The following is a 57671-nucleotide window of genomic DNA, read 5'->3' on the forward strand; positions in this document are numbered from 1 at the left end:
AGTAATGACTGAAAAACAGAGAACTCAAATTCCCCTCCTTCCCCTTAGAGGGCTGTTAGTGTATCCATCCATGGTGCTGCACTTGGATGTGGGACGAGAGAAATCCGTCCAGGCATTAGAGCAGGCTATGATGGATGATAATGAAATTTTCCTAGTATCACAAAAAGAGGTCAATATCGATGAACCGGGTTCAAGTGATATGTACAGCGTCGGGACTGTAGCCCGTGTCAAACAAATGGTGAAGCTTCCGAACGGAACCAACCGTGTATTGGTTGAAGGGCTCTACCGTGCGACCATTGACGACCTAAACGAAGAAGATGAATTTTACAAAGCGAATATTACCAAGCTCGAAGATGAGCATGAGGATAAAAACGAAGAAGAGGCACTTATGCGTACGCTTCTCAACCAGTTCGAACAGTATGTCAAAGTCTCAAAAAAAGTCAGCCAGGAGACGTTTAATACGGTTTCAGACATCGATGAGCCGAGTCACCTAGCCGATATCGTGACGTCTCACTTGCCGATCAAGCTGAAAGACAAGCAGAAGATCCTCGAGATGGAAAACGTTAAGAAACGTATCCAGAAGTTGATTGAGCTGATCGGGAATGAACGAGAAGTGCTCCAGATTGAGCAGAAAATCGGTCAGCGAGTGAAGAAGTCGATGGAGAAAACGCAGAAGGAATACTACCTGCGTGAACAGATGAAAGCCATACAGAATGAGCTTGGGGATAAAGACGGAAAGTCCGGCGAAGTCGCCCAGCTGAAAGAAAAAATCGAAAAGGCGCAAATGCCTGAACGTGTAGAGAAGGTCGCTTATAAAGAACTCGGCCGCTATGAAAAAGTGCCTCAAAGCTCAGCTGAAAGCTCCGTCATTCGTAACTATATCGAGTGGCTGGTCACGATTCCCTGGTACGACGAAACAGAAGATAACCTCGATGTGAATAACGCCGAGAAGATTCTCGACGAGGACCATTACGGCTTAGAAAAAGTGAAAGACCGTGTTCTCGAGTATATCGCTGTTCAAAGGCTGACCCAGTCCATCAAAGGACCGATCCTATGCTTAGTGGGACCACCGGGTGTCGGGAAGACATCGCTGGCTAAATCCATTGCCCGTGCCATCAACCGTAAGTTTGTTCGAATCTCCCTGGGTGGAGTGCGCGACGAAGCGGAAATCAGAGGACACCGCCGGACATACATCGGCGCTATGCCGGGGCGTATCATTCAGGGCATGAAGCGTGCAGAGACCTTGAATCCTGTCTTCTTACTGGATGAGATCGATAAAATGGCCAGTGACTTCAGAGGCGATCCTTCTTCCGCCATGCTCGAGGTCCTTGACCCTGAACAAAACGGAAACTTCAGCGATCACTTCATCGAAGAAACCTATGATCTATCGAAGGTCATGTTCGTTGCGACAGCGAACAATATGGCGCAGATCCCGGGTCCATTGCGTGACCGTATGGAAGTCATTACGATTGCAGGTTACACGGAAGTCGAGAAGCTTCATATTGCCAAAGAACACCTTTTGCCGAAACAGGTGAAAGAAAACGGTCTGAAAAAGAGTCAGCTTCAGTTCAGAGAGGAAGCGCTCCTTAAGCTGATTCGCCGTTACACACGCGAAGCCGGAGTTCGTGGATTAGAACGTGAAATCGCGAGTATCTGTCGTAAGGCAGCAAAGATTCTTGTGGCAGGCGAGAAGCAGCGTGTCGTCGTAACAGAGAAACAATTGGAGGAACTGCTCGGTCGTCCTAAGTTCCGGTATGGACAAGCAGAGCTTGAGGACCAAATCGGAGCCGCGACAGGCCTTGCTTATACAACAGCAGGTGGAGATACCCTATCCATCGAAGTTTCAATCTATCCTGGTAAAGGCCAATTGACGCTGACAGGAAAGCTCGGGGATGTCATGAAGGAATCGGCTCAGGCAGCCTTCAGTTATATTCGTTCCCGTGCCGATGAATTAGATATCGATCCGGAGTTCGTCGAAAAGAACGATATTCACATTCACGTCCCGGAAGGTGCTACACCGAAAGACGGGCCTTCAGCAGGTATTACGATGGCGACAGCCTTAGTCTCTGCGTTGACGGGGCGTCCTGTGCGTAAAGAAGTTGGGATGACCGGTGAGATTACGCTGCGCGGACGTGTGCTGCCAATCGGCGGGTTGAAGCAGAAATCTTTAAGTGCCCATAGAGCCGGGTTGACCAAGGTGATTATTCCTTCTGAGAACGAGAAGGACCTGGAGGATATCCCTGAGAGCATCAAGGAGGGCTTGACTTTCGTTCCAGTTAAACATTTGGACGAAGTACTCAAGCACGCATTAACGGAGGAAATTCATGAAAGTTAATTCAGCAGATATTGTAATTAGTGCAGCAAGTCAAAAGCAGTACCCGAAGCAGCTGATTCCTGAAATCGCGCTTGCCGGTCGTTCCAACGTAGGTAAATCATCTTTCATCAATAAGATGATTCAACGGAAGAACCTTGCCAGGACATCTTCAAAGCCTGGTAAAACGCAGACCTTGAATTTTTATATCATCAATGATCAATTCCATTTCGTCGATGTTCCCGGATATGGCTATGCCAAAGTGTCTAAAACGGAACGGGCGAAGTGGGGAAAGATGATGGAGGAATACTTCGCTGAAAGAGAGCAGTTACGTGCTACTGCTCTCATCATCGATGTCCGTCACAAGCCGACCGAAGATGATGTCTTAATGTATGACTACTTGAAACATTTCGGCATGCCGGTGATGGTCATTGCTACGAAGCTTGATAAAATTAAAAAAGGACAGAGGCAGAAGCAGTTGAAAATGATCCGGGAAACGTTGGAGATCGAAGAGGAAGACGATTTGATCCCATTCTCCTCAGAGACTGGGGAAGGAAAAGACGTTGCTTGGAGAACGATGCTGTCCCATTTGAATTTATAAGTACGAAAGCCACTTCTTGATGAAAGAGGTGGCTTTTTTCATAGTTTACAAAAGAATATTTACTTAATTTTATGCATTTTTATGCATTTAGCAGTAAATAGCTGTTTGGACGAGCATGAGCTCTGTATTCAGAATATTTCTCTAAAAACGCCAAGTTTTGAATTTTGGGAATTATATGAAATAACGGTACAATTACATAGTGTCGCAATACGACGAACATACAGAACATTTAAGGGGGATGAATCGGTTATGAAGAAATTATTTTTATTGATTGTACTTGGACTCCTTATGATCTTCGCCGCTGCATGTGGCAGTAGTGAAGGTGGAGGCGAAGAAGAAGCAGAATCAGGTGATGAAACGTCTGGTGATTCTGGAGAAAGCACGGAATCAGGCGCGGATTATCAATTAGTGGAGGATGGCATGTTTACGTATGCTGCATCGGGTGAGTTCCGTCCGTTCAGTATGACAAGTGCCAGTGGTGAAATGACAGGTTTCGATATCGATGTAGCGAAAGCTGTAGCAGAAGAGCTTGGACTGCAGCCAAGTCAGCAGAAACAGAAGTTCGCTTCCATTGTTGAGGGTGTAAAATCAGGACGTTTTGACGCGGCGGTTGCCAGTCATACGATAACGCCTGAACGCTCTGAGCAGGTTGATTTCTCGACACCTTATTACTACTCGGGAGCGCAGGTATTCACAAGACCAGACAGCGATGTTCAAAGCATCGAGGACTTGGAAGGGATGGAAATTGCCGTTTCCAAAGGATCCACTTACAGCGCATATGCAGAGGAAGTAACCGATAATATCAAGACATACGACAGTGACGTCGTGGCTTTGCAATCATTGGCGAAGGGCCGTCACGATGCTGTGATTACAGACTTCTTGACAGGTAAAGAAGCGATGCAGCAGGACCTTGAAATCGAAGCAAAAGATATGATTGAACGTAGTGAACAGGCGATTGCTGTTGCGAAAGGGAACGAGAAGCTTCTTGAAGATATCAACGCAGCACTCGAAACGCTTCGCGAAAATGGAACGCTTGCCGAAATCAGTAATGAATACTTCGGTGACGATATTACAACGGTACCTGAATGATCACCTGAGTGGACACATAACGAAAAAGAGTGCGCATTCGCGTACTCTTTTTCAACTTACGTAATGAATGATCGGTTGTATGTTTAATAGAATGGGAGTGGATCGTTTTGTATTTAGGCTTTGTAACGTTTTGGTCTGGATTTTTTGATTCGTTGTTCAGCAGCGGTGATATCTTTTTTAAAGCGGCTCAAGTCACACTGGCTTTGACTGTCGTATCCATTTTTATTGCACTTTTTATCGGGTTATTCTTTGCCCTTCTTAAAATCTCCAACATAAAACCACTGGAGTGGATCGCGAATGCCTACATTTATGTCGTTCGTGGTACGCCTCTTATCGTACAAATCTTCGTATTCTTCTATGGACTGACGAGCATTTGGATGATCAGCGGTTTCTGGTCCGTTGCTTTGGGTCTTGCCTTCCACAACGGAGCTTACATTGCTGAGATCTTCCGTGGTTCCATTCAATCGATTGGAAAAGGACAGACCGAGGCCGGGCGCTCATTAGGAATGAGTCAAATGACGACGATGCGCCGAATCATTCTTCCGCAGGCTTTCAGACGGGCATTGCCGCCACTTGGAAACCAGTTTATCATTGGATTGAAAGACTCCTCGCTGGCAGCTTTCATCGGGGTGCAGGAGATCTTTGCCCTTGCTACAACACGCGGAGCGAATACATTCGATTACATGACATGGCTTTTGGTCTGTGCGGTTTGGTATTTAGTTCTTGTCTTTATCCTTACGCTTCTTGTAGGGTTAGTAGAGAAGAAACTGGCAGCAAGCGATTAATGGAGGGAGACGTTACGATTGGGTAAGAAAATGATTGAAGTACATGATTTAAATAAATATTTCGGAGACTTACACGTATTGAAAGGCATTGACTTCACAGTAGATGAGAGTGAAGTGGTCTGTTTGATCGGAGCCAGTGGGTCCGGTAAGAGTACGATGCTCAGATGCTTGAATTTCCTTGAGATGAAAAATAGTGGAGACATCCTGCTGAAAGGGGAAAATATCGACCCTAAAACAGAAGACTTGAACAAGGTGCGTCAGCAGGTCGGCATGGTGTTTCAACACTTCAACCTCTTCCCGCACAAGACGGTTCTTCAAAATGTCATAGAAGCTCCGATTCAAGTGAAGAAAGTCTCTAAAGCGCAGGCAAGAGAAGAGGGGAAAGAGCTGCTTGATAAAGTCGGGCTCGCCGATAAGGCAGATGTCTACCCGTCCAGACTTTCCGGTGGACAAAAGCAGCGTGTCGCGATTGCACGTGCGCTGGCGATGAAGCCTGAAATCATGTTGTTTGATGAACCGACTTCAGCACTCGACCCTGAGCTGGTCGGGGAAGTACTTCAAACGATGAAGGACCTCGCGCAGGAAGGAATGACGATGGTCGTCGTGACGCACGAAATGGGATTCGCGCGTGAAGTCGCTGATCGTGTCGTTTATATGCACGATGGAAAGATCGTCGAAACAGGTAAACCTAAAGATTTATTTGAAAATCCGAAAGAAACAAGAACGCAGGAGTTCCTTAGCTCCATTTTATAAAAAGAAGCGGGATGCATCGTAATCTGATGCATCCCGCTTTTTTGTGTGAGATTAAGCAATATTCGGTTTATCTTTTCTTGTTCAGGTAAAAGATAAGAGAAAGGCTATTTTTTATATACCATATAGAAACCGAGTCCGATGAGTACAAACGGCCAGAAGCGTTTGACAAACAGCACAGCATCTTGAAGCCAGCTAAACCATCCAGGTGTTACAGGGGTTAACAATGCGAATGCACCGATTCCGATTAGGATGAGGGCAGGAATCAGTCCGATTTTGAACTTCTGATACCGAAGCAGAAAAGCGATTCCGATGATCAGTACATAAATGCCCCAGTGATCACTCCAGAAGCCGAAGTAATGGATGGCGTGAAAATGGATGCCGAACCCTAATAGGAGAGCACCCGCAAAGAGGTTGGTGTATTCGTTCGCTATGTAGCTGTGTAATAGAAGCGCACCGCCTGTAATGATCAGCAATGAAGGCCACGTATAGAACGGAGAAAGCTCTGGTATATTCAGCTGGCGCAGAAAAAAGTATATTCCGAAACCAATCAGCAGAAACCCTATCAATGAATTTTGTTTTTTCAAGTGTAAATCACGCCCTTTCTACCATAGTATTGAAATGTCGCATCCTTGCGAAAGCTCGCAGGTTTTGGTATATTACAAACGGATTATAAATTATATTTGTTCTAAAAAAACAGTGATATTTTTCTTCGTTATGTAACATTATCCTATCATACAGATTCAAACTCTGTTCATATTTTTACGGAAATATTTCTTGAGATGCATGTTATACTAGTAGATATGGGAATACGAATGGAACGTTTAAGTGGGGGTAGATGTAATGCACATTTTAGCTGTCGGTTTAAACTATAAAACAGCCCCTGTGGAAATACGAGAGAATCTTACATTTTCAGAGGACCAACTGCAAGCAGCGATGCTTGAGCTGAACGGAAGAAAAAGTGTCCTTGAAAATGTGATTATTTCTACATGCAACCGTACGGAAATTTATGCTGTTGTGGATCAACTGCATACAGGGCGGTACTATATTAAGCAGTTTCTTTCTGATTGGTTTAATATCGAGAAAGAGGAGTTTTCTCCATTTCTTTCGATTTATGAGACAGATGGTGCCATTGAGCATCTTCTTCGTGTTACTTCCGGGCTCGATTCTATGGTGCTTGGCGAAACGCAGATTCTCGGTCAGATGAAGCAGGCTTTCCTGAACGCACAGGAATGTGGTACGACAGGTACGATTTTCAACCAGCTCTTTAAACAGGCGGTTACGATGGCGAAAAAAGGTCACAAGGAGACGGAAATCGGAGAGAATGCCGTCTCAGTCAGCTACGCAGCGGTAGAATTGGCGCGTAAAATCTTCGGCGACCTTGTCCACAAGCACATCGTCATTGTCGGTGCAGGAAAGATGGGCGAGCTTGCGGCGAAGAACCTTCAAGGCTCAGGTGTCAAGAAGGTTTCCGTTGTAAACCGCACGCTGTCTAAGGCTCAAGTTGTGGCTGATCAGTTTAACGGGAAGGCTCGTACGATGGAGGATTTAGAGGATGTCTTAACAGATGCTGACATCGTCATCAGCTCCACGGGTGCATCTGACTATGTGATTACACGTGAGCAGATGAAGCCGATTCACAAGAAGCGTAAGGGTAAGCCGTTGTTCTTTGTCGATATTGCCGTGCCGCGTGACTTGGATCCTGCCATGGAGGATTTAGAGAGCGTTTTCCTTTATGACATTGATGATCTGCAAGGCATTGTCGATGCGAACCTTGAGATGAGGAAGCAGGCGGCTGAACAGATTGAAATCATGATCGAAGCGGAAATTGTTGAGTTTAAAGAATGGCTTCAGACGATTGGTGTTGTTCCAGTCATTTCAGCCCTACGTACAAAGGCGTTGTCCATCCAGGCAGAGACGATGAAGAGCATCGAGCGCAAGATGCCGGATATGACAGACCGTGAGAAAAAAGTCATCAGCAAGCATACGAAGAGCATCATCAATCAGATGCTGAAGGATCCGATTCTGCAAGCGAAAGAATTGGCGGCACAGCCGGATGCTGATGAGACGCTTCAATTGTTCACTCAAATCTTCGGGATTGAAGAACAAGTAGAAGATGAGCTGAAGAAGCAGGAGAAAAAGAATAGTCCGGAGGGGAAGTCTGACATCGAGAAGGCTCCAGCGTTCTCTGTTACCCCACCGGTTGCGAACTCCTAAGGGTGGCTGTCCATATGTTGGATTTCAAATGGGTGTACGAACTCATTCTATTGCTTTATGGACTCAGTATCATTGGATACTTTATAGATTTTGTGCAGACAAACCGGAAGGCTAACCAGATAGCCTTCTGGTTACTTAGTATGGTTTGGGGTTTACAAACCTTTTTTTTATTGACGCAGATCCTGGTTGAGGACAACCTTCCTGTAATGACGGTCTATGATGGGCTCTACTTCTATACGTGGATTCTGGTGACGTTCTCCCTGATCATCAACCGGTTGTTCCGCGTTGATTTTCTCGTCTTTTTCACGAACGTTGTCGGCTTTCTTGTCATGCTGATCCATCTGACGACGAGAGCGCAGACAAGCCTTCAGGATCAAGGGGTCAACCTTGTGAATGAAATGCTGATCATCCATATCAGTCTGGCGATTCTATCATATGGTTTTTTCACTTTGTCCTTCATTTTCTCTATGATGTACCTGTTACAATACCGGTTGCTGAAGAGGAAGAAGTGGAATGCCAAGTTGTTCCGTCTCGGAGATTTAACGAAGCTCGACCATTTTTCTTATATCGCTGTGATTCTTGGAGTGCCGCTCCTTCTCATCGCGATCATTCTGGGTGTTACATGGGGATATGTTTCTCCGGATGTGTTCTACTGGTATGATTCGAAGACACTAGGCTCGTTCCTCGTCCTTATCGTGTATATCATCTATTTGATTCTTCGCGTTGTGAAGGGCTATCAGGGCAGAGCCATTTCTATATTCAATTCAGCAGCCTTTTTATTTCTATTAATTAACTTCTTTCTATTTGGATCATTATCGAACTTTCACTTTTAGCTTTGAGGAGGAGATTGTGTGAGAAAAATCGTCATTGGATCGAGAAAAAGTAACTTAGCGATCACGCAGACGGAATGGGTGATTGAGAAACTGAAAGAGATCGACCCAAGCTATGAATTTGAAATCAAACGAATCTCTACAAAAGGAGACCGTATTCTCGACGTCACGTTATCGAAAGTCGGAGGGAAGGGCCTTTTCATTAAAGAGATTGAACAGGCGATGTATGACGGGGAGATCGACATGGCGGTCCACAGCATGAAGGATATGCCGGCGGTCGTAGCGGAAGGACTTACGGTTGCGTCGGTACCGATTCGTGAGGACCACCGCGATGCCTTTGTATCGAACGATCACGTTGCCCTGAAAGATCTTCCGGCAGGAGCAATCGTCGGAACAAGCAGTCTTCGCCGTAGTGCTCAAATTAAGGCCGTGCGTCCAGATGTTGAAATTCAGTGGATTCGCGGAAATATCGATACACGCTTAAGAAAGCTGAAGGAAGAAAACTATGACGCCATTGTCTTAGCTGCCGCTGGCCTCAAGCGTATGGGCTGGGATGACGATGTCGTGACCGAATACCTGGAGCCGGAAGTATGTGTGCCGGCCGTTGGTCAAGGTGCGCTTGCCATCCAGTGCCGTGAGAATGACTCTGAGCTTCGTGACTTGTTGATGAAGCTGAACCACGAATACACAGACACGACGGTAAAAGCAGAGCGCAAGTTCCTTCATGATTTGAACGGAGGCTGTCAGGTGCCGATTGGTGGCTATGCCTACAGACAAGGGGATGAAATTGTCCTGACCGGTCTTGTTGGAACGCCTGATGGAGGCACGATTCTCCAAGAGACAGCTCGCGGGACAGACCCTCTTGAAGTCGGAAAAGAAGTCGCGGACTTGTTGAAGAAGCAGGGAGCACAGGAGATCGTAGATCAAGCTAAAGAGGAGTATGACCAGTAATGCTGCCTCTTTCGGGGAAGACCATCCTCGTAACAAGAGGGGAGTCACAAGCTGGACCGCTCATTCAAGCGATTGAAGAAAAGGGAGGGGAAGCCATTCTTACCCCTCTGATTTCCTTTAAAGCAAAAGATACCTATGAGAATCAGCAGATCCTCAACAAACTTCACGACTATTCATGGGTTTTTTTCACAAGCTCTAATGGCGTGAAGTTTTTTTTCTCTCTTCTTGAAAAAAGAGGAGGATCGATACATGACAACCTGCGATTTGCTGTCGTAGGTAAGAAGACAGCGAAGACGCTGAAATCGTTTGGATACAAAGCGGATTTCACACCGTCCTCCTATAAAGCGTCCGCTATGGGACCGGAGTTTTTCCATACATTTCAAGAGCCTTCACCGATTCTTTACGTTCGTGGGAACCGGTCGCGTGATGAACTGATCGCTATGTTTCATAAACAGCAGGTCTTTTTTCAAACGATGACGGCTTATGATACGCTGTTATTGAAAGACCAACAACAAGACATCGATCAATTATTGAAGAATGGACAATTAGATGCACTCACCTTTACAAGCCCGTCAACGGTCGAAGCGTTCAGTAAGGTAGCCACGCTCAATGAGGCTCTAATCCTGCCTTGCTTCTGCATTGGACCAACGACGGCCGAACAAGCGGAGTCAGTCGGATTCCGTCATATACACACACCTGAGACGTTCACAGTGGAACATCTGGTGGAACGAATCTCTCAGTATTTCCGTGAAAAAGGAGAACGATAGTATGTCAGATTTGAACTTTAAACGCCACCGCCGCCTGCGTCGGACTGATTCGATGCGCGCGCTTGTAAGAGAAACACATTTGCGCACCGATGACTTGATCTACCCGATTTTCGTTGTTGAGGGAGAAAAGGTGAAAAACGAAGTGGCTTCGATGCCCGGGGTTCACCAAGTGTCCCTTGATTATTTAACAGAGGAAATGAACGAACTGGTCGACCTTGGCATTAAGTCCGTCATCGTATTCGGTGTGCCGGCGGAGAAAGATGAAGTCGGTACACAGGCTTACCAGGAGGATGGCATTGTCCAGCGTGCCATTCGTCAAATTAAAAAGGACACGCCGTCCTTAACGGTTGTGGCGGATACGTGCTTATGTCAATACACCGACCACGGACACTGCGGCGTTGTAAGAGACGGAGAAATCATCAATGATGAATCCCTGAACTATTTGGCTCAAACCGCGATTACGCAGGCGGAAGCAGGAGCAGATATCATCGCCCCGTCGAATATGATGGACGGCTTTGTCCAAGCCATCCGCAAAGGACTGGATGAAGCAGGATACAGCCAGATTCCGGTCATGTCCTATGCGGTTAAATACGCTTCTTCCTTCTACGGTCCATTCCGTGATGCGGCACATAGCTCGCCACAGTTCGGTGACCGCCGTGCCTATCAGATGGATCCGGCCAATCGCTTAGAGGCCATCCGTGAAGCGGAATCCGACGTACAGGAAGGCGCTGACTTCCTTATTGTGAAGCCTGCTCTAGCGTACTTGGATATTATGAGAGAAGTGAAAGACCGTTACAATCTTCCGCTGGTTGCCTATAACGTAAGTGGGGAATACTCCATGATTAAAGCAGCGGCTCAGAACGGCTGGGTCAATGAAGAAGAAATCGTGCTTGAGAAACTGACGTCGATGAAACGTGCAGGCGCCGATTTGATTATTACGTATTTCGCAAAAGATGCGGCTAGATATTTAAACAAGTAGGAAGGGTGTTTTGATATGAGAAATTTTGATCAATCCAAAGAAGCGTACCAAAAAGCGAAAGAATTGATGCCGGGCGGCGTGAACTCCCCGGTTCGTGCCTTCAAATCTGTCGGTATGGATCCTCTTTTCATGGAAAAAGGAAAAGGGTCCAAGCTTTATGACATCGATGGAAATGAATACATCGATTACGTGTTAAGCTACGGTCCGCTTATCTTGGGACATGCGGATGAGCACGTCGTTGAATCATTGAAAGAAGTGACGGAGCTCGGAACCAGCTTCGGTGCACCGACTCATCTTGAGAACGACTTAGCTGAGCTTGTCATCGACCGTGTGCCATCCATCGAAATGGTCCGTATGGTGAACTCCGGTACAGAAGCGACCATGAGTGCCCTTCGTGTAGCTCGCGGATATACAGGTCGTGACAAGATCTTGAAATTCGAAGGAAACTATCACGGTCACGGAGACTCCCTGTTGATCAAGGCAGGATCAGGCGTGGCGACGCTCGGGCTGCCTGATTCTCCTGGCGTACCCGCGTCCATCGCTCAAAACACGATTACCGTTCCTTATAATGATATCGAAAGCGTTCGTTACGTATTTGAGCAGTACGGAGACGACCTCGCAGCTGTCATCATGGAGCCGGTTTCCGGTAACATGGGCGTCGTACCGCCGAATGAAGGCTTCCTGCAGGACCTGCGTCAGTTGACAGAAGACAACGGCACTGTCCTGATCTTTGATGAAGTCATGACAGGCTTCCGTGTCGGTTATCACAGCGCTCAAGGACACTTCGGTGTGACGCCGGATATGACGTGTCTCGGAAAAGTCATCGGTGGAGGTCTTCCTGTCGGTGCTTACGGTGGTAAACGTGAAATCATGGAACGTGTTGCGCCTGTCGGAGACATTTATCAGGCAGGAACGCTTTCCGGTAACCCTCTTGCGATGAAAGCCGGTTACGAAACGATTTCAGCGATGGATGAAGCGGCCTATGCCGACATCAACCGCAAAGTCGACCGTTTGATCGAAGGATTCACAGAAGCAGCTGAAAGACACAACATCCCGCTCACAACGAACCGCGCGGGATCGATGGTCGGCTTCTTCTTCACGAATGATCCGGTCATCAATTTCGAGACGGCAAGCCAATCTGATCTCGATCTATTCACCCGCTATTACCAAGGGATGATCCAAGAAGGCATTTACCTGCCACCTTCCCAGTTTGAAGGTCTCTTCTTATCTGTGAAGCATAGTGATGAGGATATTGAGAAAACGATTCAGGCTGCTGAGAACGTATTTGCAACCTTATAATACATGTGAAAAGCCCAGAGGCCTTGTTCCTCTGGGCTTTTTTCTAATCGAATATTCGGTCGTGAGTATGTTCGCTCTCGACTATTTGTGCTTGTACAACCTCCAGAAACGGAGGAGAGACAGGCTCTTTCGTCTATTTTTCAAGTCTTGCAAAAGAAAAAAAGGTCTAGAGGCCCCTGTTTAAAAGGCTTTACTCCCCTATAAAAGAGAAAGGGTTCTATCTTTCTTATGATCGGCATAAGTTGGTGATAGAGACTGCATTAGATTATGGGGAGGGGACTATGCATTGCAAAATTCAGATAATGTGTTTTCTTTTTATTTAGATGAATCGGTATGGTTTAAGGAAGGACAGGGCGTTCGGGAGCTGATCGGTATTTCATTAGAACCCGAAATTGTGATTGAAGAGCGGGCGAATGAAGTCTGCTTGAAGGGAACGGTCAAACTGGATGGGGAGTATTTCGCCCAGGGGAAACAGGGTGACGATGAAGCACTACCGTTTACAGCGCGGGTAGTTGATTACGTTGAAGAGGGAGAAGCGGAAGATTACAGGTTCTCACACGCGTTTCCTGTTGAAGTGACCGTACCGCTTAACCGTGTTTCAAGCCTTGATGAAGTGTTTGTCGACATTGAAAGTTTCGATTATGAAATTCCAGCAACGAATCAACTCCGGCTTCATGCACAGTTGAATATTAACGGAATTGATCCGCAACCGGAGCAGACGGCTTCGAACGATAAAGGATTCGATCAGCAGGCGACCATCGGACCTGTCAATTACCCGGAGCCGAAAGCAGAGGAGCCTCCATTGTTTCCTGAGCGTGAGGCACCCGTTTTTCAGGTGGAACAGGAAGAAGAGAAGAAGGAAGAAGAAAGTGGACGCTGGCAATATAAGAAGTCACAGAGCTTATCGGAGTTTTTTGGTCATGAAGAAGAAAAAGAGGAGATCATTGAAGTCTCCTCTTCTGAGAGCGTAAGTATGGAAGAAAGCTCTTCTTCCCATCATGAGCCCTCCGTTTCAACGGAATCGTCTTCTTCAGAAACAAGTGAACAGGAAGCACCCTCTGGGATGGATGGCATCAAACAGATCTTCAAGCACCTATTCCCGAATCGTGAGGAATCGTACACTCAAATGAAGATGTATATCGCTCAGGATCAGGAAACATTCCAGTCGATTGCGGAGAAGTACGATGTATCCGTCAAGCAGTTAGAGCGCGTGAATGGAAATGAGGAAGACGTTTCACCTGGTCAGATCGTTTATATCCCTAACTAAATCCATTTGTATTTAAAGGCGACGAAAAGTCCGACAACGAGCCCAAGCAAGAAGATATCGAACGTGGTCGGCCAGAAAACCGTTCGGATAGCTTGGAAGACGAGTATCGGTAGAAGCCATAATTCAATGATATCAAGCCATGTGCGGCACCACCCTGGGAGACGGTAACGGTAGAAACGGCTCATATACATCCCTCCTGTCATGAAAAAAGTGCCCGTTTTTTTGAAAACAGTTGACTAATTCCTGCATTTCTATATACAATATGATATATATTGAATACACGTGAAATGCATGGATGGGGAAGAGTACGTTAACAACTCCTTCAGAGAGGAAAACACGATGGTGAGAGTTTTCCAGGAATCTTGTTGATGGAAGGTCGCCCCGGAAGCAGCTTCTTTGAACGAACAGTAGGAGAAGCCGGTTAGAAGCCGTTATGGATAATTGAGTGTACAGGTGTATCCTGTAAACAAAGGTGGTACCACGGAAAGCAATCCCTTTCGTCCTTTATGGATGAAGGGGATTTTTTATTTTTTATACAAAGAAAAGGAGGAAGATCGATATGAACCAAACAGATCTTTCGATGCCCACAAAGTACGATCCGCAATCTGTAGAGAACGATCGTTACCAGTACTGGGTAGATGGGAAATTTTTTGAAGCAACAGGTGATAAAAATAAAGAGCCATTCACCATTGTCATTCCACCGCCGAACGTGACAGGTAAACTGCACCTTGGCCACGCATGGGATACAACACTGCAGGACATCCTGACGCGTGTGAAGCGTATGCAGGGCTACGATGTGCTGTGGCTCCCTGGAATGGACCACGCAGGTATTGCAACGCAGGCGAAGGTGGATGCGAAGCTTCGTGAACAAGGCATCAACCGTCATGACCTTGGTCGTGAGAAATTCCTAGAGAAATCATGGGAATGGAAAGAGGAGTATGCGAAGTTCATCCGTGCTCAGTGGGAGAAAGTCGGTCTTGGTCTTGATTATTCGCGTGAACGCTTTACGCTCGATGAAGGGCTCTCTGAAGCTGTTAAAGAAGTGTTCGTCAAGCTTTATGAAAAAGGCTTGATCTACCGCGGCGAGTACATCATCAACTGGGACCCTCAGACGAAGACGGCGCTTTCTGATATCGAAGTCGAGTACAAAGATGTCCAAGGTGCGTTCTATCATATGCGTTACCCGCTGAAGGATGAGGAAGGTTCGATTGAAATCGCAACGACTCGTCCGGAGACGATGCTCGGGGACACGGCGATTGCTGTACACCCTGAAGATGACCGATACAAGCACTTGATCGGGAAGAAAGCCGTTCTTCCGATTGTAGGACGTGAAATCGAAATTGTCGCGGATGATTACGTAGATATGGAATTTGGTTCTGGTGCGGTTAAGATTACACCTGCACACGATCCGAATGACTTTGAAATCGGAAATCGTCACAACTTGGAGCGCGTTCTTGTCATGAATGAAGACGGCTCGATGAACGACAATGCGTTAGCCTATAAAGGTATGGATCGCTTCGAATGCCGCAAGCAGATTGTGAAGGATCTTCAAGAGCAGGGTGTTCTTTTCGAAATTGAAGAACACATGCACTCTGTCGGACACTCTGAGCGAAGCGGAGCGGTTGTGGAACCGTATCTGTCTACTCAATGGTTCGTAGATATGCAGCCACTGGCAGATGCTTCTGTTGAACTTCAAAAAGGCGACGATGCTGTTAAGTTCGTACCCGATCGTTTCGAGAAGCCGTACTTAAACTGGATGGAGAATACACGAGATTGGTGTATTTCAAGACAGCTTTGGTGGGGCCATCGCATTCCGGCTTGGTACCACAACGAGACAGGCGAGGTACACGTTGGAAAAGAAGCGCCTAAAGATCCTGAGAACTGGACACAGGATGAAGACGTACTCGATACGTGGTTCTCTTCTGCGCTATGGCCGTTCTCCACAATGGGCTGGCCGGATGAAAACAGTGAGGACTACAAGCGTTACTTCCCGACAGACGTTCTCGTAACAGGCTATGACATCATCGGTTTCTGGGTAAGCCGTATGATTTTCCAATCACTTGAATTCACAGGCGAGCGTCCATTCAACGACGTTCTCATTCACGGACTTGTTCGTGATGCGGATGGACGTAAGATGAGTAAATCACTTGGAAACGGTGTCGACCCGATGGATGTCATCGATAAGTACGGAGCGGACTCTCTTCGTTGGTTCCTATCGACAGGCTCATCACCAGGTCAAGACCTACGCTTCCACTGGGAGAAGGTTGAGTCCACTTGGAACTTTGCCAATAAGATCTGGAACGCATCCCGTTTTGCCCTTATGAATATGGGTGACTTGAAATTTGATGAAATCGATCTTTCTGGTGAGAAGTCCGTAGCCGATCAATGGATTCTGACACGCCTGAACCAGACGATCGAATCCGTTACGAACAATATTGACAAATATGAGTTCGGTGAAGCGGGACGTCACTTGTACAACTTCATCTGGGACGATTTCTGTGACTGGTATATCGAGATGGCGAAGCTTCCGCTATACGGTGAAGACGAAGCGCGTATTCATACGACTCGCTCTATCTTAGCTTATACACTAGACCAAATCATGCGCATGCTGCACCCGTTCATGCCGTTTATTACCGAGGAAATTTGGCAGCACCTTCCACACGAAGGAGAGTCCATCACGCAAGCGGCTTGGCCGACGGTTCGTGAAGAGTTCCACAACGAGCAGGCTGTAAATGAGATGGAGCGTCTTGTATCCATTATCCGTTCTGTACGTAACATCCGTGCAGAAGTGGATACACCGATGTCTAAAGAAATTCAGTTGATGATCCAGGCGAAAGACGAAGACGTCGTTAAAGAATTAGAGAAAAACCGTAACTACCTGGATCGTTTCTGTAACCCTAGTGAACTGACGATCGCAACGGACCTTCAAGCTCCAGAAAAAGCGATGTCTGCCGTTGTGACAGGTGCAGAGCTTTACCTTCCACTAGCAGGACTGATCAACATTGAAGACGAAGTCAAGCGTCTTGAAGAAGAGTGGAAGAAATGGGACAAAGAAGTCGACCGCGTTCAGAAGAAGCTGTCGAACGAGAAGTTTGTCAGCAAAGCTCCAGAAAAGGTAGTCGAAGAAGAACGTGCGAAAGAAACGGACTATCTTGAGAAACGAGCAAGTGTCGAAGCACGAATCAAAGAATTAAAAGCATAATTTATCGGGGAGGGTATTCGAAACGAATACTCTCCCTTTTTGAAAGAAGGGACCTATCTTGAATAACTACCAGGAAGCGCTGAAATGGATTCACAGCCGCGAAAAATTTAAAATCAAGCCGGGACTCGACCGGATGACTTGGATGATGGAGCACTTCGATCACCCGCAACGAACGTTCAAAGCGGTACATATCGCAGGAACGAACGGAAAAGGCTCAACCCTCTCTTTTTTGAGAGAGCTTCTGCAGGCACAGGGGCTGAGAGTCGGCACGTTCACTTCTCCCTATATCGTCCGCTTTAACGAGCGCATCAGTATAGATGGTGAGCCGATACCGGATGAAGACCTTGCTGCGCTCGTTGAAAAAATCAAACCGGTTGCGGAGAAATTGTCAGAAACACCTCTTGGTGCCCCGACAGAATTCGAAGTGATCACAGCCATGTCAATGCTGTACTTTAAAGAGCAGCCTGTCGACATCGTCATCTATGAAACCGGACTCGGAGGGCGCTACGACTCTACGAATGTTCTTTCGCCGATTTTGACAATCATAACGAACATCGGAAAAGATCATATGAATATCCTTGGATCGACGTTTGCGGAGATCGCCCGGGAAAAAGCCGGTATCATCAAGAAGGGAATTCCGGTCATTACGGGTGGGAAGCAGGAAGAATCCATCCGTGTCATCCGAGAGAAAGCGCAGATGGAAGAGGCCGATTTTTATTTGTTAGGGGATCATTTTCACGGTGTTCATAAGGAGAGTTCGAGTAAAGGGGAAGCGTTTGTCTTTTATAATGCGTCGTTTTCATCTGGAACCTATGTTAGTCCTATGATGGGCGCTCACCAAGTGGACAATGCATCCCTTGCGATTCAGGCGATGGAACTCTTGAACCAAGGAGGATTTTCCTTCCGCCGGGACCTTTATGACCAGGCAATATCCGCTACGCATTGGCCCGCAAGGTTTGAAAAGGTGAATGAAAAACCGCTTGTCGTCATTGACGGAGCGCACAATGAAGAAGGCACGCAGGCTCTTGTTGAAACCGTCAAGCAGCATTTTGCAAACCGGAAGGTGACGCTTCTCTACTCAGCTCTTGAAGATAAACCTGTGGAGCGGATGCTTGAGATGCTGGGCGGAGTCGTGGATGAAGCGTATATGACTTCCTTTGACTTCCCGCGTGCATTATCAGCGGAAGCGCTGAAGCGGCTGTCACCGATTCCGGAAACAAAAGCAGTAGACGCTTATGAAACTGCTTTAGAAACGGCGCTCTCTCATGTAGAGGCCGACGGTGTTCTTCTTGTGACAGGGTCATTGTACTTTATTTCGGAAATAAGGAAAAATTTTGAATGATAAGTAAATTTATGATAAGATGTTAAATGTCTGAATTTTTTATCAAAATAGTTATTTAGAAGGAAGAGGGGTTGGAGAATGGGCCGGAAGAGAAAAATCGCTGTCTGGTTAGTCTGGTTGTTCGTCTGGCCTTCCAGTCTTTATGCCCTATTTTATTTCTCGGAGCCTGTTGCGCTCGGAGATGTGAACGATATCATCGCGTTTGCTGTTTTAGCTTCCATCGTGGCTTTATTCCCACTCCAGATCGGGGATAATCCCGTATTTTTCACACATGGGATTACGTTTGCCGTGTTCTTATATTATGGACTGGCAGTAGAAGTGGTCGTGTCTCAGATCGCATTATTATTCTTATTACTTAAACTGAGGGTTGGAAAAGCGAATCATTATCGCTATCCAATCAATTTTCTCATGTTCTTGATGATTTCGGCTAGTTCTGCCTTCGTTTATTATGCATTGGGTGGTGTCCACGGACCTGAAGGCGTGGCATCTGCAGATAATGCGGTCCCAGTCGTTGGCTATGTACTCTTTCAAGTCATTTTCAACCAACTCTCTATTAAGTTCATCGCTAAGTTTTTGTACCGCCGGAGTATCAAGCTGTTTGATCTCGGGTTTTTTTGGGATGTTTCAACAGGGCTGCTCGTCATGCCTGTCGGGTTCCTTCTCTACATGGTGTACACAGAATTTGACCTCAGCGCGGTCTTTTTTGTTGGCTTCCCGTTCATTCTCATATCAGGAATGCTGATGCTTTACCACAACAGCAACCTCGTCAACGGTTATTTGAAGCGGACGAGCCGGATTGGACATGAGTTAACGGGGAACCTTGGGGCGAAGGATGTGCTCGACTTGTTCGTAGAGCGACTCACCCAGCTGCTACCACTTGATTACGTCTACATATTCGATGTGAAATCGGATCAAGAGATGGCTCTCATTCGATATTTCGACCGATCGGAAAAGACGTATTTCCCTGATATTGCGCTTCACAAAGGGGAGAGCATCAGCGGGAATACGTGGAAGGAAGGGAAGAGCTTCAATTACCGGAAAAAGAGTGAGTGGGCACACTTGAAGAACAAGTACACTCCAAATGGAGCGGAAAGCGCCCTGTCTGTCCCGATTGAACGGAAGAATGAAATTGTCGGCGTCATCACGATCTACTCGAACCAAAAGTTTGCCTTTCAACAATTCCAGTTTATGATCCTGAATATATTAGGGAACTACTTAGCCGTTGCAATCGACAATGCGAGACACTATGAACGGACGAAAGAACAGAGTGAACGCTGTCCGCTGACAGGGCTTTATAATTTCCGGTACTTCCAGGATAAGCTTTATGAGTGGTTCGGGAATTATGAAGCAGGAACCCGTTCAGGTCCCATTTCCTTGATTCTTCTCGACCTGGATCATTTCAAATCGGTCAACGACAAGTATGGTCATGAAAGTGGGAATGAAGTGCTATGCGAATTTGCGGGACGATTGGAAAGCCTCGTCGGTGATCAAGGCGTCGTTGCCCGTTACGGTGGTGAAGAATTTGCCGTTCTGCTTCCGGGTTATACGGATGCGGAAGCGTTCGAAACAGCCGAAAACATTCGCTTGGAGATAGCAGGTAAAGTTTTTAGGAGTTATCATCATATTTTGGAAAGGAATGGCCCTGTGGATGTATCGATATCTGCCTCGATCGGTGTGGCAACGTACCCGCACGATTGTGAAGAGCCTCTTGAACTGATTCGTCATGCAGACCGTGCGATGTATGTGGGGGCGAAGCAGAAAGGGCGTAATCGTGTTGCGCGATATGAGAGTTTGAAAAAAGCAGCGGAGTCGTTATGACTCGGCTGCTTTTTTATGGTTTGGAACAACTACCACCTTCTTGAATATTAAACTTACCAATAATGTGTTCTCTTCCTACTATAGAACCTTCTGTGCAAATTGATCCCCTGCTCCAACTATACCCTGCAGCTTCTTCAAAAATAATATTACCTTTGGAACTAATTGAACTACTGTTTCCCATATTCATCTCTTTGCTAAAAGTAATATTTCCTTCGCTATAGATTTCGGAATTTCCTAGTTCGACAATATCGTTAAACTGTATATTCCCATTGGACTGTAGTTCAGAATTATTAAAACCAGCTTCTTTTTGAAACACAGTACTATTTTCACTGAGTAAGGAGGACCCGCCAATTTGCGCATTATCGTAAAAATTCAAATTCCCTTTAGAAAACAAATTGTTCTGGTTGAACTCTTTTATTTCTTCAAACGAAATATTCTTCTCACTATTAATTTCAGAATTCCCCATTTTGAGGTCCTTCATGAAAATGATGCTTCCTTTCGAAGTAAGGGTATTTTGGTACAGTTCTCCACCTCCATTTAATTTTATATTTCCTTCACTCTGCAAAGTAGAGTTACCACCATAGGTTTTTTTCTCAAATATCATGTCATTCCCAGCTGACAATGAACTATTATTGTAGAAACTGCTCACGCCCAGGAAGTTGAGATCTGTGCTGCTTGTAAGGTTCGATTTTGTCATTTCAAAGTTTTCACCAAAGAATAGTTTCTCTGCTTCTAATAGTGAATTGTTGTACATTGAAAAATCATTATTGAAAAACCCGTACCCTATTACCGATAATTGGTTATTATTGCTAAGTTCTACAATACCATCTGACCTGACACTTCCAGTTGAGGAGATAGAAGCGCTATTACTAAGGGAAACCTTATTTTTAAAATAGGTATTGTGAAGTGACATTTTTCCGTTTCCGTAAAGGTTCACATTATTTGATATATGAGAATTTCCGCTAACATTTAAATGGGAAGAGTTACCGAATTGCACTTTGTTTTCCTGATACAAATTCCCCTTAACATTAACTTCTGCAAAATCCCAACCAGTAGGATTGATGAACATGGAGTAGTGGCTCCACAGTGATTTGTTATAATTCGTTACTTTGCATTTGGTTCCATAAGGTGCGATATCTTCCTTTTTGTTCAATTTGATATTTTCATCAAATTCACATTTATTCTTGTCGCCGTTTGGATGATCTAAGATAAATTCACCATCATCAAATCGATTATCCAATATTGATAAAAACTCACTCTGCAAAGTGAAGATATCTGGATTATCAGGTTGAGGTGGATCAGTTTCGTCATCTTCGTTTGAATCATCTGGAATCTCGACATTAACATTTTCACTGCGGTTGTTTATGACAGTAGAAGTTTTATAGGTTTGGTCTTGTTCGCCCGCTCTGTTAGCGGCTGTAGCCAGTTTGATATAAATTGGATTTTCTGCAGTAGTGATACAGTTATCACCAGATAAGTTCGAAGACGAATTGATATCCAGCTCTGAGGGGGAACTAGATGAATTATTCAGGTTTTCAATGTATAATTCACTTATAGTCATATTTTCCTTAGTCAATAAGTTGTCATACAGCAAAGGCTCTTGATTATCGTCGTCCATTGTCAAAGTGTGTCGATCAACTAGACAAATCTTCATGTTTTGCTGGGTGACCTCTTCCCGAATGATCGTCAAAATTGAGTTGGTCTGCTGTTTTAAGTCGATTTCGTCTTGAACGATTGAATTTGATTGAAAGGTTTGGGTAACGACACTGCCGGCAATTGTGGCAATAATCCCTACCAAGGCTAATGCAGCCAGTAACTCGACAAGGGTCAGACCCTTCTGATTAAAATAATTTTTCATAGGATAAACTCCTTATGACGTAGGTGAGTTGATGTAATGTTTCAGAACGAAAAAGGAATAACGTTAGTAGAAATCTTAGTTTCGATTGCATTAATAAGTATCGTAATCACGCTGTTTCTTTCTCTGTTTGGAGACTATATGCTTATGACAAAGCGGGTAGAAAACGAAGTCGATGGGATTAATCTAGCTGAAGAAGTCGCTTACTACATAGAAGTTTCCGACCTACAAGCTGAGTCATGTGAAGGTGGAAATATAGAGTTAGATCTTACATCTTCACTAGAAAACTATGAACCTTTTGGATTAGATGATTCAAACCAATTATATTACAGTTCCCCTCAGAATCAAACTTATTATCCTGTTGTCAGGCAGTTGTGTGAAGGGATAAAAGATGAAGAGTCAGACTCGGATCTAGTTCCCATTGAAGTGATCATTCAAAGGAAACTGGAGAGTGGCGAAATAGTAAATGTGACGGAAACTTTTCGTTACCTTAAAAGTGGGTGAGTCCATTACATGATAAAAAACCTTTCAAATGAACGTGGTGCAGCATTAGTCCTTGTCCTACTGGCGATTTTATTAGTCGCAATCTTTGGAACAGTGTTGACCTCGCAGATCATCTCGACAGGTGTACAAACGAATAAGTCTCAGGAACTGGTCCAAGCGGAGAGTTTGGCCGTTATGGGGCAGGAGTTAATCAACGAGGACGTTGAAAGAATCGTCAGTGAGGAACTTGATGTAGATGAAGTGTGGGGTGACCGGAATTATGAAAAGAATGTCACTGAATCCTCATCCTATATGATCTCCACGAGCGAATTTGAGGATTTGGATGATGGGGGGCGGAGGCTTCCTTATACTGTGACAGGGAGGTCTGGGAACACTGAAAAAGTTATAGAAGGCATCATTTCATTCTCCAGCGGTAGCAAAGATTGGATACAGGATATTCTTGATCAAAAACAAGTGATAGAGAGCACCTGTCCCTCAAACGGTCCTAGTGAATGTTATTACGAAGAATATCAATTCAAGAAAAACGACGGCCAAGATTATCGAGGTGATGTTTGGTTTGAAAGAGGAGTAGACGTTAAAGGTAGTAGGGATATAGAAATTGATGGTTTTTGGTTAGTCTCTTCAGGAAGTTTGCAGTTTAGCGGTAATAGCACTGTTCTCACTGTTAAGGGGGATGCTTATATTGGTGATGTCTCTCTTTCTTTAAGTGGTAATGGGAAAAAATCCCCTGAATTAATATTTGAAAAAGATGTATATTTTGCTGAACCCATAAATAGTTCAATTCTCCAACATGCAGGTATTTTCTGTGTGAAAGGAAAGACAAATTTGGAGGGTGCAAGGGCTTGTAATTAAGAGGTGAGATAATGACAGCTTACGTAATCAGTTTTTTAATCGGACTTTTACTTATTCTCGTATTTCTATCCACGTTCCAAACAGGCTATGACCGAAAGAGCACGATTCTATTAGTTGCGGGTGCTGTTGCAGCCGTTGCTTTGATCGTGATGGCTTCCTTCTCTTTTAACATTTGGATCACAGGACTTCTCGGCGTTGCTGTATTGTTTCTGCTATCCGTTTTACTGGTGCCGAGGCTTCAAACGACTGAGGACTTTGAAGAAGACTATGATCTGTATGAGGAGCTATCAGCAACTGAGCTGAAGAGTGAAGAGGAGCGGCTGGAAGAAGAACCTCGTATAGAGCAAGAGGAACAAACCCTTCCAGTCGTAGAAGATAATAACGAACAAACCGAAGAACCTGCTGAGGAGGAATCTACAGAAGAAGAGACTCTTCAAATTGAAGTCGATGATGAGAGAGAAGAAACACTTCACGAAGAAGCAACAGTTGACTCAACTGAATCAAGGGTCCAGTCTGACTGGGATGAGCTTGACTTCGAAGACGAATTGCTGGCTCACAGAAGGAAATCCTTTCAACCTGAGCCTCCTGAAAATAAAGAGGTAAAAGAGGAGAATCAACAGGAGCGGAACCTGGAGGAATTGATTGAATGGGGAGAAGAGCCTGATCAGTCCCAAACAGATGCTGCTCCTAAGGATGAAAAGGATTCAGTAGAGATCGACATGGATGATTACGAGATTCCTGAACTAGACCTGGAAGAAGATTCAGAGACACGGAGGTGAGGACGTGGAGCATGCAAAAGGATTAGGATTGCTTATCGGGATGACCGCATTTCTGCTTTTATTTACATACCTTGGACCGATGGGGTGGCAGATCGTTTCGAGTGAAGAAAAAGTTTATGGGGCGAATACAAGTGTTGCAGATGTCAGTCTTGAAGGCATGACGGAAAGCGAAGCGAAACAGGCTTTACTCGACCGAGTGTCCGAGTGGAAAAATGAACAAGAAGTTCTTCTGCAGTCTGGAGACGAAACGATAAAGATCTCAACGAATTATCTCGAGTTCCAAGTTGATGAAACGCTGGATCATATTCTGGAAGGGACGAATCAGGATTTTGTTGTCAGCACAGATGACAGCTACAAGTCTGACATCGAGGACCGCTGGAATACGGATTTGAAGGAACAGTTCAACTGGGAAGCATGGACGGATCAACTGACAGCTGAGGCGGCTGAGCTAATAGAAGAACCTCTCCAATACGCCGTTTATGACTATCTCCAGAGTGATGTAACGAGCCTTTATGAAACAATCGCTTCCTATGACATTCAAGTTGATGCTACTCCCGCATTAAGCGATCTCGTCTCTTCCCTTAGTGCCATGCCTGTAGAGGCACAAGAGGCGTTTTCTCTTATCGAGAGGGCAGATGAGCAGCCTGTTGCGATAGATGCAGAGAGCTTGAGTCTCGTCGCTACTGTGCTGTTCGGAGCAGTGCTTGAGACGAACTTCACGGTCCAGCAGCGTCACATCAGCCAGAGGCTTCCGGGGTACGCAGAACTCGGTAAGGAAGCCAGTGTGAAGCCAGACCAAAACGACGATTTTGTATTCTATAATCCGAATGGTTCTCATTATATGATCTCCCTTTCCATGGACGGATCCACTCTTTCGGCTGAGATCAGAGGGTATCCGCTTGTCGATCAATATGTAGCGTCTGTTGAAGACGTGCAGGAAGTAGAGCCGCGCACGATTGTGCAATACACGTCATTCGTTGATCCCGGTGCAGTAGAGCTGAAGCAGGAAGGAAAGCAGGGACAACGGGCGGTTGTTTATCGTGAATCGCGTGGGGAGGATGGCTTTACAGAGTTGATTGCAGAAGATTACTACCCACCACTGAACCGTGTGGAATGGCGCTACGGCGTTGAAGGGGAAGAGAATTCGGACCCTGCTGGTACAGGAGATACAGGAGGTACTGCTGGAGCTGGTGGTTCAACTGGAGAGACCGGAGATCCTGGTTCAGGCGGAACGGATGACGAAGACAGTTCCGATAACGGTGGTGACGATGAGGATGAAGAAGCAGAGGAAGTCGATCCTTCCAACCCGATTTGGGAAGGCGACGACACTGATAACGAGAAATAAGGGGATTTTTCTATGGCAGAACGTAAACGGCTTGGAGATATACTGAAAGACGCGGGCCTTGTCTCGGAAGAACAGATCAAAGAAACGTTGAACGTGAAAAAGTCAGACCAGAAGCTCGGGGATGCCCTCCTTGAGCGTGGATTGATCACGGAGCAGCAGTTGATTGAAGTCCTTGAATTTCAGCTTGGATTTCCTCATGTATCGCTGTACCGCTATCCGGTTGACACGTCGCTCTTAAGCATCGTATCTAAGGATTTCGCTACGCGGAACATGGTCATGCCGCTTAAGAAAGAAGAGAATCAGCTCACGCTCGCTATGAACGACCCGATGGATTACTACACGATCGATGACCTTCAAATTGCGACCGGCTTTCAAATTTCACCGGTCATCGCGACGAAAGATGAAATCATTCAGGCCATTAATAAATATTACAATTTGAAGGAATCAGAGGAAGCGGCGCCCGAGGTGGATGAAAGTGATCAAGCACCGGCCATCAAGTTGATGAACCAGATCCTGCAGACGGGTGTCCAGCTGAAAGCAAGTGATATCCATATTGATGCCCAGGAAACGAAAGTTCTGATCCGTTACCGGGTGGACGGTTTGCTGAGGACGGAGCGTACGGTGACCAAAAGTATGCAGAGTTCCCTCATAGCCCGCGTGAAAATTATGGCCAATTTGAACATTACAGAAACCCGCCTTCCGCAAGACGGGCGTATCAAAGCGAACATCAACTCAGTCCCGGTCGACCTGAGAATTTCTACGCTTCCTACGGTTTATGGGGAAAAAGTCGTAATCAGGATCCTCGATCTCGGAAGTGTGCTGAACCGCTTGTCGGAACTCGGTTTCAACAAAGTCAATTATCAACGCTATATGAAAATGATCGAACAGCCTTCCGGTATGGTCCTGATTACAGGTCCGACGGGTTCAGGTAAATCATCGACCTTGTATGCTTCCTTGAACCACCTGAATACCGATGATCAAAACATCATCACGATTGAGGACCCTGTTGAATACCAGATTGAGGGCATTAACCAAGTTCAAGTGAACAAGCAGACAGGGTTGACGTTCACTCATGGACTCCGTTCTGTTTTGCGTCAGGACCCTGACATTGTCATGGTCGGAGAAATTCGTGATTCAGAAACGGCGGAAATTGCCGTCCGTGCTTCCTTGACCGGACACCTCGTCTTTTCCACACTCCACACAAACGGTGCTGTGGCAACCATTCCGAGGCTGATCGATATGGACATTGAGCCTTATCTCGTCGTCTCAAGCTTATCGGGCATTGTCGCCCAGCGTCTTGTGAGGAAAATATGCCGTGATTGTAAGCGGAAAGTTGAGCCGACCGCGATGGAGCGTGAACAGTTTGAGAAACGCGGACTTTCCATCAACGAGATTTATTCTGGAAAAGGATGCGGGAACTGCCAATATACAGGGTATCGTGGAAGGCTTGCGATTCAAGAGGTGCTCGTCATGGATGATGAGATCCGTAAAATGATGATGAACAACTCTTCGATCTCTGAAATCCGCAACTATGTGTGGCGGAACGGCATGATTTTTCTGATCGATGATGGGTTGTTGAAAGTGAAGAAGGGATTGACGACGATCGAAGAAGTGATGCGTGTAGCGCTCGATGATTAGGAGGATGAGTAATGAAGGAACGTTTAGATCATTTATTAACGGCAGCTTTTAAACTAGGGGCGTCGGATATTCACATTACGGTCGGTGTCCCTCCGATCTTCAGGGTGCATGGCGAACTGAAGCAGTATGGAAAGGAAGTCATCAAGCCGAATGATACGGAGGAGATGGCAAAGTCGATTGTTCCGGAAACCCTTTGGAACCAACTGAAGGATCAGGGCGAGCTTGACTTTTCTTATGGTATTCCGGGAATTTCGAGATTCAGAGTCAATGCGTATCACCAAAGAAACTGCATATCTCTCGCTGTCCGCGTAGTGCCTAAGGGCATCCCGTCTCTTGAAGAATTACATATGCCGAGTGTGTTGACGGAAGTGGCACAGGCGCAGCAAGGGCTCGTTCTCGTCACAGGTCCGACCGGAAGCGGAAAAAGTACAACCCTCGCTTCGATGATCGACTATATGAACAAACATATGCGCCGCCACATCATTACGCTGGAGGACCCGATCGAATACCTGCACTCTCATGAGTACTGCATCATTGACCAAAGAGAAGTAGGTTTTGATACGAAAAATTTCTCAAATGGGCTAAGGGCATGCCTTCGTCAGGATCCAGATGTTATTTTAGTCGGAGAGATGCGGGACCTCGAAACGATTTCAACCGCGATTACGGCAGCGGAGACCGGTCACTTAGTGCTCGGGACGCTGCATACAACAGGCGCAGCACAGACGATCGACCGGATCATCGATGTGTTTCCAGCCGAGCAGCAGCCGCAAGTCCGGATTCAGCTCGCCAGTGTGTTAAGGTCTATTGTTTCACAGCGCCTATTCCAGACGAAGGACAAAAAAGGAAGACGTGCCGCTACTGAGATTCTGAGAAATACATCTGCGGTCAAAAACTTGATCCGTAATGAGAAGATCCATCAAATACAAAATGTGATCCAAACGGCTAAATCAGAAGGGATGCACACGCTCGAAATGTCCGTTAAACGGCTTCTTGAAGAAGGACACATTACGCAAGAAGCGGCAGAACCGTTCCTGAACGAAAGAGGGATGTAGATGGCCTACTTTAAGTACAAAGGCCGTGACCGACGTGGAAGGTTGAAGGAAGGACGCGTGAAGGCGGAAAGCCAGCGGGAAGCGGCTTTACTATTGCGGGAGGACGGCATTACGGCTTCCCAGCTTAAGCAGCTTGAGGGCATTCTTTATAAAGAAATCAACCTCGGTACCCCTGTGAAAAATAAGGATTTCGTTATTTACCTTCGTCAGTTCTCTACATTGATTGATGCCGGCATTTCCATTATCCAGGCGACCTATATCCTTCAGGAACAGACGACGAGCCGTGGACTGAAGAATACCCTCGCAGATGTCGCAGAGGACTTGGAGGCTGGGCATTCTTTTTCAGATGCCGCTGCTAAGCATAGAAAAGTGTTCCCAGTAATGTTTATCAATATGATGAGAGCTGGTGAAGCGGGAGGGAACCTCGATGAAATCCTTGACCGGATGGCCGCTTACTATGAAAAGCAGTATGAACTGAAGCAGAAAATCATGTCGGCTTTGTCTTATCCGATCGTAGTCGGACTGATTGCATTCGGGATCGTCATCTTTATGCTCAGCTTCGTTGTGCCGCGGTTCGCCAGTATGTTTCAGTCATTCGGAAGTGACATCCCTCCTTTCACGAAATTCGTGCTGGGGTTAGGAGGGTTTTTCGGTACGTACTGGTGGCTGTTCGTCATCGTTCCAGTTCTGCTTTATGGGATATACCGCTATAGTTTAACGAACGATACATTCGCCTATTACGTCGATTACACGAAGATGAGGATTCCGTTCTTCGGAACACTCGTACAGAAGGCGGCCTTGGCTCGTATGACCAGGACACTCAGTTCGTTATTCAACAGTTCAGTACCCGTTCTCGAAGCGGTACAGATCACCGAGCGGATCGTTGAGAACAAAGTGATCGAGCAGGAGCTCCAGAAATCGAGAGAATCACTCGAAAGCGGAGAGTCGATGACGATTCCTTTTCAAAACCACTGGGCGTTCCCGAGTCTTGTCACGCAGATGATCAGCGTCGGAGAGAAGACCGGGGCACTGGACCAAATGCTCAGTAAGGCGGCTGATTTTTATGAAAAGGACATCGATCATGCCACGGACCGGATCAAAACATTGATCGAGCCGATTATGATTGTCGTACTTGCGCTCATCGTCGGAGCCATTGTCATGGCGATTGCGGTGCCGATGTTCTCAATCTTTGAAAATATTCAATAGAAAGTATTAACATATAATTAGCATATTTTTACTAGCCAATAATATTATCCTATAGTATCATTTGTAATAGAACTTATGTAGTAGTTTTGGAAGCGATGATTAGTCATTTGTATGTGGGCACTTGAATGGCTGTGAGCGAGTAGTGCAACCGGCCGGAGAACGCACAAGAGCGTTTTCTGGCCTTTTTTATTCAAAATAGAAAAAAGGGGAGAAGGAAATGAGAGCATTGTTGAAGAAACGCTTCAAAAATGAAGATGGTTTCACGTTAGTTGAGTTGTTGGCGGTTATTGTGATTTTGGGGATTATTGCGGCGATTGCGGTTCCTAGTATTGGGAATGTAATTGAAAATAGTAGGGCTGATGCTCACATTTCTAATGCTCAAAGTATAGCTGAGGCAGCGAGGCTCTATGATGTAAGTGATGTTAATAGTCAAAATACAGACGCAGTAACTCTGAAGACTCTTATCGATGAGGGGTTCATCGATTCAATAAACCCTCCTGGTGATGACGCCAGCTATAATACAACAAGCACAACTGTTGATTTAGACGGAACACCTGCAGAGGGTAGTGATCCAGCTGTTGAAGGTCCGATTGTCGTATTAACAGACCCGGATGGAAATGAATATTTCAACGGAAATCCTAATACTTCTGACAGAAGCAGTGTAACGTTAGACCCAACTCCAGCTTCAACTGAATAAACTTTCATTCAATCTTATATAAAAAAGAAACATCTCTCCTAGAGAGGTGTTTCTTTTTCATAACAATCAGTAAGGAGACCATTCACATGACACTATTCCTCACCCTATATTTCTTCATCCTCGGCACCATCCTCGGTTCCTTCTATAATGTCGTCGGCCTCCGCCTTCCGAAGGGCGATCTGTTCAAAGAAAGCCGCTCCCACTGTCCGAATTGTCATCACACCTTACAGTGGTACGAGCTCGTACCGATTGTTTCGTTCCTGCTTCAAAAAGGGCGCTGTCGAAATTGTAAAAAGAAGATCTCTTCCGTGTATCCCATCATGGAAGCGCTAAGCGGTATGACGTTTGCTTTAAGCTTTTACCTATTCGGATTCCAGGTGGAACTGGTACTTGCTTTGCTTTTAATGTCCTTGTTTCATATGATCGTAGTAGCCGATTTTGCCTATATGGTCATTCCGGATCGTCTGCTTCTTTTTTTCTTGCCTTTGTTCATTGTATACCGAGTCATCGATCCGCTTGATCCGTGGTGGGCCTCTCTTATCGGCGGTGCGGTCGGGTTGTTTCTGACAGCTGCCATCATCTTGCTCAGTAAAGGTGGGATGGGGGGAGGTGATATGAAGCTGTTCGGGCTCATAGGCTTTGTCCTCGGGTGGAAACTGTTGCTTGTCACGTACTTCCTGTCGACGCTGATTGGGGCGATGGTCAGCTGGGGGCTGCTTGCTGCTGGGGTCATCGAGCGGAAGAAGCCGATTCCATTCGGGCCGTTCATTGTACTTGGGGCGAGTTTTGCCTTCTTTTCTGGTAGAATAATAATAGATTGGTACTTACAAACTTTCTTCTAATGTGGAGGGCTTCGTGTGTTTGGATGGAAAAAGGATAGACGCGTACATATTGTTATCAAAGATCATACCCTTCGTTATATCGTCTCTCCTCCGAACGACCCGGCACGGATTGAGTCCTATGGTGAAGAGTTTTTACCAGGAGATATGGTTCAGGACGGAAGGGTGCAGAACCTGAGACGTTTTGAGATGGTGCTTGAAGATATCGTGTCGAAGCATCGTCTGAAGAATCTGCCGCTCTATTTTTGTGTGCCGGATTCTTCGGTGATTTTACGACATATATCTGTACCGAGTGATATTGAGGACGAGGCGATCAAAGGATACTTGTATCAGCAGCTCGGCGAATCGCTGCATTTACCTTTTGAGCAGCCGGTATTTGATTTTGTGAAGCTGAGTGACGATAAAAGGGAAAAGGAGATTTTTCTTGTCGCTTATCCTCAAGAAAAAATAGCCGAGATGGAAGAGAGCCTTTCGGTTGCCCAGTTCAAGCCGAAGTCAGCGGACCTGTCGTCTTTATCGGTGTACAGGGTGTATGAGAAGCTGACCTTCACAACAGAGGGCGAGCACTTGCTCCTTGTCGAGTGGAATGTGGACGGCATCTCAGTGACGGCTTTTCACGAGGGCGTTCCTCAATTTTCGAGACAGATGAAAACGACCCTTTCGAAGCAGGACTGGAAAATGTTCACGGCCGATGGGGAAAGTCATCTGCACTGGACAGGCGATCTTCAGGATATGGAGGCTTACGTGACCGATCAGCTCGGTGAACTGAGCCGGATTTTGAACTTTTATCAGTTTTCCGTTACGAAGGGACAGGCTGCGATTACGAGAATCATCCTGTCTGGAGATTGGGCGTATTTCGAAGACTTACAGAACCGGTTATCACAACGAGTCGATATCCCGGTAGATACGATTTCATTAGAGCTGCTGCATCTGTCTCTGCCGGACCGGTACACAGATGCGGTCGGATTAATCTATAAGAACTAGGCGTGATACAGCTTGAGCGGTGTGGGTGCTCAAGTTTATCTATAGCTAGCTGCAGGAGTGATGGTTTTGGTCATTGATATTAATCTTTTGGAAGAAAAAGAACAATCGAACCGCCTCCCTGTGCTCATCATTGGTGCAGGGGTCATCCTCCTGTGTCTCGTTTTAGCTGTATTTTATTGGCAGAAACGCGACCTGACGCAAGAGCAGCAGCTGTTGAACGAGGAAATCCAGTCCATTCAGGCCGAGCAGGCTGAGTTTCAGCAGACCGCCGTCGATGCTGAGCAGGAACAGCGTCAGCAGCTTGCGGAAGCTGTCGACCGGATGGAAAACAGGGTGTTTCCGACTGTAGCGCTTGTGGAAAAAATGATCGCTCTTCTTCCGGAACGAGGCTATTTTCAGTCTTATTCCTTTGAGGACAGTGGTGTAATGGACATCCAGGTGCGGTTTGACTCGCTTCAAGAAGTGGCAGCTTATACGAATACACTCTCAGAGCGAAATTATATCGGCACCGTGGAAGTCGGCAATATTTTAACAGAAGAAGTCGATGAAAGCTTGAATCAGTTTGAATATCGTCCGAGATACATAGCGAATTATACCGTGATGGTGCAGAAGCAGGCGTTTCGTGAGGAGGTGGCTCCGGATGCGGATTGAGTGGAACCGTAACCAGTTGTACATTCTGATCGGGACCATTATCGTCCTCCTGGTCAGCCTATTCCTTCTCTACCGGTTTTGGATTGCACCAGAGCGGACGGAGTTAGAGGGGCTTGAAGAGCAAATCATCACCGAAACCGAGCGCTTACAGGCGCTGGAGTCTCAGCGGGAAGACGAAGGGGAGCCGATTACACTTGCCACGTCCCGTGAACTGCAAAGCAGGCTTCCGGTTTTGAAGGCACCCGATCAAATGCTGTTAGCGCTTGAAAGAGCAGAATCGGCTTCGAACAGTTTTATAGAAAGTATTGCGATAAGCTCAGCAGAAGGTCTTTCAGAGGATGAGGAATCGACACCTGATTTTGATCTTGAAGGAGAAACGGGTGAGGGTGAAGTGCCGGAGGTGGATGAGAACCTTCCAGCGGGTGTTTCCTCGATTACATTCGACATGTCGGTTGCCTCTCAGGATTTTGTCGATTTAATGGCCTTCTTACGTGAGGTCACGAACAGCTCAAGAATCGTCAGCATCGACTCCGTCAGTTTCAATGACGACCGGATCATCGAAGGGGACCTGACGTATTTCTTCTATTTTGTGACGTTATCCGCCTATTACTATCCGGGCTTGAACGAACTAGTGGATGAAATGCCGGAGTATCACTATGATAGTGAGTCGAATAAGCAGAACCCCTTTCCGTATGGAGACGGGGAGACGAATTTAGAAAGTGATGAGTCGACAGAGGAAGAAGCACCCGTTCAGGAAGAGTCTTCCCCGCAGGAGAGTATCGCTGCAACCTACAGCGAGCATGTAGTGGGGGAGGACGAAACCCTTTACCGGATCATCTACGAATTTTACGGAAGATATAATGAAACGTTGGCCGAGCAGGTGAGACAGGCGAACAATAAGTCCTCCGACACGGTCTTTGAAGGGGAAACCATTCTCCTTCCATTGTAAAAAACTTGTCGAAACACTCGTGACAAATTTCAGCGTTCTTTTTATTTCCGCTGTGATAGGGTTGGTACAAACCTGGCGGGAGTGATAGAGAATGAATTCCAAAAATAAGATCTCCATCTCATTCAGAGACAAAGTGAAGAATCAAGAAGGACCATTCAGACAGGCAAAAGATGAACAAGCTGCTTCAGCCGAACCGGAGTCCGGGGATGACGAACGATACCACAAACCGAAGATTTATTCTCTTCCAGTGAAGAAAAAGAACCGCAGATCCCGTTCGCTGGTCAAGCCGATCTTAATTTCGAGCATTTCGGCGCTCGTCATCAGTCTCGGGCTCGGATTTGTTTTACTGCGGATGTTCGTCTCGATTACAGATGACACAGCTGTAGGACAAGCAGGAAATGCGTCCCCTGCTGCGACGCAGGACACGGCTGGTTCAGCTACGATTGGTACTTCAACCGTTGAAGGATATGTCGTTCAAGCAGGCGTCTTTTCGACCGAGGAAAAGGCGAATGAATGGAAGATGAAGTTGACGGCATCTGCTTTTTCGTCTGTTGTATGGCAGAGGGATGGACAGTACTATTTGTTCGTGGGGAGCGGTTCCTCTGAAGCTGAGGCTGAACAAGTGGCGGATCAGCTGAAGTCAGGTGGCTTTGATACGTATGTGAAGCCGTGGACGGTTTTGACGGAAAAAACAGAACTCGAAGCTGCAGAGGCTGAGGTGGCCGATCAGATGAGCCAATATGTGGACCAGCATTCATTCACGAGCTTCAGCGAAGAAGGGCGCCAGCAGTACATCGTAGCGCTGGAAAAAAGCTCGCCTGACTCCCCGTTCCTCGAAGCATTTCGTAACTGGGAATCTTCAGACCGCCAGCACTTGAACTGGCTGCGCGCTGCGAAAGCGATGGAAGAAACTATGAAATAGGCTTTTTTATAGAGGAAAAGGCGGAGAAAAGGCTCGAATCACGGGTCTTTTCTTCTTTTTTTACCCATCGCGACTGTTGGAAAATTGAAATTTGCATAATCCATAAAGGCGATGAATTACGGTACACTATAAGATACCTCACATTGAAAAGGAAGGGATACAATGAGAACGCTCGTATTGGGATCAAACTCACCTAGAAGAAAAGAATTATTGAAGAAAGCAGGCTACACCTTCACGGTTCGTGCATCCAATGTCGATGAGACGCTGCCGGATGGAATATCGCCTGAGCAAGCGGTGCTCATGCTGGCTGAGCGGAAAAGTGATGCCATAGGATTAAAAGAAGGGGAAGTCCTTCTCACTTCGGACACCGTCGTCGCGAAAGGACATTCGATTCTTGGGAAGCCTGCTGATGTGAAGGAAGCTGAAACGTACCTGCGCTTGTTAAGTGGTGATCACCATGAGGTATGGACAGCTGTGACACTGAGGAGCCTGGAAAAGACGGAGAGCTTTGCTGTTCAAACTTCCGTCAAATTCTTTCCACTGGATGATTCTGAAATAGCCGCCTATATTGAAAGCGGTGAGACATGGGACAAGGCGGGAGGATACGGCATTCAGGGAAAGGGTGCCCTTTTTGTAGAAGAGATTCATGGGGACTATTACAGCGTAGTCGGCCTTCCTTTGTCACGTGTCGTACGGGCGCTGAGAGCGTTTGATGTGTCGCCTTCCTGAGTGGATGTGAGGAATCTAAAGCAGGAGAGGAAGCGAACAGATTGACCGACACAAGTGTAATGCTGAGAGACGTTCCAAAGGAGGAGCGTCCGCGGGAGAGGCTGCTCGAATCAGGAGCCAAGAACCTCTCGAATCAGGAGCTGCTCGCCATTTTACTCGGAAGTGGGACGAGGCAGGAATCCGTCACGGACCTCGCCCAGCGTTTATTGATTCACTTTGAAGGGCTTGTCCTTTTGAAAGGGGCAACCATCGAAGAACTTACCTCGATCAGAGGGATCGGATCAGCGAAAGCTGTACAGATTCTGGCTGCCATTGAGGTGGGCAAGCGGATGCATCAGATGAGACCCGCTGAACGTTACATGATCCGCAGTCCGGAAGACGGAGCTGACTTCGTCATGGAGGAGATGCGGGATTTGAACCAGGAACACTTCATCTGCCTTTTCCTCAACACCAAGAACCAAGTCCTCCACAGACAGACGGTCTTCATCGGTAGTCTGAATGCCTCAATCGTCCATCCACGTGAAGTATTTAAAGAAGCGGTGAAGCGTTCTGCTGCTTCCATCATCTGTGCACACAACCACCCATCCGGAGACCCCAGTCCGTCACAGGAGGACATTCAAGTGACGAGAAGACTTCAGGAATGTGGCAAAATGATCGGCATTGAAGTGCTCGATCATTTGGTGATCGGCGACCGGAAGTTCGTGTCATTGAAGGAAAAAGGGTACCTGTAATCTTGAACACAGGTGAGAATCTTCCTAGGGGACGAGGAACCCCTTTGTAGTCGAATGTTCCTGAAATGCAGAGAGAATCAAAAAAATGGGGACAGGAGCCGTGTAACACTATCTATTTTTCTCGTTTTTTCGTATAATTAAATAAAAGGAATTCGAAAGCGCCATCTATAGAATTCTATACATGGCGCTTCTTCTAGTCCAAATTGTAACGTAAGGTTTGACCCGAATGAGTAATACGGGCGATTAGAAAGGAAGATATTATTGGGTCTATTTGGGTTTTCACAAGACTTAGGAATTGATCTTGGCACAGCGAATACATTAGTGTTTTTAAAAAATAAAGGGGTCATCGTACGCGAGCCTTCCGTTGTAGCGAAAAATACACAGACGAATGAAATCGAAGCTGTAGGAAACGAAGCGAGAAATATGATTGGTCGTACCCCGGGATACATATCTGTCATCCGACCTATGAAGGATGGCGTCATTGCGGATTATGATACGACAGCGCAGATGATGAAGTATTACATCAAAAAGGCATTGAAGAATCGTTCTTCTTTTGCGAGTAAACCGAACGTCATGGTATGTGTACCGTCCGGCATCACGATGGTGGAAGAGCGTGCCGTACTCGATGCGACGAAGCAGGCCGGGGCGAAAGATGCGTACCCGATTGCAGAGCCGTTTGCAGCTGCGATCGGCGCGGGCCTCCCGGTATGGGAACCGACAGGAAGTATGGTCGTCGATATCGGTGGTGGAACGACGGAAGTCGCCATCATCTCCTTAGGCGGGATTGTGACCAGCCAGTCGATCCGCGTGGCAGGCGACGAAATGGACGATGCGATCATCCAGCATGTCCGCAAGCGTTATAACCTTATGATCGGTGAGCGTACGGCGGAAGAAATAAAAGTTGAGCTCGGAGGAGCAGGAAATAACAACGGCGGTGAAGAAATGGATATTCGAGGGCGTGATCTGCTTTCCGGATTACCGAAGACGATTACGATCCAGTCCGATGAAATCATCGGAGCGTTGAAAGATACCGTCGATACCATTATCGATACCGTGAAGAATACATTGGAAAAAACACCACCGGAGCTTTCCGCAGACATTATGGAGCGTGGAATTGTTCTGACAGGCGGAGGCGCCTTACTACGAAACCTGGACACAGTCATCAGTGAAGAAACCAACATGCCCGTTTTCATTGCCGATGAGCCGCTTGATTGTGTGGCGATCGGAACAGGGAAATCCTTAGAATACATCCAACACTTCCGTTCACAGCCGAACGTGGCGTCGCGGGCGAAAATGGATTAGGTTGATTCGGAATGCCTTCTTTATTTCGTAGAAAACGCCTGATGGTTGTATTAATTGGTTTCATTGTCCTGGTGGCATTGATCGGTTTCTCAATCCGCGACCGGGACGCTCTCAGTACCCCTGAGAAATTTCTGCAGGATACCGTCGGCTGGATGCAGACGATTTTTCAAAAGCCTGTCAGCTTTGTCGACACGACAGTTGGAAACATTCAGGATATGTTCATGGTCTATGAGCAGAACCAAGTGTTGAAGTCCCGCCTTTCTGAATACAAAGGCGTAATCGAAGAGAATCAGCGTCTTGATCGTGAAAACGAAGAGTTAAGACAAACGCTCGAGAAAACAGAAGCGTTAAGTGACTATTCGCCTATTCAGGCTACCGTCATTGCCAGAAGCTCAGAACGTTGGTTCCAGCAAATGACGATCAATAAGGGTGAAGAGCACGGCGTTGAGAAGGATATGGCCGTGATGACGAGCGACGGTCTTGTTGGAAAAGTGAAGTCCGCCGGCGCGTTCCACTCTACCATTCAATTGTTAAGTGGGTTCGACCGTTCGAATAAAATCTCATCCTGGATCGTCCGAGAAGATGAAAGTGAAGCATTCGGTTTGATTGAAGGCTATGATGATGAATCCGGACGTCTGCTCCTTGAAGGCATCAAGCTCGATGAAGTTGTCGAAAAAGGGGACACAGTCCTATCGTCAGGACTTGGCGGCGTATTCCCGAGCAACCTGCGGATCGGGACGGTAGAAGAGGTCGTCAATGACCAGTTCGGGCTGACGAAAACGGCTTATGTAGAGCCTTTTGCCGATCTATTCGATATCAATCATGTCATTGTCGTAGACCGCACGGCGGAATCGATTGAAGAAGACTCCGTGATGGACGGTGAGGGTTGATGAAAAAATACATCATCGCTCTATTCTGTCTGCTTCTGCTCGTCATGCAAGGGATGGCGATGGGGTGGCTTCCGAAGGGGCTCGTTTATTCAGACGTGTTGATTACCCCGCACTGGGTGTTGGTGTTTCTTTTCCTCGTCGCCATCTTTTATGACCGTGAACACACATACTCAGCCGTTTGGTTCGGTCTGTTATTCGGACTTCTCATTGACGTCGTGTACACAGGAGTACTAGGTGTCTATATGGTCACGTATGCGCTTGTGGCGTATGCGATCCATGGATTGAACCGCTGGCTGCACAGTACATTCATCGGGGCGTCTGTGCTTACGATCATCGGCATAGCGCTTGCCGATACGAGTTTATATATCATTTATTCATTTGTTCAGATAACAGATATGACGTGGGCGGACTACGCGACGCTCAGGCTGCTGCCGACACTCGCAGCGAATATGATCGTCTTCGTCATTCTTTTTCCATTGATAAAGGAACGCTTGTCGATCTGGTCTGAGGAGTTAATGAATACGTAGGACCAGGAAACGTTTAAGGTTGGGTTGGTGGCAAATATGCAAAAAATCATGATCAAAGGAACTCGTGATGGATTGACATTAAGACTGGATGATCAATGCGGGTTTGACGAGTTATTGCAAGAGCTTGAGGAAAAGTTGTCCATGAACGGCGTGGATGAGGATGAACCGATGATCCGGGTTTCCGTTCAACTGGGCAAGCGATTTGTCACAGAAGAGCAGAAGGATCAAATTTCAGATGTCATTCGCGACAAACAAAAGCTTGTCGTAGAGCGAATCGAATCAGAGGTCATCACGAAACAGGAAGCCCTTGAATGGAAAGAGCATACACAGCTGACACCGATTGTCCGGACCATCCGTTCCGGGCAGGTGGTTCATGTCAAAGGGGATTTGCTGCTGATTGGCGATGTGAATCCCGGCGGTCAAGTCACGGCGACAGGGAATATCTTCGTGCTCGGCAAACTGCGCGGCATCGCCCATTCTGGTGTGGACGGGGCGGCGGATACCGTCATCGCTGCGTCCTATATGCAGCCGAACCAACTTAGAATATCCGACCAAGTCAGTCGATCTCCCGATTATGAATCGGAAGGCGTCTACATGGAGTGTGGATATATTGATGAAAACGAAGGGAAAATCCGGATGGATACGATTCAGCAAGTGATGAAGAAACGTCCGGATTTGGTGAGTTTGGAAAGGAGAATGTTAAATGGGTGAAGCGATTGTAGTAACCTCCGGGAAGGGAGGGGTTGGTAAAACGACAACGACTGCTAACCTCGGTACGGCCCTCGCCTTGCAGGATAAAAAGGTCTGCCTGGTGGATACAGACATTGGTCTTCGTAATCTGGATGTCATCATGGGTCTTGAGAATCGCATCATTTATGACATTGTCGATGTAGTGAAAGAACGGTGCAAAACCAATCAGGCCCTGATTCCGGACAAGCGGTTTGATTGTCTATACGTCCTGCCGGCTGCTCAGACATCGGACAAGTCGGAAGTGACGCCTGAGGCTATCAAAACGATTGTCGATGAGTTGAAGCAAGACTTCGATTACATCCTGATCGATTGCCCTGCCGGCATTGAACAAGGCTACAAAAATGCCGTAGCTGGAGCGGATAAGGCGATTGTCGTTACGACGCCTGAGAAATCGAGTGTGCGTGATGCGGACCGGATTATCGGGCTGCTCGAGCAGGAGGATGTTGAGAGTCCGAAGCTTGTGATCAATCGGATCCGCAATCACATGATGAAAAGTGGGGATTTACTGGACGTGGATGAAATCGTCTCTATTTTATCGATTGATTTACTCGGAATCATCATTGATGATGATGCGGTGTTGAAGGCTGCGAACAGTGGTGAGCCTGTCGCGATGAAGCCGGACTCGAAAGCTTCTCTTGCCTACCGGAACATCGCCCGCCGTATATTGGGCGAAGCGGTACCTTTACTTAATTTAGATGAAGAGTCAGGGATGTTTGCGAAGGTTAAGAAATTCTTCGGCATCCGTTCATAAAGGAGAGCACTTGAATCGTTTTCAAGTGCTCTTTTATGTTGTTGAGAAAGTCCTATCTGTTCTTATAAAGTTGGAGAAGCGGTGTTGGCGAAACAACTCGCTTTCCGTGGGCGTCCGCTGAGTCTCCTCGCTCCCTTCGGTCGCTGCGGGGTCTCATCTGTACTCAGCTCCCACAGGAGTCTCGCTGTTTCGCCAACACCTTCATGAAGTGGAGGCGGAACCTCTTATGCTATCGTCTGAAAAAGGCGATGATGGCACAGAATAACGTTCGGCTTTCCATACCCCTGTTCGGTTCTGTTCTGTTCCCGCTGTCCTACTCATATGTAACAGAAGCGTTCTCCAAACTTTGAAGAGCACTTGAATTGTTTTCAGGTGCTCTTTTTTTGTGCTTACAGGTCTCTGAAAGTAAACGTGCTTCAAGTGGCATAACCTTTCCATGGCCACCATAGAATGATAGAAAAGGTGGTCAAGGAAGGGGATTTAATGTGGACAAGAATATCCGTAATGTTCGAAAAAATATTATCGAGCGGAAGAAGAGGCGTGTTCAGGGCCAAGGGACGACACCGCGTCAGTCATTGTACAAGCCTCCAGGAGACGAAGAGATGCACGGTTTTCCACCTCTGATCACGCCGGATTCATCCGGACGGAAGCAGCCACAGCCGTCGAAGAAAAGCAGCTATTTAGGGGTGCAGGTCGTGCTTGCTGCAGCTTTGTTTGCAACGGTTGCGGTCGGGAAGAATGCGTCCTTCACATGGCTGGACGGGCCAGAGCAGTGGGTGACGAGCCAGATGCAGGAGGATTTCCCTTTTGCTAAAGTGTCGGCGTGGTATTCGGACAGGTTCGGGGATCCACTCGAAGTCATTTCCCAGAATGAGGATCCGGCTCCGTCCCAGGCTGCTCTTCCTGTCAGCGGTTCGGTTACAACTCCGTTTGAAGCGAATGGGAAAGGAATTCGTATGGCTGTGGAAGCAGGGTCCCCGGTGCAGGCTGTGAAGTCTGGAACGGTCGTCTTTGTCGGAAATGTAGAAGAGACCGGGAAGACGGTGGTCGTGCAGCACGAGGATGGAAGTAAGAGCACATACGGATTTTTGACTGAAGTCCAGGTGCATTTGTATGAAAATATACCTGCTCAGACCGTTCTCGGGGACGCCCAGGCTTCAGAAGTGTTCTTTGGAATTGAAAAGAATGATCAGTACATTGACCCTGCGAAGGTAATTAAAGTTGATGAAAGCTCTTAACCTTTCCAACACCATTCACATTCATCCACTCTTTTTTCTGCTTGCGATCTCAGCTTTGCTCACGGGGGCGATTTATCCGTTTATTGTGCTGTTCAGCCTTGTGTTGATTCATGAATGTGGTCACTTTTTTATGGCTAAATATTATGGGTGGCGGGTAACCAGGATGGAGATCTGGCTCTTTGGAGGCGCTGTAGTCAGTGAAGAGCACCACAGCCGCCCGATTCGAGAGCAGGTCCATGTGATCTTAGCGGGACCCGTCCAGCACATTTGGATATTCGGGCTGCTGTTTCTGTTGGAATCGACACTCGGGTCTCATCCTCTACTTTCTACGGCGTGGCATTATAATGGATTACTTCTAATTTTTAATTTACTACCGATATGGCCTTTAGATGGTGGGAAGTTGTTGTTCCACCTTTTCTCAAGATGGGCGACCTTCCGAAATACGCAGCTGCTCACGCTTGCGTTTTCTTTATGTTTCTTAATGTCTGTTGCAGGCTGGATGACGTTGCATCACTATTGGACGCTTGCCGCGGTATGGCTGGCAGGATTTCTTATTTTAGAGCATGTTCTGGAGTGGAAGAGGCGGTATTATGTATTGATGAGATACTGGCTTTATCGCTCGTCTAAGGCGTTTCCGGAGCTTCCGGACCACTATGTATCGGTCCGTGGTGACGCGTTCGTAAGGGATCTGCTGCGTTCAATGCGCGCGACTTCACGTCAAGTGTTTGTATTGAAACAGCAGGAGGGTTCTTATATAGTAAATGAACAAGAGTGTCTTGAAGCCTTCTTTAACCGGAATCGAGCGGATTTAAGGGTTCAAGATGTTCCAAAACGTTTACAATGAGGGATTTGATGAGAACCATAACCTTACATACAAAGTTCACTGAGAAAACAGGGGTCGTGACAGAAGAGGGGCGAGTGAGCGAAATCGTCTTTGACCGCCCGGGACAGAGCGTACAGACCGGATCCATTTACATGGGAAAAGTGATGAAGGTCGTAGCGAATCTTCAGGCGGCATTTATAGATATTGGAGAAGAGAAGCATGCTTTTCTTAGAAAAGAAGCGGTGCCTTGGGCAGAGGATCGCATCGAGAAGGCTTTGAAAGAAGGAGAGTCTCTTCCTGTGCAAGTCATTAAAGAACCGTTTGACGATAAAGGTGCCGGGGTCAGTGCGGATTTGACCATTGCGGGCCTTTATTCCGTTTATCAGCCTTTTGGCACAACCCTTTCGGTATCGAAAAAGCTTTCACCGGAACAGTCTCAAAGGTTGAAAGATTCGTTACAGGAGGTCCTCGGGTCTAAAGAAGGCGCCATCATCCGGACGGCTGCTTCCCACGTTACGGAACAGCAAGTCCTGGAGGAAATTGAAGCGTTAAGAGCGTTCTGGCAGAATACCCAGGCGGTTAAGCCGGCTCAGAAAATGGTTGAAGATCCGCTTATACCGGATCAACTCTTAAGAAAGTTTCCGATCCATACAGTGGACGAAATTTTGGTGGATGATGTGAAAGCAGCCAACCACTTAAGACAACGATTTCCAGGGGCTTCAGAAAAAATCAAGTGGCAGAGCACGGGGGAAGAACGCTCCATCAACGAGTGGCAGCAGGTACTGACCAACCGGACGGTGGAGCTTGAAGACGGAATTGAATTGGTCATCGACCGCACAGAAGCGATGACGGTGATTGATGTGAACAGCTCGAAGTATCAAGGCAGGACGATGACGAATTCCCACGCCTTTGATGTCAATAAAAGAGCGGCTGCAGCCATTCAAAGGGAGCTGCGCCTAAGGAATCTTTCGGGCATTATTCTTGTTGATTTCATTTCGATGAAGGACAAGTCGCTTGAACAGAAACTCGTTCAATTTATGAAGAAACAGGGAAGTCAGGACCCTGTCAAAACCAATGTCTATGGCATGACGAAGCTTGGTTTGATGGAACTGACGAGAAAGCGGGATCGTGTCAATGCGATCGATCTGTTTACCGCTGCCTCGAGCAGGACGTTTACATTAGAGACGAGCGTGTACCGGCTCGAGCGAGAACTGATGGATGCTGCCCGTTCTTCATCAGAAGCGATTCTCTTAGCGGTTCACCCGAAGTTGGTAAATGAGAAAAAACGATTGCTTTCTTCTCCAATCTCTAGTAAAATTCCACAGGAGCTGTTTGTTAGGCAGGACGTACTCGTCTCTGGCTATCAAATTGAGCTTGAAGGGTCCGAAAACATGGTGAAAGAAGCGATCGAACATCGTGGATATCATGTTGACAACTTGTTTTGAGATGTGGTAACATTGTTTTGTTATTCAGTAGCACTCCGCTGCTGCAACCGCACAGAACAGGTTTTTAAACCGATTGTTCGGTACCTGAATGGCGAGTCTGAGTAAATTGAGGAGGTGCAGGTATGTACGCAATTATTGAAACTGGTGGTAAGCAAGTTAAAGTTGAAAAAGGCCAGGAAATCTATGTTGAGAAACTTGACGTAGAAGCTGGTGAAACAGTTACATTCGACAACGTGATCTTCGTTGGTGGTGAGTCTGCTAAAGTAGGCGCTCCATACGTTGACGGTGCTTCTGTAACGGCTAAAGTTGAAAAACAAGGTCGTCAAAAGAAACTAACTGTTTTCAAATACAAGCCGAAAAAGAACTACAAGCGTAAACAAGGTCACCGTCAGCCGTACACGAAACTAGTCGTTGAAGACATCAACGCGTAAGGTTTCGAACGGATGATTAAGGTCACATTGTTTCGTTCACAAGGAGATTTGACTGGCTTTGAAATCAGCGGACATGCAGAGAGCGGTCCATATGGACATGACCTCGTATGTGCAGCGGTTTCCACAGCATCGATCGGTGCCGTGAATGCCATCGCAAAGCTTTGTGATTTTGAACCTGATGTAAAGCAGGCAGGAGAAGAGGGCGGTTATTTGAAAGTGATGCTTCCTGAAGGATTACCGGATGAAGCTTCCTACAAAGCCAAACTGCTTCTTGAAGGCATGCAGGTTACATTAGAATCAATAGAACATGAGCATCATCAATATATTTCAATTTCTCACCGATAAGGAGGTGGAGACTCATGCTACGTCTTGATTTGCAGTTTTTCGCCCAGAAGAAGGGTGTAGGTAGTACAAAGAACGGCCGTGACTCTGAGTCTAAGCGTCTTGGAGCGAAGCGTGCAGACGGACAACAAGCTACTGCTGGTTCTATCCTTTACCGTCAACGCGGTACTAAGGTTTACCCAGGAGCGAACGTTGGCCGTGGTGGAGATGACACATTGTTTGCGAAAGTAGACGGTGTTGTTAAATTCGAGCGTTACGGACGTAACCGCAAAAAAGTTAGCGTTTATCCTGTAGCACAGGAAGCGTAAACGAATATTGTATGGTTTCATACGTAAGAAGCCGCGCTGTGCATTTTGCATAAGCGTGGCTTTTTTTATAGCTATAGGGTGATAAAAGGACGCCTTATGTAAAGGCGATGTTTTAGTTTGCCTCTCACATCTGCTATACTTTTTATTATCATGAAAAGGTTCGGAAGGGGCTGGGGTTGTGGGAGAAGAAGAGATCATTACACTACTGCGACATAAGCGTCATGACTGGATGAATCAAATCCAATTGATCCAAGGCTATGCGTCGCTAGGCAAGCAGGACCGATTATTGGATCAAATCAGTCAGGTGAAAGATGAGGCGGAACAGGAGCGCCGATTGTTGAACAGTCGGTCTCCAGCCTTTACACTATGGCTGATGTCGTTCAATTACGAGCTTGAACAATTCAGATTGACGTATGAATTGAAGGAAAATATTGATTTATCCCGTCATGATTCCACGCTACTGGCTTATGGAAAGAAGCTGCTTCAGCTGATGGAAATGCATCATGTGGATGGTGAATTATATGAAGGAACCGTTACCCTGTATAAAGGTGATCAACCTTCGATGGTTGGGGTAAGCTGGGAATGGGACGGCGTGTTCCAAGATGGACAGGAATTAAAACGAAAGCTTGATGAAGAAGGATTTATCTCGACGATTTTTGAGGATCAAGAGCTCTCCGTTGAGATGACGATAGAATAAAGAGGTGAAGAGCATGTTTGTCGATCAGGTTAAGGTGTTTGTCAAAGGTGGCGACGGAGGAAATGGTCTAGTCGCTTACCGACGTGAAAAATATGTTCCAATGGGTGGACCCGCTGGAGGCGACGGAGGCAACGGCGGTGACGTAGTCTTTGAAGTAGATGAAGGATTAAATACATTGATGGACTTCAGGTATCAGCACCATTTTAAAGCCAAACGGGGCGAAAATGGCATGAACCAGAAGCAGCACGGTAAGAATTCGGATGCTCTCGTTGTCAGTGTTCCGCCGGGTACGACGGTGAAAGACGCTGAAACGGAGCGCGTAATTGCCGATTTAACCGAGCATAAGCAGAGAGCGGTTATTGCCAAAGGAGGACGTGGTGGCCGCGGTAACGCGCGTTTTGCAACGGCGCGTAACCGTGCACCCGAAATTGCTGAGAATGGTGAACCGGGCGAAGAGCTTGACGTCGTTGTTGAACTGAAGCTGCTTGCTGATGTCGGGCTTGTCGGATTTCCAAGTGTCGGAAAATCCACGCTCCTATCAACTGTAACAGCAGCCAAACCGAAAGTTGCGGATTATCATTTTACAACGCTTGCGCCGAACTTAGGTGTCGTAGAGAGTCAGGACCAGAGAAGCTTCGTCATGGCAGACCTTCCGGGATTAATTGAAGGAGCCCACGAAGGAGTCGGTCTCGGTCACCAATTCCTACGCCACGTCGAGCGTACAAGACTCCTTCTCCACGTGATTGATATGTCCGGTCTTGAAGGACGCGACCCGTACGAAGACTACGTGACCATTAACCACGAACTGTCTTCCTATGATGAGCGGCTGAAGGACCGTCCACAGATCATTGTGGCGAACAAAATGGATCTTCCCGACTCGGCGGATCATTTGGAGATGTTCAGAGAGCAGATTGGTCCTGACGTAGACATTTACCCAATCTCTACAGCAACAAGAGAAGGTCTTGAGGACTTGTTGTATGCTGTTGCAGATAAATTGGATCAATTACCGAAGAACGAAGACCCGATTGAAGAGATGGATGAGCGTGTCGTTTATAAGTTCGAAAAAGAAGAGGCGCCGTTCAAGATTACGCGTGCGGACGACGGAGCTTATGTTCTTTATGGAGAGAAAATCGAGTCCTTGTTCAAACGTACCGATTTCTCTACCGATCAATCGATCAACCGTTTTGCCCGCCAGATGCGTGGCATGGGGGTAGACGAAGCGCTGCGTGAACGCGGTGCGAAAGACGGAGACACGGTCCGTCTGATGGAATACGAATTTGAATTTGTAGACTGAGGAGGAGTTAACAATGGCGGATTATAATGAAAAGTTTTATTTAGTCCGTAGTGACATCCTCCCGGAAGCGATGAAGAAGACGATTGATGCCAAGGCTCTTTTGGAAAGAGGGAAAGTGGAATCGATTTATGATGCCGTCAAACAGGTCGGCTTATCTCGCAGTGCCTTCTATAAATATCGTGACGCGGTCTTTCCGTTTCAGGCGATGGTGAAGGAACAGATGATTACGCTGTTCTTTCATTTAGAAGACCGTGCGGGGACCCTTTCGAATCTGCTGCAGACGGTCGCCGATTCCGGCTGTAACGTACTGACGATTCATCAGACGATTCCATTACAAGGCAAAGCGAATGTGACGCTATCATTGAATACGACCGGTTTGACCGGGACGATCGAGCAGCTGTTGCAAAAGCTGCATAAGCTCGATTTCGTCGATCGAGTGGAAATTCTAAGTTCTGGAGCTTAAAAGGGAGAGGTAGTCATGGGAGATCAACGTATTGGATATTTAGGACCTAAAGGAACATTTACGAAAATGGCGGTGGACGCACTCTTTGACGGCGGAACGTTTGTCAGTTATGAAAGTATCCCTGCCTGTCTCGATGCCGTTGAGAATGGGGAAGTCGAAACAGGAGTCGTTCCGCTTGAGAATGCAATTGAAGGATCTGTACACTTAACGATCGATTACTTGGTCCATCAGGTGGATCAGTCCATCATCGCAGAGCTGACGGTTCCGATTAAACAGCATCTGCTCGTCCACCCAGACCAAAGCGAACAAGAAATTACGAAAGTATATTCGCACAGCCATGCGATTGCGCAGTGTCACCAGTACCTTCACCACCATTACCCGGCTGCTGAACTGGAGTACACGGCTTCCACGGGAAGAGCAGCAGAAATCGTGGCAGAGAAAGGGCCGGGGATTGCGGCCATCGGAAACCACTTGGCAGCAGACCAGAACGGACTGAAGATCCTAGATACGGATATTCACGATTATGATAACAATCATACAAGGTTCGCCGTCGTCCAGAAAAAAGCACAGACGTTGAAAGTTAAAGATCATCAGCCGTCGAAGCATAAGACGACAGTCATGGTTACGCTGCCTAAAGATTATGTTGGAGCGCTCCACCAAGTGCTTGCAGCCTTTGCGTGGCGTAAGATGAACTTATCCAAAATTGAATCCAGACCCATGAAGACAGGACTTGGCAACTACTTTTTCCTGATTGATGTCGATCAGCCGTACGATCAAGTCCTATTCCCGGGCGTCCAGGCAGAACTGGCTGCGCTCGGTTGCGAGATCAAAGTGCTTGGAACTTATCCAAGTTATCAATTAGATGTCCCGTCTCCTGTAAAGAGCTCGTGAATCAATGTTTTGGGCTCAAAAAGAAAGAGACCTCGGAATCCTTGATGTAGAAGGATTTTTGGGGTCTTTTTCTTTTTTATTTGTGATAATCTTAGGCTTTTTCATCAATCTTTTGCCTCTCTCTGCATAGAGTGTTAAGAAGCTATTATTGTCTTATTGCTTTTTAAGATTTACAGGAAGGGAGTTGCAATTGTGAGAATTCACATTGTACAAAAAGGAGATACACTCTGGACAATCGCTAAGAAGTATGGGGTCGACTTTGCAGAGGTGAAAGCCATGAATACCCAGCTTTCCAATCCTGATATGATAATGCCGGGTATGAAAATCAAAGTCCCTCAAGGAACTAAGCCTGTGAAAAAAGAGACGCAAATGGCTCCTGTGAAGAAGGAAGCACAGGTGAAGACGCCTTATAAAGATACGTCACCGAAGCCGATGCCGGTCATTAAAGAGGATGAAAAAGAGAAGCCGGTGAAAGGTGTCATGCAGAAGCCGATGATGCCAATCCAGCCGCAACCTCAACCGATCAACATGAATATGCAGATGCCGAGTATCGATCAGCAGATGCAGAACTATTATACAACATTCCACCTTCCACAGATGCCGATGGCGGAGCCGGAAGAATCTTCTGAGTCCGTAGAGCAGCCTGTTGTGAAAGGTGTCGAGGCTCCTATGGCCCAGCCGATGCCACAGATGCCGATGCAGCCGCAGCTCATGCACTCAGATTGCTACTGCTGCCCACCGCATCCGATGCAGCCGATGCAGATGCCGATGCATCATCAAATGCCCATGAACGTTGCGCCGATGCAAGGCTGTGGACCGATGGGTGGGTATGAAGAAAGCCCGGATATGGTAGCGGGCACGCAGGCTGGCGGAGACTGCGGATGTGGAGGCGGTGGAAACCCGCAGCCTTATGGTTATGGACCGGGAATGGCTCCTGGTGGCCAAATGCCGTACGCTCAGCAGCCTCATATGCAGCAACCGTACATGCCACAGCAAAACCCTTATGGTCAGATGCCACAAGGCGGCGGATGGTATCCAGGACACGGACCAGGACCCGGTCAAGGTCAATGGTCACCATACGGACCGTGGCAAGGCATGCAGGGACCAGGTTATCCTCAAATGGGGCAGAACCCATGGCGGGATGATGATCTAAATGAGGAGTGATGATCGAAAAGGCGATTCATATACGGATCGCCTTTTTCATTGGCTGAAAACAGAGCAGAACCTGCCGATCACGCTCGAAAGGACTATCAAACCGAAAGTGTACCAAGTCCGTTACAAAGGAAAACGAATGATTTTAAAAGGATATCGCAGGCCCCACATCCTGACCCAACAGCTCGAATTCTTCAACCATTGGAATTATGCAGAGTCCACAGCTGCCCGCCCTCTCCCTTTTGACTCCGAAACGTACACAAAAAGTAAACTTGGCTGTGAGTGGGGATTGTTCGAATGGGTGGAAGGCAGGCATGCTCATTTCGGGAAGAAAAGGGATCAGGATGCTGCCATCCATGTTCTCAGGCAGTTTCACCGAACGACAAAGGGGATTGCCGTGCTCGCTATTCCGAAGGATCCTCTCTACATTAAATGGGAGCGGAGGCTCGAGCAGTTCGAAGAAACGAGAGATGTATTTTATGACATGCGGAGAATGAAGCTGTTCAATGAACTCCGAACAAGTATGATGAAGCAATTGGAGAAGTTCGCCAACCACCCTTGGGGTGAAGTCGAAGAAAAAGCATGGGAGAATCATGAATGGCTGCACGGGGATGTGGCGCATCATAATTTCATGATCGACGATGCTGCCCAGGCGAAAATGATTGATTTCGATCTTCTTCATACCGGACCATTCATTTATGATTATATACAACTGGGGCAGCGCTTTTTACCGTATTTTTACTCAAAACCTGCCGATCTTTTAACACAATTTGAATTTGTCGATGATCATAAACTGTGGCTCCAGGGGGTGCATGTGCCCGCGGATTTGTTAAGGGAGTGGCTTTTCGGATACCGGAAGAGTCTACGCGGGGAGACGTCACTCTCAAGGCACATCAGGAAGCTCGACAAAGCCTGGTCCAACCGCAAGATGTTTGTCCAGTCTACAGAATCTATGCTATGATTTAGATATACCATTCTGTGAAAGGATGAACAATCCTGTGGAGAAAAAAGTAGAAGAAATCGTTTCGTGGCTTCGCGAAAAGAAAGAAGAAGCAAATGTAAATGGATTATTGGTAGGCGTCAGTGGTGGAATTGATTCGGCTGTCGTATCGAACCTGATTAAGAAAGCATTCCCAGACAACTCTCTTGGTGTCATTATGCCATGCAAAAGTCAATCGGACGATCAAGTTCATGCCAAACGTGTCATCGATGCCTGCGATTTGAAATCTATGACCGTCGATTTGACGGAGACACACAATGTGATGTTCAGTACGATCAAAGATCAACTGAAACAAACAGGTGATTTCAACGAAGAAAACGAACAGCTTGCCGATGCAAACCTTCGCGCAAGACTGAGAATGAGTACACTGTACACAGTGGCGACCAATTACAACTATTTAGTTGTCGGTACAGATAACGCGGCTGAATGGTACACCGGATACTTCACAAAATATGGGGACGGCGGGGTCGACCTCGTACCGATCTCTAACCTCACAAAAGGTGAAGTCCGTGAAATGGCGGAATACCTCGGTGTTCCGGACGAAGTCATCCATAAGCAGCCAAGTGCCGGCCTTTGGGAAGGCCAGACAGACGAAAATGAGATGGGCACAAGCTATGCTATGATTGATCAACACCTTAAAGGCGAAGAAATTCCCGACAAGGACCGTGAAATCATTGAAGCCCTGCATAAGCGCTCGGCTCACAAGCGTCAAATGCCACCTTCTCCGCCGCAGTAACAATGGCGAATATTAACAGACTATAAACATCCTCCTTAACCCATAGTAAGGGAAAAAGGAGGATGTTTTTTTATGTGGAAACCAGCAACGCTGTCACTTCTTCTTGCACTTAGTTTAGCAGCCTGTGGTTCAGATGAAACACTGGACCTCGAGAAAAATACAGACAAGTATGAGCCGCTTGAATACCGGGCGGATGAGGGGATTGAGCGAAGAGGGCAGATCCCGACAGGTGAGGACAGCTACTTCAAGCGCTCAGCTGAACAAGATCATCTGGAAAGTAAATACCAAAACACCAGCAGAGGTCGGGACAACGCTTTTAACAACGAAGACTCGATGGAGATTGTAGAAAAAGTCAATGAACTGAAAGAGGTTACGCTCACGCAAGCTTTCACGACAAATGACAAAGTGTACATTGCGGTCATGGTCAACCCTTATGATTACCGCAACTCAACGATTTCAGAACGCGTCCAGCAAAAAGCGGAAGAAGTGACGGACAAACAAACCGTCATCTGGATCAACAACAACAAATGGGACAATTATAAAGACATGAACGCGCGCCTCAGGGCATCAGAAGCCCCTGACGAGATCAAGGACAAAATCATGCACTTCTTTAAACAGGACCGCTGACATCCTCTCCCTTTAATCTTTTCTTTTACATATGGTATATTTGTAAAGGAAAAGATTTGCTTTGGAGAGGAGAATGTCCATGGCTGGTCATTCAAAATGGAGTAACATTAAACACCGCAAAGGTGCACAAGACAAAAAACGCGGAAAGCTTTTCATGAAGCTCGCACGTGAAATTTATATGGCTGCAAGAGAGGGTGGAGGGGATCAGGACATGAACCCGCCGCTTCGTCAGGCCGTTGATAAAGCAAGGTCCAACAATATGCCGAATGACAATATCGACCGCGCCATTAAGAAGGCGACCGGAGATCTCGACGGCGTCAATTATGAAGAATTCACTTATGAAGGGTATGGCCCTGGCGGAGTAGCGGTCATGGTGAAAGTATTGACGGATAATAAGAACCGAACAGCTGCCGATGTCCGCCATGCCTTCAACAAAAATGACGGCAACCTCGGGGAGAACGGCTGTGTAGCTTTTCTATTCAACCGTAAAGGATATTTGGTCATCGATCGTACTGAATCGGACGCTGATGAAGAGGAGATGCTCCTTGAAGCCATCGAAGCAGGTGCGGAAGATATGGAAACGACAGACAGTCATTTCGAAATCTATACAGAACCTGAGTCCTTCACAGACGTCAAAAAGACACTTGAAGACGATGGGTACACCTTCACGACAAATGAAGTGACGATGATTCCTGAGACGTACACCCCTCTTGATGAGGACGGGGTCGAGAAGATGCTTAAGCTGATCGACATGCTCGAGGATAACGATGACGTATCCGAAGTCTATCACAACCTCGACGCCGACGAAGAAGTCTTAGAAAAATTAACGTAACGCCCTCACATCTATGATAATAACTTCTGTTTCTGGACACACTAGAAACAGAAGTTATTTTAATTAGGAGGGGACCTGACATGTTACGGTTGGTTGGAACCATTCTTTTATTGTTGACAGTAGTAGGATGTCAAGAAGGGATGGAAAGTAACGACCTGCCCTTTGCACAAAAAGGACAGGTGGAAAGGTCAATGATTCCATCTTCAGAAAAAGTGAACGCTGTATCTTCCCGAGTGAACGCTGAGCCGCTGGAGTTGACCGTCGAATTGAATAAGCATTACCTCGACGGAGTCACGGAAACCACGAAAATACAGGAAACCATTTGGTCTATGATGGATTTTTGGGCAGAATATGAACAATGGACGATCGAATCACAGGAACTCGAGCGCATCGTGTTCAGCCGTCAAGTCGAAGACATCTCTCCCTTGACGAAGAAGCAGGGGTACTTCGGGCTGACCGATAACGGCGAAATCGCCGTATTCCGAGGAATGCCGGGCAACGGGGAAGTCATTGAATCTTTTAAACCCATCCCCGTCAAACCTTTGGAATCGAAACGAAGACAGGAACTTGAAAAAGGCATTAAAATCCAAGACTTCCGCCACTTCCAACAAGTGCTGGAACAATTGTCAACGAAAGAACCCGTATAGCACCATCCAAGAAACAGTGATGTGAAAAGAGAAATTCTCCAAACGCAGGAGTCTCCTCTTTTTATATCACTGTTTTTTTTGATGTAATTGTCAGGGGTGAAGTGTAACGGCTCCATCGGATCAAGTTCTGTCCGCTGTTTCGTGCAGGGGTTCTCAAGCCCTGCCGTCCTTTTCCTTTTTGGCAGAACCCCTCCGCAAACAATAGGCGAACATGTGCTTCTATGTTACAATAAGAAAGTTAAGGAATATAGTTGGAGAGGGTTTAACGCCATGATTGCATATATTAAAGGACAATTGACTACGATTGAAGATACAGCGATTTATCTTGAAGCAGGTGGCATTGGGTATGAGGTACTCTGCCCGAATCCATTCCGTTTTCAGGACCATCTCAATAAAGAAGTAAAAGTTCATACATACCATTATGTACGAGAAGACCAGCAGACATTGTTCGGTTTTAAGAAGAAAGAGGACAAGCAGTTATTTGCGCAACTGCTGAACGTTTCGGGTATAGGTCCTAAAGGAGCACTGGCTATTCTAGGTACGGTGAGTGTGCCTGAGTTCGTCTCTGCAATCGAGCAGGAAGACGATAAGTATTTGACGAAGTTCCCGGGAGTCGGCAAAAAGACAGCTCGTCAGATGATCTTAGATTTGAAAGGCAAGCTGATTGTCTGGCTGCCTGATGAGAAGAATGAGGATACGATTTTCTACCAAGACGGCCTCACGACTCAGGAGAAGCGCGAGCGAATCGAAGATGCTGTAGAAGCACTAAAAGCATTAGGATACACAGAAAAAGAAGTGAAGCTTGTTCGAACAGAGCTTGAGAAGGCGAAGGAAGGCACAGTGGATGACTTCGTGAGACAAGGCTTACAGCTTTTAATGAAAAAGTAACGAAAGGGAGGAGCTGTAGTGGAAGATCGAATGATTTCGGGAGAACAGCAATCGACCGATCAGGATTTAGAACTCAGTCTGCGGCCGGAAACGTTAAAACAATATATTGGGCAGGACCAGGTCAAAAACAACCTCAGCATTTTCATCGAAGCGGCGAGGATGAGGAACGAACCTCTCGACCACGCCTTGCTCTATGGTCCACCAGGGCTGGGTAAAACGACGCTCGCTTCGATTATCGCAAACGAAATGGGCGTTCAGTTCCGTTCGACAGCCGGGCCCGCGATTGAGAGGGCTGGCGATTTAGCCGCCATCTTGTCCTCGTTAGAGCCTGGGGACGTACTGTTCATTGATGAAATACACCGCCTGCCTCGTTCAGTGGAGGAAGTCCTTTATCCAGCGATGGAGGATTTCTGTCTCGATATCGTGGTGGGATCTGGTCCGAGTGCACGATCAGTACGCCTCGACCTGCCTCCTTTCACACTCGTTGGTGCTACGACAAGGGCTGGTTTATTATCCGCCCCTTTACGAGATCGTTTCGGTGTTCACAGCCGATTGGAGTACTATGATACAGAAGCACTTTGTTCTATTGTAGAACGGACGGCGGATATTTTTGATGTAGAGATCGACTTTAATGCGGCCGTGGAAGTGGCGCGACGTTCAAGAGGGACGCCTCGTATTGCGAACCGGCTATTGAAGCGTGTACGGGATATCGCCCAGGTAAGAGGCGAGTCTGTCATTTCGAAGGAAACGACACAAAAGGCACTTGAAATGCTTCAAGTCGATGCTGAGGGCCTTGACTTCATTGACCATAAGCTCTTGCTTGGGATTATCGATGGGTTCCAAGGCGGACCTGTCGGATTGGATACGATTTCCGCTACGATCGGGGAAGAATCTCAGACGATCGAAGATGTTTACGAACCGTTCCTCCTTCAAATCGGGTTCATTCAGCGGACACCTAGAGGGCGGATCGTGACACCGAAAGCTTACGCACACTTTAATAAGGAGTTGCCGAACTCTTGACGGACTTTGGGAAAATCTTTATTGTGATAGGGATTGTATTTATATTGATCGGAGTGATCTGGACATTTATCGGAAAGCTGCCCGGTGATTTCATATTCAAAAAAGGGAACACAACGGTTTATTTTCCAATTATGACATCGATTGTTGTCAGTATCGTCCTGTCACTGATCTTTTATTTTATAGGAAAAATACGTTAGGTAGAATAGGGGATAGATATGGATATTAAGCAGTATGATTTTGAGCTGCCGGAAGAATTAATTGCTCAAGTCCCGCTTGAGGACCGCACTTCTTCCAGGCTTATGGTGCTGGACCGTGAGAATCAATCCGTCAAGCATCAACAGTTCTCTGATATCACACAGTTTATTCAACCTGGGGATTGCTTAGTGTTGAACGACACGAAAGTGCTGCCCGCCCGCTTGTATGGGGCGAAAGAAGATACAGGTGGTAAGGTTGAGGTGCTGCTTCTTCACCAAACGGAAGGGGATGAGTGGGATGTGCTCGTAAAGCCTGCCAAGAAGGTGAAGGAAGGGACGCGCATCGTATTCGGCGACAACCAGCTTGTTGCAGAATGCACAGAGGTGCAGGAGCACGGAGGGCGGAAAGTCCGCTTCTCTTACGATGGCATCTTTCTCGAGGTGCTGGAGTCTCTTGGCGAAATGCCGCTGCCTCCTTATATCAAAGAGCAGCTGTCTGATCGCGATCGTTACCAGACTGTGTATGCCAAAGAGGAAGGGTCAGCAGCTGCCCCGACGGCTGGACTGCACTTTACTAAAGAATTGCTTCAGGAGCTGCAGGATAAAGGGGTGGAAGTGGCTTACCTGACTCTGCATGTCGGACTTGGTACGTTCCGCCCGGTCAGCGTAGATAACGTGGAAGAGCATGACATGCATGCCGAATTTTATCAGCTTTCGAAAGAGACGGCGGATCAACTGAACCGTGTAAGAGATAAAGGTGGCCGCATCATTTCGGTGGGGACGACTTCCACACGTACGCTCGAAACGGTGGTGAGGGATTATGGTACGTTCCAAGAGGCCTCAGGCTGGACGGATATTTTCATATATCCACCACACAAATTGAAGGCGATCGACGGCCTGATTACGAATTTCCACCTGCCGAAGTCGACACTGATCATGCTCATCAGTGCTTTTGCGGGTCGTGATTTCGTATTAGAGGCTTACCAGAAAGCCGTGGAAGAGCGTTACCGTTTCTTCAGTTTCGGCGACGCAATGCTTATTCTATAAGCAACAATGATAGAAAGGACCAATAATTATGGCGATCACTTATGAATTAATACACACATGTAAACAGACAGGTGCACGGTACGGTAAAGTGCACACGCCGCACGGTTCGTTTGAGACTCCGATGTTCATGCCCGTTGGAACATTAGCAACCGTTAAGACGATGAGCCCGGAAGAACTGGAGCGTATGGGGGCGCCGATCATCCTCTCGAATACGTACCACTTATGGCTCAGACCCGGAGAGGACATCGTGAAGGAGGCAGGTGGCCTGCACAAATTCATGAACTGGGACGGCTCCATTTTGACGGATTCAGGTGGCTTTCAGGTCTTCAGTCTGAGTGACCTCCGTCAAATTGAAGAAGAAGGGGTTCATTTCCGTAACCACATCAGTGGTGAGAAATTGTTCCTTTCTCCGGAAAAAGCTATGCGCATTCAGAACGACCTCGGCGCGGATATTATGATGGCATTCGATGAATGTCCACCATATCCAGCAGAGCATAAGTATATGAAAGATTCTGTGGAGCGGACAAGCCGCTGGGCGGAAAGATGTCTCGAAGCGCACCAGCGTCCTCAAGACCAGGGTCTGTTCGGAATTATTCAAGGTGGAGAATATGAAGATCTCCGTCGTCAAAGTGCTCAGGATCTTACCTCTATGGATTTCCCTGGGTATGCGGTCGGTGGTCTGTCTGTTGGAGAACCGAAGGACGTGATGAACCGCGTTCTGGACTTCACGACACCACTTCTCCCGAATGACAAGCCGAGATATTTGATGGGAGTCGGTTCACCTGACTCACTCATAGATGGAAGCATGCGCGGCATTGATATGTTCGACTGTGTCCTGCCGACACGAATTGCCCGCAACGGGACGTGTATGACGTCCAACGGCCGACTCGTCGTTCGTAATGCGAAATTTGCCCGTGACTTCCGTCCAATTGATGAAAATTGTGACTGTCACACGTGCCGTAACTACAGTCGTGCCTACATTCGTCACCTGGTGAAAGCCAATGAGACGTTCGGCTTTAGACTAACGACTTATCATAATCTTTATTTTCTGTTAAAATTAATGGGTCAAGTGCGTGAGGCTATTAAAGAAGACCGACTCGGTGACTTTAGAGATGAATTCTTTGAGCAGTATGGTTTCAATAAACCGAACGCAAAGAACTTTTAGAAAGGGGGGAAATAAATGGAGACATTAGTAGGTCTATTACCTATTATTTTAATGTTTGTCATTTTCTATTTCCTATTGATCCGTCCACAGCAAAAGAAACAGAAGCAGGTGCAGCAAATGCAGTCGGATCTGCAAAAGGGAGATAGAATCATCACAATCGGAGGTATGCACGGAACGATTCATGCAATCGACGAAGGGACTCTTGTACTGACTGTTCAAGACGGTACACAGATGAAGTTCGACCGTTCATCCATCCGTGAAAAAATGAAT

At 46.8% G+C, this 57671-nt stretch carries 60 protein-coding genes, 1 riboswitch and 2 other annotated features (1 of these 63 cut by a window edge); of the genes, 57 read left to right on the forward strand and 3 right to left on the reverse strand.

The window, feature by feature from the left end; all coding sequences use genetic code 11:
• The first annotated feature begins 4 nt into the window (after positions 1-4).
• From lon to LCM20_RS04845, 5 genes are all read left to right on the forward strand, one after another.
• Positions 5-2335 (forward strand): endopeptidase La, encoded by a 2331-nt coding sequence (gene lon / locus LCM20_RS04825; protein WP_225194300.1) that lies wholly within the window; start codon positions 5-7, stop codon positions 2333-2335.
• Positions 2325-2912 (forward strand): ribosome biogenesis GTP-binding protein YihA/YsxC, encoded by a 588-nt coding sequence (yihA, locus tag LCM20_RS04830; RefSeq protein ID WP_225194301.1) that lies wholly within the window; start codon positions 2325-2327, stop codon positions 2910-2912. Before lon ends, yihA begins: the two co-directional genes overlap by 11 nt.
• Before the next feature lie 249 nt (positions 2913-3161).
• A complete protein-coding gene (locus LCM20_RS04835) occupies positions 3162-4001 on the forward strand; it encodes a transporter substrate-binding domain-containing protein (protein WP_225194302.1) in 840 nt (279 codons plus the stop codon).
• A gap of 107 nt (positions 4002-4108) precedes the next feature.
• Positions 4109-4786 (forward strand): amino acid ABC transporter permease, encoded by a 678-nt coding sequence (locus LCM20_RS04840; RefSeq protein WP_412097980.1) that lies wholly within the window; start codon positions 4109-4111, stop codon positions 4784-4786.
• A 30-nt stretch (positions 4787-4816) separates the two neighbouring features.
• Positions 4817-5539: an amino acid ABC transporter ATP-binding protein gene (locus LCM20_RS04845; protein ID WP_225194303.1), complete on the forward strand. Its 723-nt coding sequence runs from the start codon at positions 4817-4819 to the stop codon at positions 5537-5539.
• A gap of 104 nt (positions 5540-5643) precedes the next feature.
• Here LCM20_RS04845 and LCM20_RS04850 read toward each other — a convergent pair whose 3' ends face one another.
• Positions 5644-6123, reverse strand: a complete 480-nt coding sequence (locus LCM20_RS04850; RefSeq protein ID WP_225194304.1) for a LiaI-LiaF-like domain-containing protein — start codon at positions 6121-6123, stop codon at positions 5644-5646.
• Between the two features lie 256 nt (positions 6124-6379).
• Here LCM20_RS04850 and hemA point away from each other — a divergent pair, with 256 nt between their 5' ends.
• From hemA to spoVID, 7 genes are all read left to right on the forward strand, one after another.
• The gene (gene hemA / locus LCM20_RS04855; protein WP_225194305.1) at positions 6380-7753 is read left to right on the forward strand and encodes a glutamyl-tRNA reductase; all 1374 of its coding nucleotides are present in this window, start codon (positions 6380-6382) and stop codon (positions 7751-7753) included.
• 14 nt (positions 7754-7767) lie between these two features.
• Positions 7768-8586, forward strand: coding sequence for an inner membrane protein YpjD (locus tag LCM20_RS04860; RefSeq protein ID WP_225194306.1), 819 nt, complete (start codon positions 7768-7770; stop codon positions 8584-8586).
• 18 nt (positions 8587-8604) lie between these two features.
• On the forward strand, positions 8605-9534 hold the full coding sequence (gene hemC, locus LCM20_RS04865) for a hydroxymethylbilane synthase (protein ID WP_225194307.1): 930 nt from the start codon (positions 8605-8607) through the stop codon (positions 9532-9534).
• Positions 9534-10301 (forward strand): uroporphyrinogen-III synthase, encoded by a 768-nt coding sequence (locus tag LCM20_RS04870; RefSeq protein ID WP_225194308.1) that lies wholly within the window; start codon positions 9534-9536, stop codon positions 10299-10301. Before hemC ends, LCM20_RS04870 begins: the two co-directional genes overlap by 1 nt.
• Before the next feature lies 1 nt (position 10302).
• The gene (gene hemB, locus LCM20_RS04875; RefSeq protein WP_225194309.1) at positions 10303-11280 is read left to right on the forward strand and encodes a porphobilinogen synthase; all 978 of its coding nucleotides are present in this window, start codon (positions 10303-10305) and stop codon (positions 11278-11280) included.
• 15 nt (positions 11281-11295) lie between these two features.
• The gene (hemL, locus tag LCM20_RS04880; RefSeq protein ID WP_225194310.1) at positions 11296-12579 is read left to right on the forward strand and encodes a glutamate-1-semialdehyde 2,1-aminomutase; all 1284 of its coding nucleotides are present in this window, start codon (positions 11296-11298) and stop codon (positions 12577-12579) included.
• A 304-nt stretch (positions 12580-12883) separates the two neighbouring features.
• The gene (gene spoVID / locus LCM20_RS04885) at positions 12884-13846 is read left to right on the forward strand and encodes a stage VI sporulation protein D (protein WP_225194311.1); all 963 of its coding nucleotides are present in this window, start codon (positions 12884-12886) and stop codon (positions 13844-13846) included.
• Here spoVID and LCM20_RS04890 read toward each other — a convergent pair.
• Complete coding sequence (locus tag LCM20_RS04890) at positions 13843-14031, reverse strand: hypothetical protein (protein WP_225194312.1); 189 nt, start codon at positions 14029-14031, stop codon at positions 13843-13845. The two genes, spoVID and LCM20_RS04890, sit on opposite strands and share 4 nt — an antisense overlap.
• Positions 14032-14129: 98 nt before the next feature.
• Positions 14130-14354 (forward strand) — a binding site (T-box leader).
• Positions 14355-14405: 51 nt separating this feature from the next.
• On the opposite strand from LCM20_RS04890, the gene LCM20_RS04895 reads away from it, so the two are divergent.
• From LCM20_RS04895 to LCM20_RS04905, 3 genes are all read left to right on the forward strand, one after another.
• Positions 14406-17048: a valine--tRNA ligase gene (locus tag LCM20_RS04895; RefSeq protein WP_225194313.1), complete on the forward strand. Its 2643-nt coding sequence runs from the start codon at positions 14406-14408 to the stop codon at positions 17046-17048.
• A gap of 58 nt (positions 17049-17106) precedes the next feature.
• Complete coding sequence (locus LCM20_RS04900) at positions 17107-18390, forward strand: bifunctional folylpolyglutamate synthase/dihydrofolate synthase (RefSeq protein WP_225194314.1); 1284 nt, start codon at positions 17107-17109, stop codon at positions 18388-18390.
• A gap of 78 nt (positions 18391-18468) precedes the next feature.
• The gene (locus tag LCM20_RS04905; protein WP_225194315.1) at positions 18469-20208 is read left to right on the forward strand and encodes a sensor domain-containing diguanylate cyclase; all 1740 of its coding nucleotides are present in this window, start codon (positions 18469-18471) and stop codon (positions 20206-20208) included.
• Positions 20209-20221: 13 nt separating this feature from the next.
• Here the strand turns inward: LCM20_RS04905 and LCM20_RS04910 are convergent, their stop codons facing one another.
• Positions 20222-22066, reverse strand: a complete 1845-nt coding sequence (locus LCM20_RS04910) for a prepilin-type N-terminal cleavage/methylation domain-containing protein (RefSeq protein ID WP_225194316.1) — start codon at positions 22064-22066, stop codon at positions 20222-20224.
• A gap of 36 nt (positions 22067-22102) precedes the next feature.
• Here LCM20_RS04910 and LCM20_RS04915 point away from each other — a divergent pair, with 36 nt between their 5' ends.
• The 42 genes from LCM20_RS04915 to yajC form a co-directional block, all read left to right on the forward strand.
• Positions 22103-22567 carry a type II secretion system protein gene (locus tag LCM20_RS04915; protein ID WP_225194317.1) on the forward strand — a complete coding sequence of 155 codons (465 nt, stop codon included), beginning with the start codon at positions 22103-22105 and terminating at the stop codon, positions 22565-22567.
• A gap of 9 nt (positions 22568-22576) precedes the next feature.
• Complete coding sequence (locus tag LCM20_RS04920) at positions 22577-23419, forward strand: hypothetical protein (RefSeq protein WP_225194318.1); 843 nt, start codon at positions 22577-22579, stop codon at positions 23417-23419.
• 11 nt (positions 23420-23430) lie between these two features.
• The gene (locus LCM20_RS04925; RefSeq protein WP_225194319.1) at positions 23431-24198 is read left to right on the forward strand and encodes a hypothetical protein; all 768 of its coding nucleotides are present in this window, start codon (positions 23431-23433) and stop codon (positions 24196-24198) included.
• Between the two features lie 4 nt (positions 24199-24202).
• Positions 24203-25543: a VanW family protein gene (locus LCM20_RS20180; protein WP_225194320.1), complete on the forward strand. Its 1341-nt coding sequence runs from the start codon at positions 24203-24205 to the stop codon at positions 25541-25543.
• A gap of 12 nt (positions 25544-25555) precedes the next feature.
• Entirely contained in the window at positions 25556-27181 is a 1626-nt protein-coding gene (locus tag LCM20_RS04935; protein ID WP_225194321.1) for a GspE/PulE family protein, read from the forward strand.
• Positions 27182-27192: 11 nt separating this feature from the next.
• Complete coding sequence (locus tag LCM20_RS04940) at positions 27193-28233, forward strand: type IV pilus twitching motility protein PilT (RefSeq protein WP_225194322.1); 1041 nt, start codon at positions 27193-27195, stop codon at positions 28231-28233.
• Positions 28234-29439, forward strand: coding sequence for a type II secretion system F family protein (locus LCM20_RS04945; protein WP_225194323.1), 1206 nt, complete (start codon positions 28234-28236; stop codon positions 29437-29439). It abuts the gene before it with no gap.
• Positions 29440-29518: 79 nt separating this feature from the next.
• Positions 29519-29601, forward strand: a riboswitch (cyclic di-GMP riboswitch).
• A gap of 55 nt (positions 29602-29656) precedes the next feature.
• Positions 29657-30136 carry a competence type IV pilus major pilin ComGC gene (locus LCM20_RS04950; RefSeq protein WP_225194324.1) on the forward strand — a complete coding sequence of 160 codons (480 nt, stop codon included), beginning with the start codon at positions 29657-29659 and terminating at the stop codon, positions 30134-30136.
• A gap of 86 nt (positions 30137-30222) precedes the next feature.
• The gene (locus tag LCM20_RS04955) at positions 30223-30978 is read left to right on the forward strand and encodes a prepilin peptidase (protein WP_225194325.1); all 756 of its coding nucleotides are present in this window, start codon (positions 30223-30225) and stop codon (positions 30976-30978) included.
• Positions 30979-30993: 15 nt separating this feature from the next.
• Positions 30994-31959, forward strand: a complete 966-nt coding sequence (gene pilM, locus LCM20_RS04960; RefSeq protein WP_225194326.1) for a type IV pilus biogenesis protein PilM — start codon at positions 30994-30996, stop codon at positions 31957-31959.
• Positions 31960-32025: 66 nt separating this feature from the next.
• Positions 32026-32610, forward strand: a complete 585-nt coding sequence (locus LCM20_RS04965) for a PilN domain-containing protein (protein WP_225194327.1) — start codon at positions 32026-32028, stop codon at positions 32608-32610.
• Complete coding sequence (locus LCM20_RS04970; protein WP_225194328.1) at positions 32600-33559, forward strand: LysM peptidoglycan-binding domain-containing protein; 960 nt, start codon at positions 32600-32602, stop codon at positions 33557-33559. Before LCM20_RS04965 ends, LCM20_RS04970 begins: the two co-directional genes overlap by 11 nt.
• A gap of 91 nt (positions 33560-33650) precedes the next feature.
• On the forward strand, positions 33651-34481 hold the full coding sequence (locus LCM20_RS04975) for an SPOR domain-containing protein (protein WP_225194329.1): 831 nt from the start codon (positions 33651-33653) through the stop codon (positions 34479-34481).
• Positions 34482-34643: 162 nt separating this feature from the next.
• Positions 34644-35210: a Maf family protein gene (locus LCM20_RS04980; protein ID WP_225194330.1), complete on the forward strand. Its 567-nt coding sequence runs from the start codon at positions 34644-34646 to the stop codon at positions 35208-35210.
• Between the two features lie 59 nt (positions 35211-35269).
• The gene (radC, locus tag LCM20_RS04985) at positions 35270-35941 is read left to right on the forward strand and encodes a RadC family protein (RefSeq protein ID WP_225194798.1); all 672 of its coding nucleotides are present in this window, start codon (positions 35270-35272) and stop codon (positions 35939-35941) included.
• A 261-nt stretch (positions 35942-36202) separates the two neighbouring features.
• Entirely contained in the window at positions 36203-37243 is a 1041-nt protein-coding gene (locus LCM20_RS04990) for a rod shape-determining protein (protein ID WP_263621944.1), read from the forward strand.
• Between the two features lie 11 nt (positions 37244-37254).
• Positions 37255-38133 (forward strand): rod shape-determining protein MreC, encoded by an 879-nt coding sequence (gene mreC, locus LCM20_RS04995; protein WP_225194331.1) that lies wholly within the window; start codon positions 37255-37257, stop codon positions 38131-38133.
• Positions 38133-38660 (forward strand): rod shape-determining protein MreD, encoded by a 528-nt coding sequence (gene mreD, locus LCM20_RS05000; RefSeq protein ID WP_225194332.1) that lies wholly within the window; start codon positions 38133-38135, stop codon positions 38658-38660. The genes mreC and mreD overlap by 1 nt, the downstream gene beginning before the upstream one ends.
• Positions 38661-38708: 48 nt before the next feature.
• Entirely contained in the window at positions 38709-39371 is a 663-nt protein-coding gene (gene minC, locus LCM20_RS05005; protein WP_318247299.1) for a septum site-determining protein MinC, read from the forward strand.
• A complete protein-coding gene (gene minD, locus LCM20_RS05010) occupies positions 39364-40161 on the forward strand; it encodes a septum site-determining protein MinD (RefSeq protein WP_225194334.1) in 798 nt (265 codons plus the stop codon). Before minC ends, minD begins: the two co-directional genes overlap by 8 nt.
• 485 nt (positions 40162-40646) lie before the next feature.
• Entirely contained in the window at positions 40647-41399 is a 753-nt protein-coding gene (locus LCM20_RS20185) for a peptidoglycan DD-metalloendopeptidase family protein (protein WP_225194335.1), read from the forward strand.
• Positions 41386-42243 carry a site-2 protease family protein gene (locus tag LCM20_RS05020; RefSeq protein ID WP_225194336.1) on the forward strand — a complete coding sequence of 286 codons (858 nt, stop codon included), beginning with the start codon at positions 41386-41388 and terminating at the stop codon, positions 42241-42243. Before LCM20_RS20185 ends, LCM20_RS05020 begins: the two co-directional genes overlap by 14 nt.
• Positions 42244-42251: 8 nt before the next feature.
• Positions 42252-43667, forward strand: a complete 1416-nt coding sequence (locus LCM20_RS05025) for a ribonuclease E/G (protein ID WP_225194337.1) — start codon at positions 42252-42254, stop codon at positions 43665-43667.
• A gap of 35 nt (positions 43668-43702) precedes the next feature.
• Positions 43703-43776, forward strand: a sequence feature (ribosomal protein L21 leader region).
• 13 nt (positions 43777-43789) lie between these two features.
• The gene (rplU, locus tag LCM20_RS05030) at positions 43790-44098 is read left to right on the forward strand and encodes a 50S ribosomal protein L21 (protein ID WP_225194338.1); all 309 of its coding nucleotides are present in this window, start codon (positions 43790-43792) and stop codon (positions 44096-44098) included.
• A 12-nt stretch (positions 44099-44110) separates the two neighbouring features.
• Complete coding sequence (locus tag LCM20_RS05035) at positions 44111-44443, forward strand: ribosomal-processing cysteine protease Prp (RefSeq protein ID WP_225194339.1); 333 nt, start codon at positions 44111-44113, stop codon at positions 44441-44443.
• 14 nt (positions 44444-44457) lie between these two features.
• Complete coding sequence (rpmA, locus tag LCM20_RS05040; protein WP_035509352.1) at positions 44458-44748, forward strand: 50S ribosomal protein L27; 291 nt, start codon at positions 44458-44460, stop codon at positions 44746-44748.
• 178 nt (positions 44749-44926) lie between these two features.
• A complete protein-coding gene (locus tag LCM20_RS05045; protein ID WP_225194340.1) occupies positions 44927-45445 on the forward strand; it encodes a Spo0B domain-containing protein in 519 nt (172 codons plus the stop codon).
• Between the two features lie 13 nt (positions 45446-45458).
• Positions 45459-46739, forward strand: a complete 1281-nt coding sequence (obgE, locus tag LCM20_RS05050) for a GTPase ObgE (protein ID WP_225194341.1) — start codon at positions 45459-45461, stop codon at positions 46737-46739.
• A gap of 13 nt (positions 46740-46752) precedes the next feature.
• Positions 46753-47202 carry an ACT domain-containing protein gene (locus tag LCM20_RS05055; protein ID WP_225194342.1) on the forward strand — a complete coding sequence of 150 codons (450 nt, stop codon included), beginning with the start codon at positions 46753-46755 and terminating at the stop codon, positions 47200-47202.
• Positions 47203-47217: 15 nt separating this feature from the next.
• On the forward strand, positions 47218-48093 hold the full coding sequence (pheA, locus tag LCM20_RS05060) for a prephenate dehydratase (protein WP_225194343.1): 876 nt from the start codon (positions 47218-47220) through the stop codon (positions 48091-48093).
• 192 nt (positions 48094-48285) lie between these two features.
• Positions 48286-49257 (forward strand): SafA/ExsA family spore coat assembly protein, encoded by a 972-nt coding sequence (gene safA / locus LCM20_RS05065; RefSeq protein WP_225194344.1) that lies wholly within the window; start codon positions 48286-48288, stop codon positions 49255-49257.
• Complete coding sequence (locus LCM20_RS05070) at positions 49247-50206, forward strand: aminoglycoside phosphotransferase family protein (protein WP_225194345.1); 960 nt, start codon at positions 49247-49249, stop codon at positions 50204-50206. Before safA ends, LCM20_RS05070 begins: the two co-directional genes overlap by 11 nt.
• Positions 50207-50243: 37 nt before the next feature.
• Positions 50244-50981: an NAD(+) synthase gene (nadE, locus tag LCM20_RS05075; protein WP_225194346.1), complete on the forward strand. Its 738-nt coding sequence runs from the start codon at positions 50244-50246 to the stop codon at positions 50979-50981.
• A gap of 72 nt (positions 50982-51053) precedes the next feature.
• Complete coding sequence (locus LCM20_RS05080; protein WP_225194347.1) at positions 51054-51608, forward strand: YhcN/YlaJ family sporulation lipoprotein; 555 nt, start codon at positions 51054-51056, stop codon at positions 51606-51608.
• Positions 51609-51687: 79 nt separating this feature from the next.
• Positions 51688-52440, forward strand: a complete 753-nt coding sequence (locus LCM20_RS05085) for a YebC/PmpR family DNA-binding transcriptional regulator (protein WP_225194348.1) — start codon at positions 51688-51690, stop codon at positions 52438-52440.
• An 80-nt stretch (positions 52441-52520) separates the two neighbouring features.
• Complete coding sequence (locus LCM20_RS05090; protein WP_225194349.1) at positions 52521-53087, forward strand: BofC C-terminal domain-containing protein; 567 nt, start codon at positions 52521-52523, stop codon at positions 53085-53087.
• Between the two features lie 270 nt (positions 53088-53357).
• Positions 53358-53975 carry a Holliday junction branch migration protein RuvA gene (ruvA, locus tag LCM20_RS05095; protein ID WP_225194350.1) on the forward strand — a complete coding sequence of 206 codons (618 nt, stop codon included), beginning with the start codon at positions 53358-53360 and terminating at the stop codon, positions 53973-53975.
• An 18-nt stretch (positions 53976-53993) separates the two neighbouring features.
• Positions 53994-54995 (forward strand): Holliday junction branch migration DNA helicase RuvB, encoded by a 1002-nt coding sequence (gene ruvB, locus LCM20_RS05100; RefSeq protein WP_225194351.1) that lies wholly within the window; start codon positions 53994-53996, stop codon positions 54993-54995.
• Complete coding sequence (locus tag LCM20_RS05105; protein WP_225194352.1) at positions 54992-55192, forward strand: DUF2905 domain-containing protein; 201 nt, start codon at positions 54992-54994, stop codon at positions 55190-55192. Before ruvB ends, LCM20_RS05105 begins: the two co-directional genes overlap by 4 nt.
• 18 nt (positions 55193-55210) lie before the next feature.
• Positions 55211-56236: a tRNA preQ1(34) S-adenosylmethionine ribosyltransferase-isomerase QueA gene (gene queA / locus LCM20_RS05110; RefSeq protein ID WP_225194353.1), complete on the forward strand. Its 1026-nt coding sequence runs from the start codon at positions 55211-55213 to the stop codon at positions 56234-56236.
• 28 nt (positions 56237-56264) lie between these two features.
• On the forward strand, positions 56265-57401 hold the full coding sequence (gene tgt, locus LCM20_RS05115; protein WP_225194354.1) for a tRNA guanosine(34) transglycosylase Tgt: 1137 nt from the start codon (positions 56265-56267) through the stop codon (positions 57399-57401).
• Positions 57402-57416: 15 nt separating this feature from the next.
• A protein-coding gene (gene yajC / locus LCM20_RS05120; protein WP_225194355.1) for a preprotein translocase subunit YajC crosses the window boundary here: on the forward strand, positions 57417-57671 show its 5' portion. 6 nt of this gene lie beyond the right edge of the window; the window shows 255 of its 261 coding nt (coding positions 1-255); the start codon lies at positions 57417-57419; the stop codon falls past the right edge of the window.

Source organism: Halobacillus litoralis, from assembly GCF_020171725.1.
Lineage (GTDB): Bacteria > Bacillota > Bacilli > Bacillales > Halobacillaceae > Halobacillus > Halobacillus litoralis_F.

Excerpts from the sequence above, each read along its gene's own strand:
- lon (WP_225194300.1), top strand. The coding sequence starts at position 5 with ATGACTGAAAAACAGAGAACTCAAATTCCCCTCCTTCCCCTTAGAGGG.
- yihA (WP_225194301.1), top strand. The coding sequence starts at position 2,325 with ATGAAAGTTAATTCAGCAGATATTGTAATTAGTGCAGCAAGTCAAAAG.
- LCM20_RS04835 (WP_225194302.1), top strand. The coding sequence starts at position 3,162 with ATGAAGAAATTATTTTTATTGATTGTACTTGGACTCCTTATGATCTTC.
- LCM20_RS04845 (WP_225194303.1), top strand. The coding sequence starts at position 4,817 with ATGATTGAAGTACATGATTTAAATAAATATTTCGGAGACTTACACGTA.
- hemA (WP_225194305.1), top strand. The coding sequence starts at position 6,380 with ATGCACATTTTAGCTGTCGGTTTAAACTATAAAACAGCCCCTGTGGAA.
- LCM20_RS04860 (WP_225194306.1), top strand. The coding sequence starts at position 7,768 with ATGTTGGATTTCAAATGGGTGTACGAACTCATTCTATTGCTTTATGGA.
- LCM20_RS04870 (WP_225194308.1), top strand. The coding sequence starts at position 9,534 with ATGCTGCCTCTTTCGGGGAAGACCATCCTCGTAACAAGAGGGGAGTCA.
- hemB (WP_225194309.1), top strand. The coding sequence starts at position 10,303 with ATGTCAGATTTGAACTTTAAACGCCACCGCCGCCTGCGTCGGACTGAT.
- hemL (WP_225194310.1), top strand. The coding sequence starts at position 11,296 with ATGAGAAATTTTGATCAATCCAAAGAAGCGTACCAAAAAGCGAAAGAA.
- LCM20_RS04890 (WP_225194312.1), bottom strand. The coding sequence starts at position 14,031 with ATGAGCCGTTTCTACCGTTACCGTCTCCCAGGGTGGTGCCGCACATGG.
- LCM20_RS04895 (WP_225194313.1), top strand. The coding sequence starts at position 14,406 with ATGAACCAAACAGATCTTTCGATGCCCACAAAGTACGATCCGCAATCT.
- LCM20_RS04905 (WP_225194315.1), top strand. The coding sequence starts at position 18,469 with ATGGGCCGGAAGAGAAAAATCGCTGTCTGGTTAGTCTGGTTGTTCGTC.
- LCM20_RS04910 (WP_225194316.1), bottom strand. The coding sequence starts at position 22,066 with ATGAAAAATTATTTTAATCAGAAGGGTCTGACCCTTGTCGAGTTACTG.
- LCM20_RS04915 (WP_225194317.1), top strand. The coding sequence starts at position 22,103 with ATGTTTCAGAACGAAAAAGGAATAACGTTAGTAGAAATCTTAGTTTCG.
- LCM20_RS04920 (WP_225194318.1), top strand. The coding sequence starts at position 22,577 with ATGATAAAAAACCTTTCAAATGAACGTGGTGCAGCATTAGTCCTTGTC.
- LCM20_RS04925 (WP_225194319.1), top strand. The coding sequence starts at position 23,431 with ATGACAGCTTACGTAATCAGTTTTTTAATCGGACTTTTACTTATTCTC.
- LCM20_RS04935 (WP_225194321.1), top strand. The coding sequence starts at position 25,556 with ATGGCAGAACGTAAACGGCTTGGAGATATACTGAAAGACGCGGGCCTT.
- LCM20_RS04940 (WP_225194322.1), top strand. The coding sequence starts at position 27,193 with ATGAAGGAACGTTTAGATCATTTATTAACGGCAGCTTTTAAACTAGGG.
- LCM20_RS04945 (WP_225194323.1), top strand. The coding sequence starts at position 28,234 with ATGGCCTACTTTAAGTACAAAGGCCGTGACCGACGTGGAAGGTTGAAG.
- LCM20_RS04950 (WP_225194324.1), top strand. The coding sequence starts at position 29,657 with ATGAGAGCATTGTTGAAGAAACGCTTCAAAAATGAAGATGGTTTCACG.
- LCM20_RS04955 (WP_225194325.1), top strand. The coding sequence starts at position 30,223 with ATGACACTATTCCTCACCCTATATTTCTTCATCCTCGGCACCATCCTC.
- LCM20_RS04970 (WP_225194328.1), top strand. The coding sequence starts at position 32,600 with ATGCGGATTGAGTGGAACCGTAACCAGTTGTACATTCTGATCGGGACC.
- LCM20_RS04975 (WP_225194329.1), top strand. The coding sequence starts at position 33,651 with ATGAATTCCAAAAATAAGATCTCCATCTCATTCAGAGACAAAGTGAAG.
- LCM20_RS04980 (WP_225194330.1), top strand. The coding sequence starts at position 34,644 with ATGAGAACGCTCGTATTGGGATCAAACTCACCTAGAAGAAAAGAATTA.
- radC (WP_225194798.1), top strand. The coding sequence starts at position 35,270 with ATGCTGAGAGACGTTCCAAAGGAGGAGCGTCCGCGGGAGAGGCTGCTC.
- mreC (WP_225194331.1), top strand. The coding sequence starts at position 37,255 with ATGCCTTCTTTATTTCGTAGAAAACGCCTGATGGTTGTATTAATTGGT.
- mreD (WP_225194332.1), top strand. The coding sequence starts at position 38,133 with ATGAAAAAATACATCATCGCTCTATTCTGTCTGCTTCTGCTCGTCATG.
- minC (WP_318247299.1), top strand. The coding sequence starts at position 38,709 with ATGATCAAAGGAACTCGTGATGGATTGACATTAAGACTGGATGATCAA.
- minD (WP_225194334.1), top strand. The coding sequence starts at position 39,364 with ATGGGTGAAGCGATTGTAGTAACCTCCGGGAAGGGAGGGGTTGGTAAA.
- LCM20_RS05020 (WP_225194336.1), top strand. The coding sequence starts at position 41,386 with ATGAAAGCTCTTAACCTTTCCAACACCATTCACATTCATCCACTCTTT.
- LCM20_RS05025 (WP_225194337.1), top strand. The coding sequence starts at position 42,252 with ATGAGAACCATAACCTTACATACAAAGTTCACTGAGAAAACAGGGGTC.
- rplU (WP_225194338.1), top strand. The coding sequence starts at position 43,790 with ATGTACGCAATTATTGAAACTGGTGGTAAGCAAGTTAAAGTTGAAAAA.
- LCM20_RS05035 (WP_225194339.1), top strand. The coding sequence starts at position 44,111 with ATGATTAAGGTCACATTGTTTCGTTCACAAGGAGATTTGACTGGCTTT.
- rpmA (WP_035509352.1), top strand. The coding sequence starts at position 44,458 with ATGCTACGTCTTGATTTGCAGTTTTTCGCCCAGAAGAAGGGTGTAGGT.
- obgE (WP_225194341.1), top strand. The coding sequence starts at position 45,459 with ATGTTTGTCGATCAGGTTAAGGTGTTTGTCAAAGGTGGCGACGGAGGA.
- LCM20_RS05055 (WP_225194342.1), top strand. The coding sequence starts at position 46,753 with ATGGCGGATTATAATGAAAAGTTTTATTTAGTCCGTAGTGACATCCTC.
- pheA (WP_225194343.1), top strand. The coding sequence starts at position 47,218 with ATGGGAGATCAACGTATTGGATATTTAGGACCTAAAGGAACATTTACG.
- LCM20_RS05070 (WP_225194345.1), top strand. The coding sequence starts at position 49,247 with ATGAGGAGTGATGATCGAAAAGGCGATTCATATACGGATCGCCTTTTT.
- LCM20_RS05080 (WP_225194347.1), top strand. The coding sequence starts at position 51,054 with ATGTGGAAACCAGCAACGCTGTCACTTCTTCTTGCACTTAGTTTAGCA.
- LCM20_RS05085 (WP_225194348.1), top strand. The coding sequence starts at position 51,688 with ATGGCTGGTCATTCAAAATGGAGTAACATTAAACACCGCAAAGGTGCA.
- LCM20_RS05090 (WP_225194349.1), top strand. The coding sequence starts at position 52,521 with ATGTTACGGTTGGTTGGAACCATTCTTTTATTGTTGACAGTAGTAGGA.
- ruvA (WP_225194350.1), top strand. The coding sequence starts at position 53,358 with ATGATTGCATATATTAAAGGACAATTGACTACGATTGAAGATACAGCG.
- queA (WP_225194353.1), top strand. The coding sequence starts at position 55,211 with ATGGATATTAAGCAGTATGATTTTGAGCTGCCGGAAGAATTAATTGCT.
- tgt (WP_225194354.1), top strand. The coding sequence starts at position 56,265 with ATGGCGATCACTTATGAATTAATACACACATGTAAACAGACAGGTGCA.